General features: G+C 71.0%; 53 protein-coding genes and 1 pseudogene (2 of these 54 only partly in view). 19 read left to right on the plus strand and 35 right to left on the minus strand.

What is annotated here, in order from left to right:
* The 6 genes from ACFYNU_RS03815 to pssA all read left to right on the plus strand — a co-directional run.
* Window positions 1-1,630, plus strand: the 3' portion of a protein-coding gene (locus tag ACFYNU_RS03815) for a protein meaA (RefSeq protein WP_356584831.1). It extends 419 nt beyond the left edge of the window; only the last 1,630 of its 2,049 coding nucleotides appear in the window; its start codon lies beyond the left edge, outside the window; it ends in the stop codon at window positions 1,628-1,630.
* Entirely contained in the window at window positions 1,627-2,601 is a 975-nt protein-coding gene (locus ACFYNU_RS03820; protein ID WP_356584830.1) for a CoA ester lyase, read from the plus strand. The genes ACFYNU_RS03815 and ACFYNU_RS03820 overlap by 4 nt, the downstream gene beginning before the upstream one ends.
* A gap of 3 nt (window positions 2,602-2,604) precedes the next feature.
* Window positions 2,605-3,123, plus strand: a complete 519-nt coding sequence (locus ACFYNU_RS03825) for a MaoC family dehydratase (protein WP_356584829.1) — start codon at window positions 2,605-2,607, stop codon at window positions 3,121-3,123.
* Between the two features lie 3 nt (window positions 3,124-3,126).
* Entirely contained in the window at window positions 3,127-4,332 is a 1,206-nt protein-coding gene (locus ACFYNU_RS03830; protein WP_356584828.1) for an acyl-CoA dehydrogenase family protein, read from the plus strand.
* A gap of 168 nt (window positions 4,333-4,500) precedes the next feature.
* Entirely contained in the window at window positions 4,501-5,157 is a 657-nt protein-coding gene (locus tag ACFYNU_RS03835; protein ID WP_356584827.1) for a phosphatidylserine decarboxylase, read from the plus strand.
* Window positions 5,144-6,004 (plus strand): CDP-diacylglycerol--serine O-phosphatidyltransferase, encoded by an 861-nt coding sequence (pssA, locus tag ACFYNU_RS03840; RefSeq protein ID WP_356584826.1) that lies wholly within the window; start codon window positions 5,144-5,146, stop codon window positions 6,002-6,004. The genes ACFYNU_RS03835 and pssA overlap by 14 nt, the downstream gene beginning before the upstream one ends.
* A gap of 69 nt (window positions 6,005-6,073) precedes the next feature.
* On the opposite strand, the gene ACFYNU_RS03845 is transcribed toward pssA, so the two are convergent.
* From ACFYNU_RS03845 to ACFYNU_RS03865, 5 genes are all read right to left on the minus strand, one after another.
* A complete protein-coding gene (locus ACFYNU_RS03845; protein WP_356584825.1) occupies window positions 6,074-7,351 on the minus strand; it encodes an ABC transporter substrate-binding protein in 1,278 nt (425 codons plus the stop codon).
* Window positions 7,348-8,457 carry a branched-chain amino acid ABC transporter permease gene (locus ACFYNU_RS03850; protein ID WP_356584824.1) on the minus strand — a complete coding sequence of 370 codons (1,110 nt, stop codon included), beginning with the start codon at window positions 8,455-8,457 and terminating at the stop codon, window positions 7,348-7,350. Before ACFYNU_RS03850 ends, ACFYNU_RS03845 begins: the two co-directional genes overlap by 4 nt.
* Window positions 8,450-9,340, minus strand: a complete 891-nt coding sequence (locus tag ACFYNU_RS03855; protein ID WP_356584823.1) for a branched-chain amino acid ABC transporter permease — start codon at window positions 9,338-9,340, stop codon at window positions 8,450-8,452. The genes ACFYNU_RS03850 and ACFYNU_RS03855 overlap by 8 nt, the downstream gene beginning before the upstream one ends.
* A complete protein-coding gene (locus tag ACFYNU_RS03860) occupies window positions 9,337-10,167 on the minus strand; it encodes an ABC transporter ATP-binding protein (RefSeq protein WP_356584894.1) in 831 nt (276 codons plus the stop codon). The genes ACFYNU_RS03855 and ACFYNU_RS03860 overlap by 4 nt, the downstream gene beginning before the upstream one ends.
* Before the next feature lie 98 nt (window positions 10,168-10,265).
* Window positions 10,266-11,069, minus strand: a complete 804-nt coding sequence (locus tag ACFYNU_RS03865; RefSeq protein ID WP_356584822.1) for an ABC transporter ATP-binding protein — start codon at window positions 11,067-11,069, stop codon at window positions 10,266-10,268.
* A gap of 206 nt (window positions 11,070-11,275) precedes the next feature.
* Between ACFYNU_RS03865 and ACFYNU_RS03870 the strand changes: the two genes are divergently transcribed.
* Window positions 11,276-12,475, plus strand: a complete 1,200-nt coding sequence (locus ACFYNU_RS03870; protein WP_356584821.1) for a helix-turn-helix domain-containing protein — start codon at window positions 11,276-11,278, stop codon at window positions 12,473-12,475.
* Here ACFYNU_RS03870 and ACFYNU_RS03875 read toward each other — a convergent pair.
* Window positions 12,456-12,764, minus strand: a complete 309-nt coding sequence (locus ACFYNU_RS03875; RefSeq protein ID WP_356584820.1) for a glyoxalase — start codon at window positions 12,762-12,764, stop codon at window positions 12,456-12,458. The two genes, ACFYNU_RS03870 and ACFYNU_RS03875, sit on opposite strands and share 20 nt — an antisense overlap.
* Window positions 12,765-13,152: 388 nt before the next feature.
* Window positions 13,153-14,307, minus strand: coding sequence for a glycerate kinase (locus ACFYNU_RS03880; protein WP_356584819.1), 1,155 nt, complete (start codon window positions 14,305-14,307; stop codon window positions 13,153-13,155).
* Window positions 14,308-14,484: 177 nt separating this feature from the next.
* Here ACFYNU_RS03880 and ACFYNU_RS03885 point away from each other — a divergent pair, with 177 nt between their 5' ends.
* The 3 genes from ACFYNU_RS03885 (at window position 14,485) to ACFYNU_RS03895 (ending at window position 17,264) form a co-directional block, all read left to right on the plus strand.
* Complete coding sequence (locus tag ACFYNU_RS03885; RefSeq protein WP_356584818.1) at window positions 14,485-14,982, plus strand: NUDIX hydrolase; 498 nt, start codon at window positions 14,485-14,487, stop codon at window positions 14,980-14,982.
* Between the two features lie 171 nt (window positions 14,983-15,153).
* On the plus strand, window positions 15,154-16,458 hold the full coding sequence (locus tag ACFYNU_RS03890) for a hypothetical protein (RefSeq protein WP_356584817.1): 1,305 nt from the start codon (window positions 15,154-15,156) through the stop codon (window positions 16,456-16,458).
* An 80-nt stretch (window positions 16,459-16,538) separates the two neighbouring features.
* Window positions 16,539-17,264, plus strand: coding sequence for a Sir2 family NAD-dependent protein deacetylase (locus ACFYNU_RS03895; RefSeq protein ID WP_356584816.1), 726 nt, complete (start codon window positions 16,539-16,541; stop codon window positions 17,262-17,264).
* A gap of 90 nt (window positions 17,265-17,354) precedes the next feature.
* On the opposite strand, the gene ACFYNU_RS03900 is transcribed toward ACFYNU_RS03895, so the two are convergent.
* The 6 genes from ACFYNU_RS03900 to ACFYNU_RS03925 form a co-directional block, all read right to left on the minus strand.
* Entirely contained in the window at window positions 17,355-17,906 is a 552-nt protein-coding gene (locus ACFYNU_RS03900; RefSeq protein WP_356584815.1) for a methylated-DNA--[protein]-cysteine S-methyltransferase, read from the minus strand.
* Between the two features lie 13 nt (window positions 17,907-17,919).
* A complete protein-coding gene (locus tag ACFYNU_RS03905) occupies window positions 17,920-19,446 on the minus strand; it encodes an AlkA N-terminal domain-containing protein (RefSeq protein WP_356584814.1) in 1,527 nt (508 codons plus the stop codon).
* 88 nt (window positions 19,447-19,534) lie between these two features.
* A complete protein-coding gene (locus tag ACFYNU_RS03910) occupies window positions 19,535-20,356 on the minus strand; it encodes an alpha/beta hydrolase (RefSeq protein WP_356584813.1) in 822 nt (273 codons plus the stop codon).
* Between the two features lie 142 nt (window positions 20,357-20,498).
* Complete coding sequence (locus ACFYNU_RS03915) at window positions 20,499-21,917, minus strand: NAD(P)/FAD-dependent oxidoreductase (RefSeq protein WP_356584812.1); 1,419 nt, start codon at window positions 21,915-21,917, stop codon at window positions 20,499-20,501.
* A gap of 491 nt (window positions 21,918-22,408) precedes the next feature.
* On the minus strand, window positions 22,409-23,275 hold the full coding sequence (locus tag ACFYNU_RS03920; RefSeq protein ID WP_356584811.1) for an inositol monophosphatase family protein: 867 nt from the start codon (window positions 23,273-23,275) through the stop codon (window positions 22,409-22,411).
* An 85-nt stretch (window positions 23,276-23,360) separates the two neighbouring features.
* Window positions 23,361-25,172: a gamma-glutamyltransferase gene (locus tag ACFYNU_RS03925; RefSeq protein ID WP_356584810.1), complete on the minus strand. Its 1,812-nt coding sequence runs from the start codon at window positions 25,170-25,172 to the stop codon at window positions 23,361-23,363.
* A 608-nt stretch (window positions 25,173-25,780) separates the two neighbouring features.
* Here ACFYNU_RS03925 and ACFYNU_RS03930 point away from each other — a divergent pair.
* The 4 genes from ACFYNU_RS03930 (at window position 25,781) to ACFYNU_RS03945 (ending at window position 29,267) form a co-directional block, all read left to right on the plus strand.
* Entirely contained in the window at window positions 25,781-26,779 is a 999-nt protein-coding gene (locus ACFYNU_RS03930) for a hypothetical protein (RefSeq protein WP_356584809.1), read from the plus strand.
* Between the two features lie 193 nt (window positions 26,780-26,972).
* Window positions 26,973-27,734 carry a hypothetical protein gene (locus ACFYNU_RS03935; RefSeq protein WP_356584808.1) on the plus strand — a complete coding sequence of 254 codons (762 nt, stop codon included), beginning with the start codon at window positions 26,973-26,975 and terminating at the stop codon, window positions 27,732-27,734.
* A gap of 338 nt (window positions 27,735-28,072) precedes the next feature.
* Window positions 28,073-28,999 carry a hypothetical protein gene (locus ACFYNU_RS03940; RefSeq protein ID WP_356584807.1) on the plus strand — a complete coding sequence of 309 codons (927 nt, stop codon included), beginning with the start codon at window positions 28,073-28,075 and terminating at the stop codon, window positions 28,997-28,999.
* 13 nt (window positions 29,000-29,012) lie between these two features.
* Window positions 29,013-29,267, plus strand: coding sequence for a hypothetical protein (locus ACFYNU_RS03945; RefSeq protein WP_356584806.1), 255 nt, complete (start codon window positions 29,013-29,015; stop codon window positions 29,265-29,267).
* A 42-nt stretch (window positions 29,268-29,309) separates the two neighbouring features.
* Here the strand turns inward: ACFYNU_RS03945 and ACFYNU_RS03950 are convergent, their stop codons facing one another.
* Complete coding sequence (locus tag ACFYNU_RS03950; RefSeq protein WP_356584805.1) at window positions 29,310-30,467, minus strand: serine protease; 1,158 nt, start codon at window positions 30,465-30,467, stop codon at window positions 29,310-29,312.
* 1 nt (window position 30,468) lies between these two features.
* Window positions 30,469-30,852, minus strand: a complete 384-nt coding sequence (locus tag ACFYNU_RS03955; RefSeq protein WP_356584804.1) for a hypothetical protein — start codon at window positions 30,850-30,852, stop codon at window positions 30,469-30,471.
* A gap of 227 nt (window positions 30,853-31,079) precedes the next feature.
* On the opposite strand from ACFYNU_RS03955, the gene ACFYNU_RS03960 reads away from it, so the two are divergent.
* On the plus strand, window positions 31,080-32,462 hold the full coding sequence (locus ACFYNU_RS03960; RefSeq protein WP_356584803.1) for a glycoside hydrolase family 18 protein: 1,383 nt from the start codon (window positions 31,080-31,082) through the stop codon (window positions 32,460-32,462).
* A gap of 85 nt (window positions 32,463-32,547) precedes the next feature.
* On the opposite strand, the gene ACFYNU_RS03965 is transcribed toward ACFYNU_RS03960, so the two are convergent.
* Window positions 32,548-33,066, minus strand: a complete 519-nt coding sequence (locus ACFYNU_RS03965) for a hypothetical protein (RefSeq protein ID WP_356584802.1) — start codon at window positions 33,064-33,066, stop codon at window positions 32,548-32,550.
* An 85-nt stretch (window positions 33,067-33,151) separates the two neighbouring features.
* On the opposite strand from ACFYNU_RS03965, the gene ACFYNU_RS03970 reads away from it, so the two are divergent.
* The 3 genes from ACFYNU_RS03970 (at window position 33,152) to ACFYNU_RS03980 (ending at window position 35,364) form a co-directional block, all read left to right on the plus strand.
* Window positions 33,152-33,502, plus strand: a complete 351-nt coding sequence (locus tag ACFYNU_RS03970) for a helix-turn-helix transcriptional regulator (RefSeq protein ID WP_356584801.1) — start codon at window positions 33,152-33,154, stop codon at window positions 33,500-33,502.
* Window positions 33,499-34,185: a permease prefix domain 1-containing protein gene (locus ACFYNU_RS03975; RefSeq protein ID WP_356584800.1), complete on the plus strand. Its 687-nt coding sequence runs from the start codon at window positions 33,499-33,501 to the stop codon at window positions 34,183-34,185. The genes ACFYNU_RS03970 and ACFYNU_RS03975 overlap by 4 nt, the downstream gene beginning before the upstream one ends.
* Before the next feature lie 126 nt (window positions 34,186-34,311).
* Entirely contained in the window at window positions 34,312-35,364 is a 1,053-nt protein-coding gene (locus ACFYNU_RS03980; RefSeq protein ID WP_356584799.1) for a biotin/lipoate A/B protein ligase family protein, read from the plus strand.
* A gap of 197 nt (window positions 35,365-35,561) precedes the next feature.
* Here the strand turns inward: ACFYNU_RS03980 and ACFYNU_RS03985 are convergent, their stop codons facing one another.
* The 8 genes from ACFYNU_RS03985 to ggt form a co-directional block, all read right to left on the minus strand.
* Window positions 35,562-36,563 carry a TIGR03842 family LLM class F420-dependent oxidoreductase gene (locus tag ACFYNU_RS03985; protein WP_356584798.1) on the minus strand — a complete coding sequence of 334 codons (1,002 nt, stop codon included), beginning with the start codon at window positions 36,561-36,563 and terminating at the stop codon, window positions 35,562-35,564.
* A 19-nt stretch (window positions 36,564-36,582) separates the two neighbouring features.
* Window positions 36,583-37,986, minus strand: a complete 1,404-nt coding sequence (gene hydA / locus ACFYNU_RS03990) for a dihydropyrimidinase (RefSeq protein ID WP_356584797.1) — start codon at window positions 37,984-37,986, stop codon at window positions 36,583-36,585.
* A 160-nt stretch (window positions 37,987-38,146) separates the two neighbouring features.
* The gene (locus ACFYNU_RS03995; protein WP_356584893.1) at window positions 38,147-39,433 is read right to left on the minus strand and encodes an aspartate aminotransferase family protein; all 1,287 of its coding nucleotides are present in this window, start codon (window positions 39,431-39,433) and stop codon (window positions 38,147-38,149) included.
* A 65-nt stretch (window positions 39,434-39,498) separates the two neighbouring features.
* Complete coding sequence (locus ACFYNU_RS04000; RefSeq protein WP_356584796.1) at window positions 39,499-40,341, minus strand: nitrilase-related carbon-nitrogen hydrolase; 843 nt, start codon at window positions 40,339-40,341, stop codon at window positions 39,499-39,501.
* Between the two features lie 254 nt (window positions 40,342-40,595).
* Window positions 40,596-42,251, minus strand: a complete 1,656-nt coding sequence (locus ACFYNU_RS04005; RefSeq protein ID WP_356584795.1) for a hypothetical protein — start codon at window positions 42,249-42,251, stop codon at window positions 40,596-40,598.
* A gap of 227 nt (window positions 42,252-42,478) precedes the next feature.
* Window positions 42,479-42,859, minus strand: a complete 381-nt coding sequence (locus tag ACFYNU_RS04010; protein WP_356584794.1) for a PPOX class F420-dependent oxidoreductase — start codon at window positions 42,857-42,859, stop codon at window positions 42,479-42,481.
* Between the two features lie 10 nt (window positions 42,860-42,869).
* Entirely contained in the window at window positions 42,870-43,202 is a 333-nt protein-coding gene (locus tag ACFYNU_RS04015) for a helix-turn-helix transcriptional regulator (RefSeq protein ID WP_356584793.1), read from the minus strand.
* A 91-nt stretch (window positions 43,203-43,293) separates the two neighbouring features.
* Window positions 43,294-45,132 carry a gamma-glutamyltransferase gene (ggt, locus tag ACFYNU_RS04020; protein WP_356584792.1) on the minus strand — a complete coding sequence of 613 codons (1,839 nt, stop codon included), beginning with the start codon at window positions 45,130-45,132 and terminating at the stop codon, window positions 43,294-43,296.
* Window positions 45,133-45,256: 124 nt separating this feature from the next.
* Here ggt and ACFYNU_RS04025 point away from each other — a divergent pair, with 124 nt between their 5' ends.
* Window positions 45,257-46,000: a hypothetical protein gene (locus ACFYNU_RS04025; RefSeq protein ID WP_356584791.1), complete on the plus strand. Its 744-nt coding sequence runs from the start codon at window positions 45,257-45,259 to the stop codon at window positions 45,998-46,000.
* A 697-nt stretch (window positions 46,001-46,697) separates the two neighbouring features.
* Here the strand turns inward: ACFYNU_RS04025 and ACFYNU_RS04030 are convergent.
* The 11 genes and pseudogenes from ACFYNU_RS04030 to ACFYNU_RS04080 all read right to left on the minus strand — a co-directional run.
* Window positions 46,698-47,138, minus strand: a complete 441-nt coding sequence (locus tag ACFYNU_RS04030; RefSeq protein WP_356584790.1) for a DUF6278 family protein — start codon at window positions 47,136-47,138, stop codon at window positions 46,698-46,700.
* Between the two features lie 111 nt (window positions 47,139-47,249).
* On the minus strand, window positions 47,250-48,029 hold the full coding sequence (locus ACFYNU_RS04035) for an exodeoxyribonuclease III (protein WP_356584789.1): 780 nt from the start codon (window positions 48,027-48,029) through the stop codon (window positions 47,250-47,252).
* A gap of 45 nt (window positions 48,030-48,074) precedes the next feature.
* Window positions 48,075-48,707 (minus strand): MBL fold metallo-hydrolase, encoded by a 633-nt coding sequence (locus tag ACFYNU_RS04040; RefSeq protein WP_356584788.1) that lies wholly within the window; start codon window positions 48,705-48,707, stop codon window positions 48,075-48,077.
* An 82-nt stretch (window positions 48,708-48,789) separates the two neighbouring features.
* On the minus strand, window positions 48,790-50,109 hold the full coding sequence (locus ACFYNU_RS04045) for an alpha/beta fold hydrolase (RefSeq protein ID WP_356584787.1): 1,320 nt from the start codon (window positions 50,107-50,109) through the stop codon (window positions 48,790-48,792).
* A gap of 179 nt (window positions 50,110-50,288) precedes the next feature.
* Window positions 50,289-50,864, minus strand: a complete 576-nt coding sequence (locus tag ACFYNU_RS04050) for a hypothetical protein (RefSeq protein ID WP_356584786.1) — start codon at window positions 50,862-50,864, stop codon at window positions 50,289-50,291.
* Window positions 50,865-51,097: 233 nt separating this feature from the next.
* A pseudogene (locus tag ACFYNU_RS04055) lies at window positions 51,098-52,243 on the minus strand (ROK family glucokinase); the annotation flags it as partial.
* 105 nt (window positions 52,244-52,348) lie between these two features.
* The gene (locus ACFYNU_RS04060) at window positions 52,349-52,531 is read right to left on the minus strand and encodes a hypothetical protein (RefSeq protein ID WP_356584785.1); all 183 of its coding nucleotides are present in this window, start codon (window positions 52,529-52,531) and stop codon (window positions 52,349-52,351) included.
* 20 nt (window positions 52,532-52,551) lie between these two features.
* Window positions 52,552-53,457, minus strand: a complete 906-nt coding sequence (locus ACFYNU_RS04065; protein ID WP_356584784.1) for an ATP-binding cassette domain-containing protein — start codon at window positions 53,455-53,457, stop codon at window positions 52,552-52,554.
* Entirely contained in the window at window positions 53,454-54,536 is a 1,083-nt protein-coding gene (locus tag ACFYNU_RS04070) for an ABC transporter permease (RefSeq protein ID WP_356584783.1), read from the minus strand. Before ACFYNU_RS04070 ends, ACFYNU_RS04065 begins: the two co-directional genes overlap by 4 nt.
* Window positions 54,533-55,564 carry a sugar ABC transporter substrate-binding protein gene (locus ACFYNU_RS04075; protein ID WP_356584782.1) on the minus strand — a complete coding sequence of 344 codons (1,032 nt, stop codon included), beginning with the start codon at window positions 55,562-55,564 and terminating at the stop codon, window positions 54,533-54,535. The genes ACFYNU_RS04070 and ACFYNU_RS04075 overlap by 4 nt, the downstream gene beginning before the upstream one ends.
* Before the next feature lie 109 nt (window positions 55,565-55,673).
* On the minus strand, window positions 55,674-56,057 hold the final stretch of the coding sequence (locus ACFYNU_RS04080; protein WP_356584781.1) for a substrate-binding domain-containing protein. Its footprint extends 636 nt past the window's final position; 384 of the gene's 1,020 nt are visible here — the last part of the coding sequence; its start codon lies off the right edge, out of view — the gene reads right to left on this strand; it ends in the stop codon at window positions 55,674-55,676.

The following is a 56,057-nucleotide window of genomic DNA, read 5'->3' on the forward strand; positions in this document are numbered from 1 at the left end:
CGGGACGCATGTCTTCCCGCCGGTGCCGTCGCTGCGGCTGACCACCGACATGATCACGTACACGGTGGCGCACATCCCCCGCTGGAACCCGATCAACATCTGTAGCTACCACCTCCAGGAGGCGGGGGCGACCCCGGTCCAGGAGATCGCCTACGCGATGTCGACGGCGATCGCCGTGCTGGACGCGGTGCGCGACAGCGGACAGGTGCCGGCGGCGCGGTTCGGCGATGTGGTCGCCCGGATCTCGTTCTTCGTGAACGCCGGGGTGCGTTTCGTCGAGGAGATGTGCAAGATGCGCGCCTTCGGCCGGATCTGGGACCAGGTCACGCGCGAGCGGTACGGCGTGAGCGACGGCAAGCAGCGGCGCTTCCGTTACGGCGTCCAGGTCAACTCCCTCGGTCTGACGGAGGCGCAGCCCGAGAACAACGTGCAGCGCATCGTGCTGGAGATGCTGGGCGTGACGCTCTCCAAGGACGCGCGGGCCCGCGCCGTACAACTCCCGGCCTGGAACGAGGCGTTGGGGCTGCCCCGGCCGTGGGACCAGCAGTGGTCGCTGCGCATACAGCAGGTGCTCGCCCTGGAGAGCGATCTGTTGGAGTACGAGGACATCTTCGCCGGGTCACATGTCGTGGAGGCGAAGGTGGCCTCCCTCGTCGCGGACGCGCTGGCGGAGATGGACCGGATCGAGGACATGGGCGGTGCGATGGCCGCCGTCGAGTCCGGCTATCTGAAGTCGCGGCTGGTCTCGTCGCACGCCGAGCGCCGGGCGCGTATCGAGTCGGGCGAGGAGAAGATCGTCGGGGTCAACTGCTTCGAGTCGACCGAGCCCAGTCCGCTGACCGCCGATCTGGACACCGCGATCATGACGGTCGATCCGGCGAACGAGGCACGGGTGGTGGCCGCGCTGCACGACTGGCGGGCCGACCGCGACGAGGCGCGGGCGAGCGCGTCGCTGGCCGCACTGAAGCGGGCGGCGGCCGGTACCGACAATCTGATGGCGGCGACCGTGGAGTGCGCGCGGGCCGGTGTGACGACCGGTGAGTGGTCCTTCGCGCTGCGGGACGTCTTCGGCGAGTTCCGGGCGCCGACGGGGGTGGGCGGCGCGCCGGTCGCGGTCGCCGCCGAGGCGGGGACGCCGCTCGCGGCCGTACGGGAGAAGGTGGACCGCACGGCCGCCGAACTGGGCTCGGGGCGGCTGCGGCTGCTGGTGGGCAAGCCGGGGCTGGACGGGCACTCCAACGGGGCCGAGCAGATCGCCGTACGGGCGCGGGACGCCGGGTTCGAGGTGGTCTACCAGGGCATCAGGCTGACGCCCGAACAGATCGTGAGCGCCGCCGTCGCCGAGGACGTGCACTGCGTCGGCCTGTCGATCCTGTCCGGCTCGCACGCCGCGCTGGTGCCGGACGTGCTGGGCCGGCTGCGCGAGGCGGGCGCCGGGGACATCCCGGTGATCGTCGGCGGGATCATCCCCGGCGCGGACGCCGAGGTGCTGCAGGCCGCCGGAGTGGCCGCCGTCTTCACCCCGAAGGACTTCGGGATCACCGAGATCATCGGCCGTATCGTCGACGAGATCCGGCTCGCGAACAAGCTCGAACCGCTGGACCCGAACCCCTTGGAGGTCTCCCCATGACCGGCACCGACTCCCGCCGCGACACACTCCGGCCGAGGCGCTCGTGCCTGGCCGTCCCCGGCTCGAACCCGCGCTTCCTGGAGAAGGCCCAGGGGCTCCCCGCCGACCAGGTCTTCCTCGATCTGGAGGACGCCTGCGCGCCGCTCGCCAAGGAGGGCGCCCGGCACACCATCGTGGACGCGCTCAACAAGGGTGACTGGACGGGCAAGACGCGGGTGGTGCGCGTCAACGACTGGACGACGCACTGGACATACCGCGACGTGATCACGGTCGTGGAGGGCGCGGGCCACAATCTGGACTGCGTGATGCTGCCCAAGGTGCAGGACGCGCAGCAGGTGGTGACGCTCGATCTGCTGCTGACCCAGATCGAGAAGACGATGGGCTTCGAGGTCGGCCGGATCGGTATCGAGGCGCAGATCGAGAACGCCAGGGGCCTGGTGAACGTGGACGAGATCGCCGCGTCGTCGCCGCGCCTGGAGACGATCGTGTTCGGCCCCGCCGACTTCATGGCGTCGATCAACATGAAGACGCTGGTGGTCGGCCAGCAGCCGCCCGGTTACGGCGCGGACGCCTACCACTACATCCTGATGCGGATCCTGATGGCGGCCCGTACGCACGATCTCCAGGCGATCGACGGGCCGTTCCTCCAGATCCGGGACGTGGACGCGTTCCGCGAGGTCGCGGGCCGGGCCGCCGCGCTCGGGTTCGACGGCAAGTGGGTGCTGCACCCGGGCCAGATCGACGCGGCGAACGAGATCTTCTCGCCGTCGCAGGAGGACTACGACCACGCGGAGCTGATCCTCGACGCGTACGACTACGCGACGTCCGAGGCGGGCGGCAAGAAGGGGTCGGCGATGCTCGGCGACGAGATGATCGACGAGGCGAGCCGCAAGATGGCGCTGGTCGTCTCGGGCAAGGGGCGGGCCGCGGGGCTGCGCCGTACCTCCGTGTTCGAAGCCCCGGAGGCGTGAGAGATGCGATTCGGGCGCACCTTCGAGGAGTTCGAGGTCGGCGCGGTCTACAAGCACTGGCCGGGCAAGACCGTCACCGAGTACGACGACCATCTGTTCTGTCTGCTCACCATGAACCACCATCCGCTGCATCTCGACGCCAACTACGCCGGGAAGACCACCGACTTCGGCAGGAACGTGGTGGTGGGGAACTACATCTACTCACTGCTGCTCGGTATGTCGGTCCCCGACGTCTCCGGCAAGGCCATCGCCAATCTGGAGGTCGAGTCGCTGAAGCACATCGCGCCGACCTTCCACGGCGACACGCTGTACGGCGAGACGACGGTCCTGGACAAGACCCCGTCGCGGTCCAAGGACGACCGCGGGGTCGTGTACGTGGAGACGAAGGGCTACAAGCAGGACGGCACGGTCGTGTGTGTGTTCCGCCGCAAGGTGATGGTGCCGACCGCGAGCTACATCGACCAGCGCGGCGGTGAACAGCCCGGCCGCCCCGAGCCGATGCCCACGACGAAGGAGATCTGACCCATGAGCCGTCTCGCCCAGACCGCGGACCTGACCGACGTCCAGCGGGAGATCCTGTCCACCGTACGGGACTTCGTCGACAAAGAGATCCTGCCGGTGGCCACGGAGCTGGAGCACCGCGACGAGTATCCGACCCGGATCGTCGAAGGGCTCAAGGAACTCGGCCTGTTCGGACTGACGATCCCCGAGGAGTACGGCGGTCTGGGTGAGTCGCTGCTCACGTACGCGCTCTGCGTGGAGGAGATCGCGCGCGGCTGGATGTCCGTGTCGGGCATCGTCAACACGCATTTCATCGTGGCGTACATGCTGAAGCAGCACGGCACCCAGGAGCAGAAGGACACCTTCCTGCCGCGCATGGCGGCCGGCGAGGTCCGTGGCGCGTTCTCCATGTCCGAGCCGGCGCTCGGGTCGGACGTGTCGGCGATCACGTCGAAGGGCGTCAAGGACGGCGACGAGTACGTCCTGGACGGCCAGAAGATGTGGCTGACGAACGGCGGCACGTCCACGCTCGTCGCCGTGCTGTGCCGCAGTGACGAAGGCCACCCGGAGGGCACCGCCCCGCACCGGTCGATGACAACGTTCCTGATCGAGAAGGAGCCCGGTTTCGGTGAGGTACGGCCCGGTCTCACCATCCCCGGCAAGATCGACAAGATGGGCTACAAGGGCGTCGACACCACCGAGTTGATCATGGACGGACTACGCATTCCGGCCAATCGGGTCCTCGGAGGCACCACCGGCCGAGGGTTTTACCAAATGATGGACGGAGTGGAGGTCGGCCGCGTCAATGTCGCGGCGCGTGGCTGCGGCGTCGCACAACGTGCGTTCGAGCTGGGCGTCTCTTACGCCCAGCAGCGGGAAACTTTCGGTAAGCCGATCGCCCAACATCAGGCAATCCAGTTCAAGCTGGCCGAAATGGCCACCAAGGTCGAAGCGGCGCATGCGATGATGGTGAACGCGGCACGCAAAAAGGACTCCGGGGAACGAAACGACCTGGAGGCGGGGATGGCAAAGTACCTCGCCTCGGAATACTGCAAGGAAGTCGTGGAAGACGCCTTTCGTATCCACGGCGGTTACGGCTTCTCCAAGGAGTACGAGATCGAGCGCCTCTACCGTGAGGCGCCCATGCTGCTGATCGGCGAGGGTACCGCTGAGATCCAGAAAATGATCATTGGCCGCCGACTGTTGGAGGAGTACCGATTCCAGGGTTGATCACGGCCTATCGTCCCATTTGACCGCCCACGACATCACACCGCGTCATCGTCTTCCGGCCGCCGACTCGGCTTCTGCATTGCCCAGTTGCACCCGGCAACCGATACCATCGACGGAAAGCCGCCGTCCCCGTTGCCCGTGCGGCATCATCCGCTACGAAGGTCATTCATGCCCCACAGCCAAACCTCCGCACCACGCGCCCTCGTTCCTCAGGGACGTATCGCGCGCGGAGCATCGCCGTGGCTTCTGCCGACCGTCGCCACCGCAGCACTCAGCCTGCTCCGCGCGCGCAGCTCGAAGCGCGCCGCCGTCGTCGCCGTGCCCGCCACCGCTCTCGCGGCGGGCATGCTGTGGTTCTTCCGCGACCCCGAGCGAGAGATCACGCAGGGCCGGGTCATCTCACCGGCCGACGGAGTGGTGCAGAGCATCATGCCGTGGAAGGACGGGCGTACCCGCGTCGCGATCTTCATGAGCCCGCTCAATGTCCACGTCAACCGTGCCCCGCTCGCGGGTACGGTGACGTCCGTGGAGCACGTCCCCGGCGGTTTCGTCCCGGCGTTCAACAAGGAGAGCGAGAACAACGAACGCGTTGTCTGGCACTTCGACACCGAGCTGGGCGACATCGAGATGGTGCAGATCGCCGGCGCCGTGGCCCGGCGGATCGTGCCGTACGTACCGCAGGGGACCAAGCTTGAGCAAGGCGAGCGCATCGGTCTGATCCGTTTCGGCTCGCGGGTCGACATCTACCTTCCGGAAGGTGTCGACGTCGCTGTCGAGGTCGGTCAGGCCACGACCGCAGGGGTGACTCGAATTGACCGTGATTGATCCCGACACCCAGGCCGGCTGGGCGGCGGAGGCCGAGGAGGAAGAAGAGGACGACGCCGAAGACATGCCGCTGTCCATGCGGCTGTCGATAGCTGACACCCTCACCCTCGGCAACGCCACCTGTGGCTTCATGGCCGTCTACTTCTCGACCACCGGCATCCTTATCCCGCACCTCACGGGCAGCGAAGAATCCGGGATGGCGCGGCACTCCGCGGCCACCGCCGTGATCCTCATGCTGTGCGCGGCGGTCTTCGACCTGTTCGACGGCCTCGTGGCGCGCAAGCTGCGCAGCTCCCCGATGGGTGCCGAGCTGGACAACCTCTCCGACCTGATCAGCTTCGGACTGGCGCCCGCGTACTTCGTGCTGGTCTACGGCATGGTCGCCGACGACGCGCATCAGCGGGTGTCGGCGCTGGCGGCGGTCGTGGTGCTGCTGGCGGTGGTCCTGCGGCTCGCGAGATTCTCCTGCGTGACGCTGAAGGACGGCATGTTCCAGGGCATGCCGAGCCCCTTCGGCGCGCTCACGGTCGTCTCGATCGTGCTGCTGGAGCTTCCCTTCGTACCGACGCTGCTCGCCATCATCGGTGTGGCGTGGCTGATGGTGAGCCGGGTCGAGTACCCGAAGCCGCGAGGTGTCCTCGCGGTGGCGATGCTCGGCTGGATCGTGGCCGCGATGGGGCTGCTGGCAGCCTGGGCGTTCGACGCGCCGGGCGGGCAGCTGCTGCTCCAGACCGGCTGCGCGCTCCAGGTGGTGACGGGCGCGGTGATTCCGCTCTTCGCCACGGCGCGCCGTGTGAACACGTTCCGTGACAACCGGCGCGAGGCACGGGCGGCGCAGCTGCCGTAGCGATGGACATGTGGGAAAGGGCCCGGACGCGTCACGCGTCCGGGCCCTTCCGCTGTGCGGGGTGAGCGGTCAGCCGCCGAACGTGAACGACTCGGCCGGCTTCGCCACCCGCGCCTCCTCGACGACCTTCAGACCGCCCGGCACCTTCGAGTCCGGCTTCATGATCACGGACTCGCGGGTGGAGGGGGCGGCCGGGTCCGAGAAGTCGTGGGTGATCCCGAAACCGGTGGAGAACGAGTCGAGCCCCAGCAGCGCCTTGCCGACGCCCTCCCGGGTGAGGTCCTTGTCCTCGCAGGCCTTCTTCAGCAGCTCGCCGTAGAGCGAGGCGGCCGTCCAGCCGGACACGACGCCGTTGTCCAGCACGTCGTCCGGGTAGGCCGCCGCGTACGCCGCGGCCAGCTTCTTGGGCGCCGCCTCGTCCGAGCCGATCGGCAGGGTGGAGGACGCGATGTAGTAGTCCTTCATCAGCGCCGGGCCCGCCGCCGTGGCGAGCAGTTGCGGGGCGAAGGCCGAGTTGTTGCCGACGATCGGCACATTGAACCCGCCGGCCGCCGCCACGCCCACCAGGGAGGCCGCCTGACGCGGTCCCGCGCTCAGTACGACGGCCTTGACACCGGCCTTCTTCAACGCGGCGACCTGCGCGGACATGTCGTTGTCGGTGGGCTTGATCTTCTGCTCGACGACGGTGAGGCCCGCCTGCTCGGCCGCGTACTCGGAGCCGACGAGGGCGTTCTCGCCGTAGTCGCCCTCGAAGTAGACATGACCGATCTTGTCGCCCTTGGCTATACGCCCGTTGGCGAGGAGGTAGTCGATGGCGTTGATCGTCTCGATGTCGTACGTGGCGCCGACCACGCGTATGTACGGGCTGCCGAGCAGATTGGCCGACCACGCCTGCGGCAGGACGAGGCCCTTGTCCTGGCCGTCGACGCGCTTCTCGACGGCGGCCACGAACGGCGAGCCGATGAACTGGGCGAAGCCGAGCACGTCCGGCTCCAGCTCCGTGTAGGCGGCGACGGCCTTCTGCGGGTCGTAACCGTGGTCGCGTACGGTCAGCTCGATCGTACGGCCGCAGATACCGCCCGCCTTGTTCGTCCGGTCCGCCCACAGCTGCTGGGCCTGGGTGACGCTCTTGCCGAGCGACGCGTACACGCCGGTCATGTCGGTGAGCACGCCGAGCGAGATCGTCTTGTCACTGACGCCCTGCCCGGTCTTCACACCCCCGGCGTCCTCACCCTTGCCGTCGCCCTCGGTGGCCTTGCCGCTGCACCCGGCGAGCGCGAGGGCGACGACGGCCAGCAGCGCCGCGCCGGTCCTGGCCTTGTTCGTGTGACGTGCGCGTCGCTTCATGACTTCTCCCGTGAGAACCGTCGAACCGTGGGAACTGACAGGCGGGTGAGTCCGCCGGGCAGGAAGAGCACCACCGCGACGATCGCGGCGCCGTACAGATAGCGGGACGCCTCGCCCGGTGTGACGCCGCCCGAACCGGGGTCGGCGACCAGTGGGAGCGAGTCGCTGTAGTGGGTGAGGAGCTGCGGCAGCAGGGCGACGAAGGCCGCGCCGACGACGGCGCCCGCGACCGTGCCGAGGCCGCCGATGACGATCATGGCGAGATATTCGAGGGCCAGGATCATGCCGAAGTAGTCGGGCACGGTCCGCTGGAAGATCAGCGCGATCAGTACGCCGGCCAGCCCCGCGTACATCGAGGACAGGACGAACACGGCCGCCCGGTAGCGGGCGACCGGCACCCCCATCACTCCGGCGGCGATGCGGTGGTCGCGGATCGCGTTCATGGCCCGGCCCGGCCTGCCACGCAGCACACCGCGCGCGAAGAGGCCGCCGACGAGGAGGGCGAGGAGGCCCGCGTACCAGAGCTTCTCGGACGAGCCGAAGGGGACGGCGGCGATCACGGTCTCGGTGTCGTCGAAGTCGAAGCCGAAGAGGGACAGCACGGGGACGTCGCGGCCGTTGAAGCCGCCGGTCAGATCTCCGGCGTTGAACAGGACGTGCTGTCCGATGAAGATCAGCGCGAGGGTCGCGATACCGAGGTAGGCGCCGCGCAGCCGGCCGGCGATGGGGCTGAAGAGACCGCCCGCGGCGCCCGCGAGGAGTACGGCGAGTACGACCGCGAGCCAGCTGGGCAGGCCGAGTCCGGTGAGCTGCCGGCCGTTCTCCTCGCCGCCCTCGCCCGCGAGGACGCAGTAGCCGTAGGCGCCGACGGCGAGGAAGAAGGAGTGGCCCATGGAGAGCTGGCCGGTGGCGCCGGTGAGGAGGTTGAGGCCGATGGCGCCGATGGCGGCGGCCATGGCGAAGAGTCCGGCCTGGAGCCAGAAGCGGTCGAGGTAGAAGGGCAGGGCGAGGAGCAGCAGGGAGCCGGCGAGCCAGACGTAGGCGCGGGGGTGGGGGCGGAGGTGCGGGCGGGGGCGGCGTGCGGGGGCGTCCGTCGTCTCAGACACGGGCCAGCTCCTTCGTACCGAAGAGTCCGGCGGGCCGGATGAGCAGCACCACGACCATCACGAGATACGGCGCGAGGTCGCCGAAGCCGCGGCCGAGGAAGGTCAGGTCGCTCTGGTAGCCGGTGGCGAAGGACTCGGTGACTCCGACGATCAGTCCCCCGGCGAGCGCCCCGGTCGTGGAGTCGAGGCCGCCGAGAATCGCGGCGGGGAACGCCTTGAGGGCGGCGAGGGAGGTGGCGCGCTCCAGACCGGGGGTCGGGAAGACGGTGAGGAAGAGCGCGGCAACGGCGGCGAGCGAGCCCGCGACGGCCCAGGCGGAGAGCGAGACCCGGCCGAGCCGTACGCCCATGAGCGCGGCGGTCTGCGGATTCTCGGCCGCCGCGCGCATCGCGACACCCCAGGTGGTGTAGCGGAAGGCGAGCAGGAACGCGGTGATCAGGAGCGCCGCAGCGACGAAGGCCGCGACCCGCGTCTGGGCGATGGTGATGTCCCCGATCGTGAGGAGCTTGTCGCCCCACGGGTCGCCGAGCGCCAGGACGTCGGTGCCGATACGGCGGGTGAGTTCGGTGGTGAGGAGGATGTCGACACCGATGGTGACGATGGCGAGGACGCTGTGGTCGGAGCCCCGGTAACGCCGCATGACGGTGTACTCGACGGCCGAGCCGACGACGGCGGCGCCCGCGATGCCGACGGCGAGCGCGGGCCAGAAGCCGATGTCGTCGTGGAGTACGGCGGTGACGTAACCGCCCGCGAGGAGAAGCGAGGCGTGGGCGAAGTTGACGACCTCGGTGGCTTTGAAGATGACGACGAAGCCGAGGGCGATGAGGGCGTAGACGGAGCCCATCGAGAGCCCGCCGAGGAGGAGTTCGACAAAGGTGGTCATGGGGTGGCCTCCTCGTTGGCGCCGCTCGTGTCGGTGGTGACGGCCGGGTCGCCGGCGCCGCTCGTGTCGGTGGTGACGGGCGGGGTCTCGCCCAGGTAGGCGCGGACGACGGCGGGGTCGCTCTGCACCTGCGCGGGCGTCCCCCCGGCGATCCGGCGTCCGAAGTCGAGTACGGTTACGGCGTCGGCGAGCCGCATCACCACCCCCATGTCGTGCTCGACCAGCACGATCGAGATGCCGAGGCTGTCGCGTACGCCGGCCACCACGGCGGCCGTACGGCGCCGCTCGTCGGCCGTCATCCCGGCGACGGGTTCGTCCAGGAGCAGCACCGTGGGCTCCATGCACAGGGCGCGGCCCAGCTCGACAAGCTTCTGCTTGCCGTACGGAAGGGAGCCCGCCGGCCGGTCCAGATCGTCGGCCAGCCCCACGAACTCCGCCATCTCACGGACCCTGGCGCGGTGTTGGCGCTCCTCGCGGGCGGCGGACGGCAGCCGGAGCCCGGTGGCGAGGAAGCCGGCGCGGGTGAGGCGGTGGCGGCCGAGGAGCATCGTGTCGGCGACGGTGGCGTGGGGCGGGAGCGCGAGGTTCTGGAAGGTGCGGGCGATCCCGAGGGCGGCGATACGGTGCGGGGCGAGCGTGGTGAGTTCGGTGGCGCCGAGCCGGACGCGGCCGGAGGTGGCGCGGTAGACGCCGGACAGGACGTTGAAGCAGGTGGACTTGCCCGCGCCGTTGGGGCCGATGACGGCGTGGACGCTGCCGGGTTCGACGGTGAAGGAGACGGCGTCGAGGGCGGTGAGCCCGGCGAAGCGGACGGTCACCTCTTCCACGGTGAGGGGTGGTGGGGTGAGGGATGGCGGGGGGCTGTCGCCGTCGGTGCGGCCGACCGTCCGTTCGGGATGTCCGTGCGCCGCGCGGCCGATGTCGCTCACGCGGTCCACCTCCGCAGCACCGGTGCGGACGCCTGCGCCCGGCCCGCGTCCTCGGCGGCCGTCTCGTCCACGACACCGAGATAGCGGCGGCGCACCTCGTCGGACGCGGCCAGCGCGGCGGCGTCCCCTTCGAGGGTGACCTCGCCGACCTCCAGGACGTACGCGCGGGACGCGAGGCGCAGGGCGATGGCCGCGTTCTGCTCGACCAACAGGACCGACGTACCGGTGGAGTTGATCCGCCGGACGGTCTCGGCGATACGGGCGGCCATCAGCGGGGCGAGCCCGAGCGACGGTTCGTCCAGGAGGAGCAGCCGGGGCCGGGCCATCAGGCCCCGGCCGAGCGCGAGCATCTGCTGCTCGCCGCCGGAGAGCAGTCCGGCGCGCTGGCCCGCGCGGTCGGCGAGTACGGGGAACAGCTCGTGGACCTCGGCGAGGGAGGCCGCGTACCGCTGACGGCCGCCGCGCGCGCCGAGCGCGCCCGCCCGCAGATTGTCGGCGACGGTCATCCGGGCGAACACCTGCCGCCCCTCGGGGACTTGGACGACTCCGGCCGCCACGACCCCGGCGGCGCTCAGCCCGTCGAGAGGGCGCCCGTCGAAGTGGACGGTGCCGGCGCCGATCGTGCCCCGGTGGAAGCCCAGGGTCCGGGAAATGGCTCTGAGCAGGGTGGACTTGCCCGCGCCGTTGCCTCCGAGCACCGCGGTGATCCCGCCGGGCGGTACGTCGAGTGACACCTCGTGCAGGGCGCGCACCGGACCGTAACCGACGGACAGGGCGCGCACTTCGAGCGCGGCGGCCATGCGTTCTCCTCTGCGTTCTGCGGATGTTGTCGTGGGGCTCTCGTCCCGCGGATGTCGCTGCCGTGGAGGCACACCTCAGCACCGGCCCGGAGCACCGTCCACGGCGTACGGCCGAATCGCTGCCGATGACCAGCGGCGCGGTGGCCGGATTGTGCACGCGCACAAGGGCTGTCGCACCGCGCGTCCCGGTGGCATCCTCACCAGCCATGAGTGGCCGCAGAGCGCGCACTGATCGTGAGTGGTCGGTCCTGGTGACCGCGTCCCGGATGCTCCTGGAGCGCGTACCGGCGCTGACCGACCAACTGATGGACGAACTCGACGACCACTCCGAGCAGTTCGACGTGGCCGTGCCGCGCGACGAGCACTGGCGGCAGATCAACGAGGCGATGCGGTACGGGATCGAGGCCATCGCGGCCCCGCGCTCGGCCCCGCGCCGCGATCTGGCGTACGCCGAACAGCTCGGCCGGCAGCGGGCGGAGCAGGGGCTGGCGCTGGACCTGGTGCTGCACGCGTACCGGCACGCCGGATATCTGGTCTGGGACGAACTGCTGCGCATCGTCAGCGAGAAGGACCCCGACGACGTACCGATGCTCGTGCACACGGCGTCCCACATGTGGGCGGGCGTCGACCGGCAGGCGACGGCGGTCGCGGAGGCGTACCGCAGTACGGAGCAGTCGATGCGCCTCAGGAGCGACGAACGGGTGCAGGCGCTGCTCGACGCGCTGCTGGAGGGCCGCTCCACCCCGGGCCTCGCGGCGCGCGCGGCGGCCGGTCTCGACCTGCCCGAGCAGGGTCGTTACGCGGTGGTGGTCGTCCGGGTGGAGCGGCGGGACGGGCGTGAGCCGTTCCACCGGGTGGCGGCGGCGGACGGGATGCGTTTCTTCTGGCGGATGCGTACGGACTGCGAGATCGCGGTCGTCGCGCTCGACGGGGACGCGGGTCTCGCGGAGCTGGCCGCGGAGCTGTTACGGCCCCGCCAGGGCCCGGGTGGCATCAGCCCGGTCGTGGACAGCCTGGCGGAGCTGGGCCGGGCACGCCGGCTGGCGGAGACGGCGCTGCGTACGCTCCCGCCGGACGCCCCGAGCATCGTCCGCCTGGACGAACGTCTGCCGACGGCCCTGGTGGTCAGCCAGCCGGAACTCGCGGCCCGGCTGATCGCGGACGTGTTCGGCCCCCTGCTGGACCTGGACCCGGCGGACCGGGCGATCCTGCTGGAGACGCTGGACGCGTGGCTGGAGTACGGCGGCTCGGCGGGCCGCGCGGCGACGCGCCTGTACTGCCACCGCAACACGGTCTTCAACCGCCTGCGCCGCCTGGAACAACTGACCTCCCGGTCCCTGTCCCGCCCTCGCGACCTGATCGAGATGACGCTGGCACTGGACGCGTTCAGGCTGACGCCGGGGTGAGAAGCGGGCCGGGCCCGACACCGCCCCGGCGGGCTGTCGGCGGCGAGCGGCCCCGCAGGTCCGGGAGACCGCGGGCGCGGCGCGCGCTATCGCCGGCGACGCCGCCCCGGCCGTCGCCCGCCAGGGGGCTCGCGTCGCCGTGCACGAGGCCGTACTCGCCGGGCCGGGACACCGCCGGGCTGCCGGCGTCGCCCAGGTCGAAGTCCCAGCCGAACAGCTCGTGGTAGAAGGCGCGCAATCCAGCGGGCTCGGTGCCGACGATCTCGAAATGCACCACTGCCAGTCCCATGACCGCCCCACCCGCCGACCGGGCGGCGCACGCCGCCCGGTCGGCGGGCTCCCGGGCTTGCGGTCCGCGTTCAGCTCGTCGGGCGCCGACGCTTCCCGTGCGGGACGTGCCCAACACCGCCCCGGCGGGCATACCGCCACCCACCGGACCTGCGGGCCGGCCTCGGTCCGTCCGGCGTTCGAGGACGAGCACGGCCGGAGATCGCGCGGCCTCCGGGCCCGCGTCGCGTCGACGCTGACCCGTGCGGGACGGTGGCCAACACGCCCCGGCGGGCGGTACCGCCACCCACCGAACCCGCAGGCCGGGCCGGCCTCGGCCGTCCGGTGTTCGAGGACGAGCGCGGCCGGAGGTCGTGCGGCCTCCGGGCTCGCGTCGCGTCGGTAGGGCGTTAGACCAAGAAGTCGCGCGCGATGCCCGCCGACATCCGTTCCAGTAGGGGTCCCGCCTCCGCCATGCAGCGGGCCGGGTCCGGTTCCAGGTCGGTGAGGGCGTAGGCGCGGCGGATGCCCGCGCGGCCCAGGGCCTCCGGGCGCAGTGCCAGCCGGCCGCAGACCGCGATGACCTCGATGTCGCGTGCGCGGGCCGCCGCCGCGACGCCCGCCGGGGCCTTGCCGTGCAGGGTCTGTTCGTCCAGCGACCCCTCGCCGGTGATGACGAGCGTGGCGCGGGACAGCGCGGGGCCGAAGCCGAGCACGTCGAGCATGACCTCGATGCCGGGCCGGAAGCTCGCCGCGAGGCCGACGAGCGCGCCGTAGCCGATGCCGCCCGCCGCGCCGGCGCCCGGGGAGAGCGCGGCCTCGGCCGCCGTGGCTCCGATGGTCTTCTCCAGGACGCGCGCGTAGTGCGCGAGAGCCGCGTCGAGCGTGTCGACGTCCTCAGCGGACGCGCCCTTCTGCGGACCGTAGACCGCAGGGGCACCCTTCGGGCCGGTCAGCGGGTTGTCGACGTCGCTGGCGAGGACGATGTCCGTCTCCGCGATACGGGGATCGAGCCCGGACAGGTCCACCGTCGCGAGGTCGCGCAGTCCGCCGCCGCCGGGTGCCACCGGCTGCCCGTCCGCGTCCAGGAAGCGCCCGCCGAGCGCGGCGAGCATGCCCGCGCCGCCGTCGGTCGACGCGCTGCCGCCGACGCCGAAGACGATGGTGCGCGCGCCCGCGTCGAGCGCGGCGCGCAGCAGTTCGCCGGAGCCGAACGTACCGGCCGTGAGGGGGGCGAAGACGCCGCGCGGCAGATGCTGGAGGCCCGACGCCTCGGCCATCTCCACGACGGCGGTGCCGTCGCGCAGCGCGTACGCCGCGGTCAGCTCGTCACCGAGCGGTCCGGTGACCCGTACCTCTCGCCGTTCGAACCCGGCCGCCACCGCCGCGGCGACGGTGCCGTCGCCGCCGTCCGCGACGGGCAGTGCCTCGACCGTCACGTCGGGGGCGACCTGCCGCAGCCCGGCCGTCACCCGCTCGGCGACCTGCACGGCCGTGAGTGAGCCCTTGAACTTGTCCGCCGCGACGAGCACGTGCGCGGTCTTGGTTACTGCTCCGTCCGTCACCTTGTCATCCCTTGCTTTCGAACAGGCAGTCGCGCCGCACCGACCCTATCCGGCCGGGCGGCCTCCTGCCCACGACTGCCGGCCCACTGTCGGAGCCGTAAAAAATTGGACAAACCTCCCATAGACCTGGGAACGGTCATCAGCGCCACGAAGGGGCTCCTGATCTAGGCTGCCCGCGTGACCTCTCGCGACGCTGACTACCTCTCCTACATCGCCGGACTCCCCCGGGTGCTCTCCGGCGCCGCCGCGCTCTTCAGGGACGAGGAGGGGCGGGTACTGATCGTCGAGCCCAACTACCGGCCGGGCTGGGCGCTGCCCGGCGGGACCATCGAGTCCGACGAGGGTGAGACACCGCGTCAGGCGGCGCGGCGCGAGACGTTCGAAGAGATCGGGCTGGACGTCGAGTTGGGGCCGTTGCTCGCGGTGGACTGGTCCCAGGCTCCGGACCGCCCGGCGATCGTGGCGTATCTGTACGACGGTGGCGTGCTGGACGAGGAGCGGCTCGGTCAGATCCGGCTCCAGCACGAGGAGTTGCTCTCCTGGCGGCTGGTGGACCGGCACAAGATCCCCGAGTTGGTGATCGGATCGCTCGGGGGCCGGATCCTCGCGGGGCTCGACGCGCTCGAAGCCGGCACGGGGGCCGTGGAGTTGGTGAACGGGCGCCGGGTCGGGTGAACCGTCCGCACGCGGTGGTGACGGGTGTGACCGGAGCTGGTCTCATATGTCATGTACGCGCCGCACGATGCGCCGGCGCCCCCGGCTGACGCCGATTCACCTGGCGTTCGCCCGCCGTGCACGAGCGCCCTGCATGATCCAGAATCCCAGGCCCAGGACACCGGAGGGAACATGCGACGTCAGATTCGTGGCTGGCTGACAGCCCTGCTCACCACGGCGGTTGTGGCCACGGGCGCGGGGGCCGCGTCGGCGGGCACCGCGTCGGCGAGCACGCCTGCCGAGGCCGCCCAGGCCGCCGTCCCCGCAAAGACCCCGAAGCTCCCGACGACCGTCGACGGTGGCGCCTGGAAGTCCGGCCATGTCCAGGGCATGGCCGTCGACCGCCGCAAGGGGTTCGTGTACTTCTCGTTCACCAACCTGCTCGTCAAGACCGACCTCACCGGCAAGCCCCTCGGCTCCGTCACCGGTTTCACCGGGCACCTCGGCGACCTGGACTTCAACACCAAGGACGGCAGGGTCTACGGCTCCCTTGAGTACAAGGCGGCCCAGGCCTTCTACATCGCGATCTTCGACGGTGACCGCATCACCGAGATGGAGATGGACGCCGAGACGACCGGCGTCGTGACCACCGTCCACCTCAAGGAGGTCGTGGACGACTACACGGCCGACATGGACGGCAACGGCGTCTTCGACGGCGACACCGCCAAGACCGCCGACCACCGCTACGGATGCAGCGGCATCGACGGCGTCGCGTTCGGCCCCGCCTTCGACGACAAGCGGGGCACGCGGCACACCCAGCTGCTCACCGTCGCGTACGGCGTCTACGCCAACACCACCCGGCAGGACAACGACAACCAGGTGCTGCTCCAGTACGACATCCGGCGCTGGAAGAAGTACGAGCGCCCGCTCACCGAGTCCGACCCGCACACCAGCGGCCCCGGCTCGCCCGACGGCAAGTACTTCAGCTACACCGGCAACACCACGTACGGCGTGCAGAATCTCGACTACGACGCGCACACCGGCAACTGGCTGCTGGCCGCGTACAAGGGCACCAAGACGCAGTTCCCGAACTACTCGCTCTTCGTCCTCGACGGTTCGAAGCACCCGGTCTCCGGGCCGGTCGCCGGCCAGCCGACCCCCGAGCGCGGGCGGCTGCTGCCGCTCCTCAAGCGCGGGCTGCACCACCCGGCTTCGGGGACGTACGGCTGGGAGTCGACCGGTCAGTACGGGCTGGTGTCCCTCGACGACGGCCGCTACTACCTCGCCGAGGCGGGCACGGTCGTGGAGGACGGCGTCACGAAGCAGACGGGCAGGGCGGTGCTGAACCGCTGGACGGGCGAGGTGCCGACCCCCTTCACCCCGGTCACCTCCGTCGCCGACGACGGCACGACCGAACCCGAGCCCTCCGACTACGTCGGCCACGCACCGCACCCGGGTCACCTCGGCCACATCGGTCACATCGGCCACCGGCACTAGGGCGCGTCGGTCACCTTGGGAGGACCTTCGCGGGCGCTTATCGGCTCGCCCGTCCCGGCGCCGCCGCATACCCTCGCGGCATGACTCTCGTCGCGATCCTCAGCGGCGCCGGGATCTCCACCGACTCCGGCATTCCCGACTACCGGGGACCCGGCGGCCTGTGGCGGCGCGATCCCGGGGCCGAGAAGCTCGTCACGTACGACGCGTACATGAGCGACCCGGAGATCCGCCGCCGCTCGTGGCTGATGCGCCGCGACAGCCCGACCTTCCGCGCCGAGCCGAACGTCGCGCACCGCGCCGTCGCCGAGCTGGACCGGGCGGGCGGCGGCGCGGTGCGGGTGATCACGCAGAACGTCGACGGACTCCACCAGCGCGCCGGGATGCCCGCCCGCAAGGTGCTCGAACTGCACGGCACGGCGCGGGAGGTGGTCTGCACCGGCTGCGGGGCGCGCTCCCCCATGGCGCAGGCGCTGGCCCGCGTCGAGGCGGGCGAGGAGGACCCACCGTGCACCGGGTGCGGTGCGATCCTCAAGTCGGCGACGGTGATGTTCGGCGAACGGCTCGACCCGGAAGTGCTGGGGCAGGCCCTGACGATCGCCAAGGCGTGCGAGGTCTTCATCGCCGTCGGTACGACCCTCCAGGTGCAGCCCGCCGCCTCACTCGCGACGATCGCGGCCGACCACGGCGCGCGGCTCGTCATCGTGAACGCCGAGCCGACGCCGTACGACGACCAGGCCGACGAGATCATCCGCGAGCGGATCGGCACGGCGCTGCCCACGCTGCTGAAGCGCTTCCACGAGAGCTGACGCGCGGACGGCCGCCGAGATCATGACGCGCAGATCAGCACGCGCAGATCACCGCGTGGAGGTCAGCACGCGCAGATCAGCACCCGGAGATCAGAACAGCGTGTCCGCCCCGCCGGCCTTCGCACCGGCGGGGACCGGGGCCGCCGCGCCCTCGAAGACCAGCAGACGCTGCTTGCGGTCCAGGCCGCCGCCGTACCCGGTGAGGCTGCCCGTCGATCCGATCACCCGGTGGCACGGCACGATGATGCTCACGGGGTTCTTGCCGTTGGCCAGTCCGACCGCGCGGGAGGCTCCCGACTTGCCGAGCGCGTCGGCCAGTTGGCCGTAGCTGCGGGTCTCGCCGTACGGGATCGCCCGCAGCTGCTCCCAGACGCTGCGCTGGAACGGTGTGCCGTGCAGCCGCAGCGGCAGGTCGAACTCGGTGCGCCCGCCCGCGAAGTACTCGTCGAGCTGCGCGATCACGGCGTCGAACGGACGGTCCTCGGGACCGGCCATCTCGCCGAACGTCTCCTGGGGCGGCCGGTGGCGCTGCTCGGTCATGTACAGGGCGCTGAGCACCCCGTCCGTGGCCACGAGGGTCAGCTGCCCGTACGGACTGTCGACCACGGTGTGCGACCTGCTGCCGGCCGTGGGGCTGGTCATGCGGTGAACTCCTTTATGCGGGAAGGCTGTTGATGGCGTGGTCGTCGGTGGCCCAGAGGTACTGGACGGCGTACGCGCGCCAGGGCCGCCAGGCGGCGGCGCGCGCCGTGAGCGCGGCCGGTGTCGACGGCAGGCCGAGCCCCGTCGCCGCGCGGCGGACACCGAGGTCGGACGGCAGGAAGGCGTCCGGGTCGCCGAGCGCGCGCATCGCGATCGACTCGACGGTCCACGGACCGAATCCGGACAGCTCGCGCAGCCGGGCCCTGGCCTCGTCCCAGTCGCTGTCGGTGCCGAGCGGCAGCGAGCCGTCGGCGAGCGCGGCGACGAGGGTCGTGAGCGTGGTGCGGCGGCTGCGTGGCAGCGCGAGGGCTTCGGGGTCCAGCGCGGCGAGCGCGTCGGGGGTGGGGAAGAGATGGGTGAGGCCGCCCTCGGGGTCGTCCACAGGTGTGCCGTACGCGGTGACGAGGCGGGCGGCGTGCGTACGCGCGGCGGCGGTCGACACCTGCTGGCCGAGCACCGCCCGTACGGCGAACTCGGCGGCGTCGACGGTGCCCGGCACCCGGCGGCCCGGCGCCTTGTCGACCAGCGGGGCGAGCAGCGGGTCGGTGCGCAACTGGTCGTCCACGGCGACCGGGTCGGCGTCCAGGTCGAGCATGCGGCGGCAGCGGCTGATGGCGACGGTGAGATCGCGCGGGTCGGTCAGCGCGAGCCGGCAGGCGATGTGGTCCGGCTTCGGTGTGAGGGCGGCGATGCCGTGTCCGTACGGCAGGGAGAGCGTGCGCCGGTACGCGCCGTCCCGCCACTCCTCGACGCCCGGGACCGCGGTCGCGGCCAGGTGCCCGAAGAGGTTGTCGGGGTTGAGCGGGGTGCGGAACGGCAGCCGCAGACTGATCACGCCGGGCGTGGACGGCGTGGACGGCGTGGACGGCCGGGAGGGCCGGGAGGGCCCGGAGGCGGCGCGGGCGGTGTCCGGGCGCCGGGCCGCGCGGGCGCGCAGCTCGGTCGGGGCGAGGGCGAACACCTCGCGGACGGTGTCGTTGAAGGTGCGGATGGAGGAGAAACCGGCGGCGAAGGCGACCTCCGCCATCGGCAGTCCGGTCGTCTCGATGAGCAGCCGCGCGGTCTGGGCACGCTGGGCACGCGCGAGCGCGAGGGGGCCCGCGCCGAGTTCGGCGAGCAGTTGGCGTTCGATCTGCCGCTCCGAGTAGCCGAGCCGGCCGGCGAGTCCCGTGACGCCCTCACGGTCGACGATCCCGTCCTGGATGAGCCGCACGGCGCGGGCCACGGAGTCGGCGCGGGCGTTCCACTCGGGCGAGCCGGGGCTGGTGTCGGGCCGGCAGCGCTTGCAGGCGCGGAAGCCGGCCTGCTGGCAGGCGGCGGCGCTCGGGTGGAAGACCATGTTCTCGGCCTTGGGGGGCACGACCGGGCAGCTCGGCCGGCAGTATATGCCGGTGGTCAGGACGGCCGTGAAGAACCATCCGTCGAAGCGCGCGTCCTTGGAACGGACGGCGCGCAGACAGCGCTCGGTGTCGGTGTGCATGGTTCAAGCATCCGTCACCCGGGGTGGCGGGGCTGGCGAGAATCCGACATCAACCTCACGCTGCCTGCGTCACCGAACCGCCAGTCCTTCAGCTGCTGATGAAGGCCAGCAGATCGGCGTTGAACTCCTGCTCGTAGTCGCCGTACAGCCCGTGCGGCCGGCCCGGGTAGACCTTCAGCGTCGCGTCCTTGATCAGCTCGGCGGACCGGGGGCCCGCGGCGACGATGGGCACGATCTGGTCGGCGTCGCCGTGCAGGACGAGCGTGGGGATGTCGAAGCGCTTCAGATCCTCCGTGAAGTCCGTCTCGGAGAACTGCTTCACGCAGTCGTACGCGCCCTTGGACCCGACCTGCATGCTCCACAGCCAGAACGCGTCGCGCACCCCCTTCGACACGGCGGCGCCGGGGCGGTTGAAGCCGTAGAACGGGTCCGTGAGGTCCTGGTAGAACTGCGAGCGGTCGGCGACCAGGCCCGCGCGGATGTCGTCGAAGGCCTTGATCGGCAGGCCGTCGGGGTTGGCGTCGGTGCGCAGCATCAGCGGAGGCACCGCGCCCAGGAGCATGGCCTTGGCGAGCCGGGACGTGCCGTGCCGGCCGATGTAGCGGGCGACCTCGCCGCCGCCCGTGGAGTGGCCGACCAGGACGGCGTCGCGGATGTCCAGTTCGTCGAGGAGCTGGGCGAGGTCGTCGGCGTACGTGTCCATGTCGTTGCCCTGCCAGGGCTGGCCGGAGCGGCCGTGGCCCCTGCGGTCGTGCGCGATGCCCCGGAAGCCGTTCTCCGCGACGAGACGGAGCTGGCCGTCCCAGGCGTCGGCGTTCAGCGGCCAGCCGTGGCTGAACACGACGGGGCGGCCCGTGCCCCAGTCCTTGTAGAAGATCTCGGTGCCATCGGTGGTGGTGAACGTGCTCATGGCGATCCATCCCTTCTTCGGCGGTGATCCGGCACAGCGCCGGCCTCGCCGAGGGGTGGGCCCGACCGCGTACACCGGACGCCAACCAGCGTCTCAGGGATCGGCGGGCCTCGCCCATCGGGGCGACGCCCGCCGTGGCCCGTCAGCCGGAGGCGCGCAGCTTGCGCCAGACCGCCTTCGCCGCGTTCTGCCCGGACATGCCGTGCACGCCGGGCCCCGGCGGGGTCGCCGACGAGCAGATGAAGACCGCCGGGTGCGGGGTGCTGTACGGCGACAGCGACAGCTTGGGCCGTACCAGCAGTCGCAGCCCGGCGACGGAGCCGGTGGCGATGTCCCCGCCCACGTAGTTGGCGTTGCGGACCGCCAGCTCGGGCGGGCCCGCGGTCGCACGGGCGAGGACGCGGTCCCGGAAGCCGGGCGCGAAGCGCTCGATCTGCCGCTCGATCGCCTCGGTGAGGTCGCCGTCCCAGGCGTGCGGGACATGGCCGTACGCCCAGAAGACATGCTTGCCCTCGGGCGCGCGGGACGGGTCGACCAGGCTCGGCTGGGCGGTGATCAGGAACGGCGTGGCCGGCGCGCTGCCGCCGTACGCCAGGTCCAGCGCCGTGCTGATCTCCCCGCGCGTGGGTCCCACCTGGACGGTGCCGGCGCGGCGCGCAGCCTCCGCCGTCCAGGGCACGGGACCGTCCAGCGCATAGTCGATCTTGAAGACGCTGGGGCCGTACCGGTACGCGTCGTACGCTCGCCCCAGGCCCGCGATACGGGCGAGCGCGGTCGGTGAGGTGTCGAAGACGTACGCGCGGGCGGGCGGGAGGTCGTCGAGCCGCTTGACCTCGAATCCGGTGTGCACCGTGCCGCCGAGGTCACGCAGATACGCGGCGAGCGCGTCCGAGATGGACTGCGACCCGCCGCGCGGCAGGGGCCAGCCGTTCTCGTGCGCGGCGAGCGCGAACATCAGGCCCACCCCGCCGGTCGCGATCCCGCTCAGCGGGGCGATGACATGGGCGACGAGCCCGGCGAACAGCCCCTTGGCCTTCTCGTCGTGGAAGCGCCTCATCAGGAGATTCGCCGAGGGGAGCCCGGCGAGCCCGAAACGGGCGAGCGTCAGGGTGTCGTGCGGCAGGCCCCTGGGGGGCAGCGACATGAAGTCCCGCGCGAAGTTGTCCCACTTGCCGAGGAACGGCGCGACGAGCCGGCGGTACGCCCCGGCGTCGCGTGGTCCGAAGGAAGCGGCGGTCTCGGCGACGGAACGCGACAGGACGGCGGCCGTGCCGTCGTCCCACGGGTGGGCCATCGGCAGCTCGGGGTGCAGCCACTCCAGACCGAACCGCGCGAGGGGCATGTCGTTGAACGCGGGCGATCCCACGCCCAGGGGGTGCACGGCCGAACAGGGATCGTGCCGGAAGCCGGGCAGGGTCAGCTCCTCGGTCCTCGCACCCCCGCCCACGGTGTCCCGGGCCTCGAACACGGCGACGGAGAACCCCCGCCTGGCCAGCTCGACCGCGGCGGTCAGCCCGTTGGGCCCCGCCCCCACGACGACGGCATCGAGCATCGACGGCACCTTCGGACTCCTTCGTCAGCCGATGGCCAGAGGAACCAGGATATTCCTGGCCTCTGACACAGTGTCGGCGGGTCACCGGATACGCGCGCGCCGCGGCCCGCGGGGGCCGGGGGCCGCCCCGGCGCCAGGTGCGGGGCGGGACCGCGCGTTCCGGGGATCTCCCCGACCTGCCGTCACCCCCGGGCCCCGCCCGCGCGGCGCGCCGGCGAAACGGGGCGGGCCGCGCCCGGCGCCCGTGTGCGGGGGCCCGCCACCCCGCGACGCGCAGGCAACCGCCAAGGGCCGTCAGCCCCTCGGGCGCGCCCCGTGCCCGGGTGCGGGGCGCCGCCACCCGCGCGACGCCCTTTCGACGCACGGCGCCACGCGGAGGCAACGGCCAGGGGGCCGTCGGGCCGGCGCCCCGCCGTTCCCAGTGCCGCCGTACGCCGCGCAGCGAGGGCCGACAGGCGGCGCTCGCCGACGCCACACCCGCAGCGGCAGACCCAGCGCCGTCAGGCCCTCGGAGACGCCCCCGCCGGGGTCGATGTCGGGGTGCCCGACAGGAGACGGGTGCGGATGCGGCGGGCCGTCGGTTCGTCGCGGGCCGCCGTGAAGGGCAGGGCGTTGGCGCCCGTGAGGCGGAAGCGGGTGCCGGTGAGGGTCAGCTGGGTACCGCCCGCCTCCTCGACCAGCAGCAGGCCCGCCGCGTGGTCCCAGGGCAGCTCCCAGCTGAAGGCGACGGCGTCCAGCGTGCCGCGCGCGACGGCCAGGTATTCCAGGCCCGCCGAGCCGCACGGCCGGGCTGCGATGTCGTCGGCGTCCTGGACTCCCAGCAGCGCCCGCTTCTCTTCGGGCGTCGTGAAGTCCGGGTGGGACATGGCGACTTCGAGCACCGCGCCGGGCGCCGGTGTGCCGCAGTGCAGCGGGACGCCGTCCAGGAACGCGCCCCGTCCCCGTACGGCGGTGGCCATCTCGTCCGTCGCGGGCGCGTACGTCCAGGAGGCCAGCAATTCACCGCCCTGGACGAGGGCGACGAGCGTGCAGAAACCGGGCTCGCCCCGGACGAACTGGCGGGTGCCGTCGACGGGGTCGACTATCCATACGGGCGCGTCGCCGCGCAGCGCCTCCACCACCGCCGGGTCGGCGTGCACCGCCTCCTCGCCCACCACGACCGAGCCGGGCAGCAGCGCCGTGAGCGTGGCGGTCAGGTGCTCCTCGGCACCCCGGTCGGCGCTGGTCACCAGGTCGTGCGGGCCGGACTTCTCGACGATCTCGTGTGCGGCGAGCTGCCGGTAGCGCGGCATGATCTCGGCGGCAGCCGCGTCGCGCAGCGCCGCCTCGACCACGGAAAGGTCACCGTTCAGAAAGTCATCGATCATGCCTCAAGAGAACCACAGGGGTGTGACAACGCAGGTGGGGGCGGAGATGACGGCTCGATGGCGGGTCGGCGTCCGGCACGGTGGCTCAGCGGCCCACCGCGTACCCCTGCATACCGCGCGGATTGGCCGCCGCCGACAGCACGCCCGTCCGCGGGTCCCTGGCGACCGCGCACAGCCGCCCCTCCGACCAGGGTTCACCGACGGTGACGTCGTGGCCCCTGCGGCGCAGCCCTTCCACGACGGCCGCGTCCATGGACGGCTCCACCGTCATGCTGCCCGGCCGCATCCCGCGCGGGTAGAAGGAGCTGGGGAAGCTGTCGTTGTGCCAGTTGGGCGCGTCGATCGCGCCCTGGAGGTCGAGTCCGCCGCGTAGGTGCGGCCGGAGCGCGACGGCGAGGAAGAAGTGGAGCTGCCACTGGTCCTGCTGGTCGCCGCCCGGGGTGCCGAAGGCCAGGACGGGCGTGCCGTCGCGCAGGGCGATGGACGGGGTGAGCGTGGTGCGGGGCCTGCGGCCGGGCGTCAGGGAGTTGGGCAGTCCGGGCTCCAGCCAGGCCATCTGGAGGCGGGTGCCGAGCGGGAAGCCGAGTTCGGGCACGACGGGGTTGGACTGGAGCCAGCCGCCGCTCGGCGTCGCGGCGATCATGTTGCCCCACCGGTCCACGACATCGAGGTGGCAGGTGTCGCCGCGGGTCGCCCCGTCGCGGGCGACGGTCGGCTCGCCCGCGCCCGGCACCGGGACGGCGAGCGCGTCGAAGCCGGGCTGACCGGCGGCGACGGCGGTCGCGTGCGCGCTGAGGACGGGCGCGCGTCCACCGGGGCTGCCGGGCCGCAGTTCGTAGGAGGCTTCCGCGCCGATCAGGGCGCGGCGCGCGGTGTTGTACGGCTCCGAGAGCAGGTCGGCGAGTGGTACGTCGGCGGCGTCGCCGTACCAGGCCTCCCGGTCGGCCATGGCCAGCTTGCAGCCCTCCGTAAGGAGGTGGACGTACTCCTCGGAGCCGTACGCCGGAAGCTCCGGCGCGGGCGGCAGCAGGGCGAGCTGCTGGAGCAGGACGGGGCCCTGGCTCCAGCCGGCCGCCTTGCAGAGGGTCCAGCCGTTCCACTCGTACGTCGCGGGCGCCTCGTACGTCGCGGACCAGCCGGCCAGGTCGGCGGCCGTCAGCGTGCCGGTGTGGCGGGAGCCGCTGGTGTCGAGGGTGGGGCGGTCGGACTGGCGAATCAGCGCCTCGGCGATGAACCCGGTGCGCCAGATGTCACGCGCGGCCTCGATCTGAGCGACGCGGTCGTCGCCGCCCGTGGCCTCGGCCTCGGCCGTCAGACGGCGCCAGGTGGCGGCCAGCGCGGGGTTGCGGAACAGCTCGCCGGGGGCGGGGGCCCGGCCGCCGGGCAGGTACACGTCGGCGGACGAGGTCCACTCGGTCTCGAACAGCGCGCGTACGCTCTCGACCGTCTGGCCGACCCGTTCGACGGGCGCGTGGCCGTCCTCGGCGTAACCGATGGCGTAACTGAGCACCTGTGCAAGGGACTTGGTGCCGTGGTCGCGCAGCAGCAGCATCCAGGCGTCGAAGGCGCCGGGCACGGCGGCGGCCAGCGGTCCGGTGCCGGGGACGAGTTCGAGGCCGAGCGAGCGGTAGTGCTCGATCGTGGCCCCGGCGGGCGCGGGCCCCTGCCCGCAGAGCACCCGCACGTCACCGCCGGCGGGGGCGAGGATCACGGGCAGGTCCCCGGCGGGCCCGTTGAGGTGCGGCTCGACGACATGCAGGACGAACCCGGCGGCGACGGCGGCGTCGTAGGCGTTGCCGCCGTCCTCCAGGACGGCCATCGCCGACTGCGAGGCGAGCCAGTGGGTGGACGACACCATGCCGAAGGTGCCCTGGAGGGTCGGTCGTGTCGTGAACATCGGGCCTCTCACCTTGCTGTTTACGTGTATCGGCCCGGGTGGTGGGCACTCAGGACGAGTCCTGCGGAGAATCCGGGGCCACCTTCTCCCGCTCCCCCGGAAGGCTATCGATCGCTCCGCGCGCCTGCTTCCCGGCCTCCGGCACGAAGCGGACGCAGCGGACGCAGCGCGGTCGGCTTCCCGGCAACAGGGGCCCGGCTTCTGGAACTTACATCCAAATCGGCATCACTCGGGATGCGGTCGTCAGCGCGTCTTCGGAAGCCTGGCTCCAGCACACGACGCCATGCCCGCGGCACAGGGCCGCGGACAACCAGAAGGCGCGCTTGAGGGCTGAGGAGATCCCATGAAGCACCGTTTGTGGCACGCGGCGGGGCACCAACCGGCCGCATCGGACGAGAACGGACAGCTGTGTGACGCGCGACGGCGGGTGCCACCCCGGCGTGATCGGTACCGGGCCTGGGCGCGCTTGGCACTACGAAGCGCGGTGGGGAGCGCCGCCGCGACAGGGACCGCCGTGGCCGTTCACGCACTGGCGGGCTATTTCGGCTGGCGATAACGTCGAGGCCGCTTTCCGCCCTGAATGAATCAGAAGACGAGAGGAAGCACAAATGAGGGACGACTACGATTTCGTACTGGGCCGAATGCTGGAAGAGATGGAAAGGGAACCGTGGGCAGTCATGTCGACGACAGCGGAGCTGATCACTGAAGCCAGAGAAAGGCATGGAATGGAGATGTCGCCGCGCACGATAACGAAATGGACGGAGGATGGCCTGCTGAACAGTCCGATATATCAGAAGTCGACCCAACGTGGTAGCGATCCACGCGCGTACGACCCGATGACCCGAATTCTCTTTCACCTCCTGCTGCCGGTGTACAGGAACATGCGGGGGCGACGCGTTCTCCACTATCACCTGGCCGACATCACCGCCCGGATATGGCTGATGATGATTGGCCTCGTCGGCGACGAGCAATCGGTACGCATGTGGTCGACATGGGCTGCCGGCCGGGCGAAGGCCGTCAGTGGTGAAAGTGAGAGAAAAGCGCGGGCCATGATCCAGAATATGGCGGACCCAGCGGCCACCCGCGCTCAGCGAGCCACAGCGAAGAAATTACTGTACCAAACGTGGATGGGAATGCATGACCCGGAGGACGCCCATCACTGGGAAATGCTTGAATCGGCACTCATGGCAATCCGTTCACCGTTCACAACGATGTCCGGCAAACGCATTGAGCGGCCTTTCGAACTCGGCACCTACCTCGCGGGAGTACCTGAGCTGGTCCTGACAATGAAGTTGGGGCAGCAGGTTCTGGCACTTCTTCGGGAGCGACAGGTCAGTTCTTCTGTACTGAACAGCGCCAGACGACGATACCGGCGGCTTGTGGAGCAGGATGAACTCATAGCGGAGCGCTGGGATGCCGACGCGGTTGATCACCCGTACGCTCTCGGCGGATCCGGGCCCGTGCCCATGGTGATGGACGTCAACGAACTGGAGGGTTTCTTGGCGGTATTGTGCACGGAACTCGGACTGACGAATCATGCCGACGGCTCCTTGAGCGATACCGTGATCAAGTATCACTCCGGGTTCGTCATCCCACCGCTGGACTGACGCCTCGTCCGTAGCGGCTCGCCGAACGGCCGTACCCGCCCCTCCAATTCCCCGTCAGTCCAGGGTTCGCACGACCTATCTGCTTTAGCATGTTTCCGCACATAAGAGCGGCCCGGAGTACCGATCGATCATCCTTGACCGGGACCGCCCGATCACGCACGGCAGACAGCTCTCCTCGACGGAAGGAAGCACCATGCCCGGACCGCGTACACCACGGCGCCTGTTGGTCGTCGCGCTCGGCCTGACGGCGGGCGTCATCCTGTCGACCGGGCCGGCGAGCGCCGAGCTGCTCACGAACGTCAGCTTCGGCAATCCCGGCGACGTGCCGGTCTCAGGCGACTGGGACGGAAACGGCGGCGACGAGGTCGGCGTCTACCGGCCCGTGACGAGTACCTTCTACCAACGGCTGGACGGCGGCACCTCGTTCACCATCGCCTTCGGGAGCCGCGGCGACGTTCCCGTCACCGGCAACTGGGACAACAGGGGCAGCGACGAGGTCGGCGTCTACCGGCCCGGCAACAGGACCTTCTACCTCCGCGCCGCCACGGGCGCCCCGGGCTCGACCATCGTCATCCCGCTGGGGAACTCCGGAGACGTGCCGATCACCGGGAACTGGGACACCCAGGACCCCGGTGACGAGGTCGGTGTCTACCGGCCCGGTGACAGCACTTTCCACCTCCGCCGCGACAACGGCAGCGTCGTCTCCTTCAGTTTCGGCAACAGGGGCGACATTCCCCTCACCGGTGACTGGGGCGGCGTCAGCGGTGACGAGGTCGGTGTCTACCGGCCCGCCACAAGCGTCTTCCACAAGCGCTGGAGCAGCGACAGCACCGTGAGGGTGGCCCACGGCAACGCCGGGGACACCCCTGTGATCGGCGACTGGAACAACATCGCCGCCGACCAGGCCGGCGTCTACCGCCCGGGAAACCGCACCTTCTATCCAGGGGAGAACTGACCAAGTCCCGCTCCCCGCACATCAGTCAGCGGACCAGGCCCGAGCCCCGGTCCCGTCGCCACGGGCGGCGGGACCGGGGTCACGACCGCACGCAGGCTCTCTCCCCGCCCGCCTCCGGAGCCCATCTCCGGAGCCCACCGTTCCAGGTTCCGTGACGCGCCCGGAAGCGCTTCCGTCGCTCAACTCCCCACTCACGCAACCCAGTTGTCGTAGAACCGGCTACCTTTCGCACGCCGGTCCGAATAGAATGAAGCGACCTGCTACCTCTCCCGGATCCACCAGGGTGAAGGGACGGTTCGATGCCACCGCGAAGAGCACCGAACCTGGGGCGGGTACGGGTGAGACCTCCGTCCTCGTACGGCGCGGGGCTGAGGCCGATCCTGCGCATCCTTCTCGTTCCCCTGCTCCTCGGGCTGCTGGCCACCGCGGTCCTCGCGGATGACGACGGCTCGGCCACCACCGGTGCGGGCCAAGGGCCCGTCGAGCCGCTCCCGACCCCGTCCTTCACACTCGATGCGAGCGGGATCCCACCGGTCGAGGACGACCCCCCGGCCGGGGACAGCGCCCCGGCCCCCGAGGAGCAGGATGACCCCGCTCCTCCCGAGGCGCCGCCCACCGACGACGCGCACACGGCCCCTCTGAACACGTGCCTCAGCGACACCACGGAAAAGGGCATGTACCGGTCGTTGCCGTGCCGACCGGGCGCGTACCGACTGCTCGCGCGGTACGGGGCCGGCACATCGGCCACCGCCTGCCAGGGCGCGGGCAAGGTGACCGTCACCTATCCCGACCAGCTTCTGTGCCTTCGGTACGAGTACTCGGAGACGGCGGCCTACGCCGAGGTGGGCCACTGCGTGTACGGGCGGCCGAGCGGCGGCAACTGGTCCTTGCAGAAGTGCTCGACCGGAACCTTCCAGGTGATCGGCAGGCACCAGACGACCGATGCCGACGCATGCCCCGACGGACCGATCCGCGGGGAGCGGATCTACACCGGTAGCGAGCGGGTGGCCAACCTCGTCCTGTGCTACCAGGCCGTCATGCCCGACGACGGCTACCAGGTCCTGTTGGGGGAGTGCGTGCTCGTCGAGAGCGTCGCGCAGAACAAGGCGCTGATCCACCGTTCCGGATGCCCCTCCGCGAACGCGGTCGTCACCGGCCGGCTCTCCTACGGCCAGACGGAGAGATGCGGCAACGACGGCAATGTCTCGTATCCGTTCCCGGGGTGGCCGGAGCTGAGTTATGTCGTCTGCTGGCGATACAAGTGAGAGAGGGAAGCCGATGGCCGTCCATTCTTCCGATGCCGACACTCGTTCAGCTCCCCGGTGGAGCCGGCTGCTGCTCTGGCCGGGCAGCATTCTGCTGGTGGTGCACGCGGTGATCGTCATGTCGTTCGACGTGACCGACCTCGACGACGCGAGCGCCATGGTGAGATTCATGGGCGCGGCATCCGTCGTGCCGATCCTGGCGCAGGCGTTGATCACCGCCGGGCTCATCAGCCTCGTGCTGGAGGGCAACCAGGGGACCGAGGACTGAACGGGCGCGCGGCGTCCCGCCGCGCGCCACCGGCGCGGTGACCTACTCGCTCACGGTGAGCCGGTAGGTCCCCGTGCAGTCGTACAGGAAATCTATGATTTTGCAGGGGCTGTTGACCACGACGCGGTACGACCCCGCGGGGCCCAGGGTCACGGCGGCCTCGTGCGGCCCCTGGCTCAAGGTGAAGCTGTCGCAGTCGGAATACTGGTCGGCCGGCCGGTACGTCTTGCCTCCGCCCTCGATCTCCATCTTCGGATCGAAGGAGTTGGAGCAGTCGCTGATCCGGACGCGCACGGTCGCCCCGTCCTGCTGGGTGCGGAACGTATAGATGTCCTCGGCGTCGTCGTCCTCGATCTCGCCGGCGCCCGCGCCCGGCCGCCCCGGGCCGATGTCGTCACCGACCGAGATGCTGAAGCTGTCCGGACTGGGTTCCCGGATCACCGAGATGATGTAGGGGACGACGAGGACGGCGGTGACGACCAGGATGGCCAGCCAGAGGGAGATCCAGAAGGCCGGTCCGCGCACCAGTGGGGACCGGCGCCGCTGCTCGCCGGTGGAGAGTTCCGGCATCCTGGCGGCGATATCGCTCGTCGGGGTGGCGTAGAAGGTCCCCCCGGTCGCCAGATGGGGGTGTGTGCCGTCGGGCTGCTGCCAGCGCACCACGCCCACCGCCCGTTCCGGCCGGCCCGCGAGCACCGGTCCGCCGCTCAGCCCGGAGAGGGCCAGCCCCGCGGCGGCCTGGTCGCAGAAGAGGGTGATGACGGGGGCGCCGTCCTCCGCTCTCCTGGTGTGCCCGCTGATCGTCCCGGTCACGACACTGCGGTGCACTCCCCAGTTGGCCGCGGCGAAACCCACCGCCCGGTAGTGCTGATGCGGTTTGGCCGCCGGGCCCAACGGGACGGGGAGCAGATGGGCGGGGGCGGGCCGGTCCAGGCGCAGCAGCGCGATGTCCAGTTGAGCGTCGGAACGGATGACGTGGGCGGGCAGTTCGAGGTCCACGGCGGCCGGGGAGGGGAAGCGCAGGACGATTCCCGTGGTGTCGGCCGTGTGCCCGTCCGGGGCGGCCATCAGCGGGGCCACACAGTGCAGGGCGGTGAGCGCGTGGTCCGGGGACACGAGGAAGGCCGTCCCCAGCGCGTCCTGGGCGCCCGGCGCGACGACCTGGCCGATACCCGTCAGCGGGTGGAAACTCGTCGGCACGTCAGGCCCTCCACACCATTCTGACCTCGAAGGTTGCGGACCCCCCGGCCTTGATGACGACTCCGCCCTCGGCCTGGAGGGAGAACTGGAAGGTCAGCTCGATCTCCTCGGGCCGGAACCCCCGGCGCTCCGCGTCCGCGTCCCCGGCGGGCAGGCCCTCCCCCGCAGGCTCGCCCGCCGCGGGCAGGCCCTCCCCCGCAGGGTCACCCGCCGCGCCGCCCTGGCCCAGGCGTTCGTTCATCCGTGTGCGGAACTGGTCGGCCACGGTCGCCACGGCGTCGGCGATCTCGGTGGTCCGCGCGAGCAGTAGTTCCGGCGGCGCCGGGCGTCGCGAGGAGAGATCCCCCGACGGCACCGCGTCCACCTCGACCCTTATGTCACCCATGTTCGATCAACCCCCCGGCATCGATTCGACCATCGTGCACATCCTTCGCCAACTTACCCTGCTACAACGGAAGTTGGCGGAGTCGTACGGTCCCGGGTGTTCTCGTACGAACAATTGCGTTCGGCATAACTGCCGCACATCTTGACGTTAATGGTCCAGACCAATACCTTCCTGTCCGCAGCACCGAACACCGCTCCCTTCCGGCAGACGCACAGGAAACGAGCCTCATGCCTCGAAAGAACCTTTCCCGGCTGGCCATCGCCGCCCTCTCCCTCGGCCTCGTGGCCACTCTCGCCCCCGCCGCGGGGGCCACCCCCGCGTCGCACGGCGACAAGCACGGCTCGCACGGTGACAAGAACGGCTCGCCCGCCTCCCACTCCTCGTACAAGCGGGTCGGTTACTTCGCCCAGTGGGGTGTGTACGGGCGGAACTACCAGGTCAAGGACATGGACACCAGTGGGGCCGCCGCCAGGCTGACCCACATCAACTACGCCTTCGGCAACGTCAGCGCCGAAGGGAAGTGCTTCACCGGCAACACCCCCGGAGAGTCCGACGCCTGGGCCGACTACGGGCGCCCGCTCGACGCGGCCGGTTCCGTCGACGGCGTGGCCGACACCGACGACCAGCGCCTCGCCGGCAACTTCAATCAGCTGCGCGAGCTGAAGGCGAAGCACAAGGGCCTCAAGGTCCTGATCTCGCTGGGCGGTTGGAGCTGGTCGAAGAACTTCTCGGACGCGGCGCTCACTCCCGCCTCCCGCAAGGCGCTGGTCTCCTCCTGCATCGACCTCTACATCAAGGGCAATCTGCCCGTCGACGGCACCCGCGGCGGCGCGGGCGCGGCGGCGGGGCTCTTCGACGGAATCGACATCGACTGGGAGTGGCCCGGTTCGGCCGGTGACGTCGGCACCGTGTTCCGTCCCGAGGACAAGCGGAACTTCACCGCGCTCGTACGGGAGTTCCGCACGCAGCTCGACGCGTACGCCAAGTCCCGGCAGGGCCACGGGAAGCGCAAGCACTACGAGCTGACCGCGTTCGTCCCCACCGCCCCGGCCAAGATCGACGCGGGCTTCGAAGTCTCCAAGATCATGCGGGACTTCGACTTCGTGAACCTCCAGGGCTACGACTTCCACGGCACGTGGGAGCCGACCACCGCCCAGCAGTCGGCGCTCTTCGCCAAGTCCGACGACTTCAGCGTCGACCAGACGGTCAACGACTGGCTGCGGCGCGGTGCGCCGGCGCGCAAGCTCGTGGTCGGTATGCCCTTCTACGGTCAGGGCTGGACCGGCGTCTCGGGCGAGGGCAACGGCATGGGCCAGCCAGCGACCGGCGCCGCTCCCGGCACCTGGGCGAACGGCAACGAGGACTACAAGGTCCTGAAGAAGCTGGCGGACTCGGGGAAGTTCACCGTGCACCGTGACCTCAGGAACGGTCACGCCTGGCTCTTCGACGGCACGACGATGTGGACCTACGACGACCCGCAGGTGCTGCGCGTCAAGTCGGCCTACGTCCGTGCCAAGGGGCTCGGCGGCGCGATGTTCTGGTCGCTGGACGGGGACACCCCCGACGGCGAACTGATCAAGACCGTCGACCGCGGCCTCGGCCGCCGCTAGATCGTCCGGTCCGAGGGGTCCCCGGTCTTCACGACCGGGGACCTCTCGTGTCCTCGCGGGTCGCCGAAAAGGCGGCAGCGGCCCGTCAGGCGCCGGTCGTGGAGCCCGGGCGGACGATCATCAGGACGACCACGACCGCCCACAGCAGGTTGAAGACACCGGTCAGCCCGGCCAGGCGGGCGGCGGCGCGTCGCCTGTCGGAGCCACCCCCGCCCCCGCCCCCAGCTCCCGTCCCGGCACCGGCACCGTCCGCCGGTGCTGCCGCCGCCGCCTCGATCATGCGCTCCTGACCGGGCAGGATCGCCAGCGCCAGAATCGCGGCGGCGATCGTCGTCAGCACGATCGAAGCGAGCAGCCACGCGTCGGTGAGCACGCCGAGCTGCGCGCCGGTGGCGATCCCGAAGACCGGGACGGCGACCCCGACGACCGCGTAGCCGCTACAGATCCGGTGGAGCAGCACCGTCGCGCCCACGGAGTGCCCGTCCTGCCCGTCCTCCCCGGCCGTCTGCCGCGCGTAGCGGGGGAACATCGACGCCGCCACGGCGATCGGGCCGACCACCAGGATCGAGGCGAGGACATGGATGGAGAGCAGCAGCTTGGTCACCGCGGGCCCCTTCGGCGAGGTATCTGAATAAGTTGGCTGCCAATAGGTACCACGCCAATGCTTTTCATGGGTAGGCTGCCTACTCATGAAGACAGACGCGGTGCGTGGGCACCTGGACGGACTGTTGCTGGCCGTGCTCGAACCCGGCCCGCTGCACGGCTACGCGATCATCGCGGCGGTCCAGCAGCGGAGCGACGGCGCGCTCCAGCTCCGTACGGGCACGATCTATCCGGCCCTCAACAGGCTTGAGCGGCTGGGACTGCTCGGCAGCAGCTGGGAGTCGGTGGGCGAGCGACGCAGGCGCTGCTACCGGCTGACCGACGCGGGACGCGGCAGCCTGGAGAGCGAACGGACGGCATGGCACGAGTTCACGACGGCGATCAGCTCGGTCCTGAACCCGGCCACCGCCGCCCCGGCCACCGGACCCGCGTCATGAGCGACCCGAGCGCCACGGCCGGCGACCCCGTCGCGCAGTACGTCGCCACCCTGACCGCCGCGTTGCACGGCCCGGCCGGGGCCAAGTCCCGGCTGATCCAGGAGATACGGGACGGTCTCACCGACACGGTGGAGGCGCACACCCGCGACGGCGTGCCGCCCGACCGGGCCGCGCGTCTGGCGGTACGGGAGTTCGGCACACCGGAGCAGCTCGTGCCCAGCTGCCAGCGGGAGTTGACCATCGCGCAGACCCGGCGGACCGCCCTGGCCGTCACCCTCAGCGTCCCGTTCCTGATCGCCTGCTGGCATCTGATCTGGACCTCGGGCCAGAGCTGGCAGCTCCAGCAGACGGCGCAGTTGGTCGCCGTCCAGCTGGCCGCCGTCGCGGCCGTCGCCACGCTGCTCACGGCGGCGGCGCTCGCCGCCACCGGCGCGCTGGCCCGCAGGCTGCCGACGCCGGAGCGGCTGCCGCTGGCCGTGGCCTGGGCGGGCACGACGGCCGGTGTGGCGATGGTGGTCGCCACGCTGGCGCTCGCCGTGCTGTCACCGCTGGCCACGAACTGGCCGCTGGTCACCCTCGCGGCCATGGTCACCGCCCTCTCCCACGGCATGGTGGCCTCCTCCGCCCGTGCGTGCCGCCGCTGCGCGCGCCTGCCGGTCGCCCAGGGCGCCGGGCAGGGATGATCCCGAGGTGATCCCGAGGTGATCCCGGGATCATCCCGGGATGATCCCCTCCCGTGTACGCGTTGCACCGATCGAGCGGGCTCGCGTCCACGGACGGCGTGGGGCGGCGGAGGCTGGAGGACAGCGGTGCACGGTGAGTACAAGGTGCCGGGCGGCAAGCTCGTCGTCGTGGATCTGGACGCGCGGGACGGTGTGCTGCGTGATGTCCGGGTCGCCGGGGACTTCTTCCTGGAGCCGGACGAGGCGATCCACATCATCGACCGGGCGCTCGAAGGCGCGCCCGCCGACCTCGACGCGGCGGGACTCGCCGCCCGTGTCCAGACGGCGCTTCCGCCCGGTACGCAGATGTACGGGCTGACCAGCGAGGGCATCGCCGTCGCCGTACGACGCGCGCTGGCGCACGCCACCGACTGGACGGACTACGACTGGCAGCTCGTCCATATGGAGCCGCAGCCGCCCGCGCTCCACATGGCGCTGGACGAGGTCCTGACGACCGAGGTCGCCGCGGGCCGCCGCGCGCCGACGCTGCGGGTCTGGGAGTGGGCCTCCCCCGCCGTGGTGATCGGCAGCTTCCAGTCACTGCGCAACGAGGTGGACCCGGTCGCCGCCGAGCGGCACGGCGTGACGGTCGTACGGCGGATCTCCGGCGGCGGCGCCATGTTCATCGAGCCCGGCAACACCATCACGTACTCGCTGTCCGTCCCCGACGCGCTCGTACAGGGCCTGACGTTCGCCGACAGCTACGCCTATCTCGACGACTGGGTGCTCGGCGCGCTGGGCGACATGGGGATCAAGGCCTGGTACCAGCCGCTCAACGACATCGCCACCGAGGCGGGCAAGATCGCGGGCGCCGCGCAGAAGCGGGTGGTGGGCGGCGGCGCCGTACTGCACCACGTGACGATGGCGTACGACATCGACGCCGACAAGATGCTCGAAGTCCTGCGCATCGGCAGGGAGAAGCTCTCGGACAAGGGCACGGCCAGCGCGAAGAAGCGGGTGGATCCGCTGCGCCGGCAGACGGGGCTGGCGCGTGAGGCGGTCATCGAGCGGATGATCGGGTCCTTCCGGGGCCGGTACGGCCTCACGGAGGGCAAGGTGACGGACGAGGAGATGGCGCGGGCGCGGGAGTTGGCGGAGACCAAGTTCGGCACGACGGAGTGGACGGCCCGGGTGCCGTGACGCGCTCGCACATGGCGGTCAGTCCGGTGCCCTCGGAGCCGTCCCCGATGCGGGAGGTGACGTCCCGGGTCCGGGAGGTGCTGTCCGGGGCGGGATTCGCGGACGTGGCCGTGAACGCCGTTACGCGACCGGCCTGTTGGGGGCCGGGCGCCGGGGTGTGGATCGTCACCGCCCGGCGCCCTTGAGAGCGACCCGGCTCAGCTGTTCAGGGCGGGGATGATCTCGGAGCCGTACGTGTCGATCGTCCGCTCCTTCGCGTCGTGCATGTTGTAGACGGCGAACTGGTCGACGCCCAGGGCCCGTAGCGTCCTCAGCTTCTCGATGTGCGCCTCGGCAGGCCCGAGCAGGCAGAAGCGGTCCACGATGTCGTCGGGCACGAAGTCCGTGGACGGGTTCCCGGCGCGGCCGTGGTGGCTGTAGTCGTAACCCTCGCGCTGTTTGATGTACGTGGTGAGGGCGTCGGGTACCAGGTCGGAGTGCTCGCCGTAGCGGCTGACCAGATCGGCGACATGGTTGCCGACCATGCCGCCGAACCACCGGCACTGGTCGCGCGCGTGGCCGAGGTCGTCGCCGACGTACGCGGGGGCGGCGACGCAGATGGTGACGGAGTCCGGGTCGCGTCCGGCGTCGGAGGCGGCGGTGCGGACGGCGTTGACCATGGTCTCGGTGAGATACGGGTCGGCGAGCTGGAGGATGAAGCCGTCGGCCCGCTCACCGGCCATCGCCAGGGCCTTCGGCCCGTACGCGGCCATCCACACCGGCAGCTTCCCGTCCCGCACCCAGGGCAGCCGCAGCGGCTTGCCGTCCACCAACGCCTCGCGCCCCTCGGCGAGTTCACGGATGACGTCGATGGCCTCGCCGAGCCGGGCGAGGGTGTTGGGCGCGCGGCCCGCGACGCGCATCGCGGAGTCGCCGCGGCCGATGCCGCAGACGGTGCGGTTGCCGTACATCTCGTTGAGCGTGGCGAAGGTGGACGCGGTCACCTCCCAGGTCCGGGTGCCCGGGTTGGTGACCATCGGGCCGACGATCAGCTTCGTGGTGTGCTCCAGGATCCGGCTGTAGATCACGAACGGCTCCTGCCACAGCACGGCGGAGTCGAAGGTCCAGCCGTAGCGGAAGCCGTTGCGCTCGGCGCGCCGCATGAGGCCGACGACCGCCGAGGCCGGCGGGTCGGTCTGGAGGACGAGTCCGAAGTCCATGGCGGGCCACTCCCAACTTTCAGGTGAGGTACTGACAGGTGGCGCGGGGGGTGTAACTGCCGTGCCCCGCGCGGCCGGTGTACTTCCGGCCGTCGATGACGAGTTCACCGCGCGACAGGACGGTCTCGACCTGTCCGGTGATCCGCTTCCCCTCGTACACCGAGTAGTCGACGTCCATGTGGTGGGTCTCGGCGGACAGGGTCTGCTCGGCGTGCGGGTCGTAGATGACGATGTCGGCGTCGGCGCCGGGCGCGATGGTGCCCTTCTTCGGGTAGAGGCCGAACATCCTGGCCGGGGTCGCGCAGGCGATCTCGATCCAGCGGCGCCGGCTGATGTGCCCGTCCACGACGGCCTGGTGGAGCAGGTCCATCCGGTGTTCCACGCCCGGCAGCCCGTTGGGGATCTTGGAGAAGTCGCCGCGGCCCATCTCCTTCTGCCCGGTGAAGCAGAACGGGCAGTGGTCGGTGGAGACGACCTGGAGGTCGTTGGTGCGCAGCCCGCGCCAGAGCGCGGCCTGGTGCTCACGGGGCCGCAGCGGGGTCGAGCAGACGTACTTGGCGCCCTCGAAGTCCGGCTCGGCGAGATTGTCGGTGGACAGGAAGAGGTACTGCGGGCAGGTCTCGCCGAAGACGGGCAGTCCCTTGTCGCGGGCGGCGGCCAGCTCGGCGACGGCCTCCTCGGCGGAGACGTGCACGACATACAGGGGCGCCTCGGCGACGCGCGCGAGCTGGATCGCGCGGTGTGTCGCCTCGGCCTCCAGCAGGACCTTGCGTACCTCTCCGTGGTAGCGCGGATCGGTGCGTCCGGCGGCCAGGGCCTGCTCCACGAGTACGTCGATGGCGATGCCGTTCTCGGCGTGCATCATGATCAACCCCCCGTTGTGGGAGGCCCGTTGCATGGCGCGCAGGATCTTGCCGTCGTCGCTGTAGAACACGCCGGGGTAGGCCATGAACAGCTTGAAGGAGGTGATGCCCTCCTGGACGAGGAGGTCCATCTCCTTGAGGGAGTGCTCGTTGACGTCGGCGAGGATCATATGGAAGCCGTAGTCGATGGCGCAGTTGCCGTCCGCCTTCGCGTACCAGGCGTCGAGCCCTTCGCGCAGTGCCTGGCCGGGCGACTGGATGGCGAAGTCCACGATGGTCGTGGTGCCGCCCCAGGCGGCGGCGCGGGTGCCGGTCTCGAAGGTGTCGGCGGCGAATGTCCCGCCGAACGGCATCTCCATGTGCGTATGGCCGTCGACGCCGCCGGGGATGACGTACTTGTTCGTGGCGTCGATGACCCGGTCGGCGGTCCAACTCGCGGCGACGTCGGAGCCGTTCGAGGCCAGGGCGACGATCCGGCCGTCCTCGGTCAGTACGTCGGCGTGGACTTCGTCGGCGGCGGTGATGACCAGACCGCCCCGGACGAGCGTGCGATTACTCATGACGTGGGCTCCGTGACGTGACTCGACGTGGCTGAGGGAGCTGAGGGAGCTGAGGGACCTGTGGAAGCTGCGGGAGCTGAGGAGTTGAGCGGGCTGCCGAGGCGCTGTCCGCCGCCGCCGCACGCGCCCCTGCCGGGACCGTGCGGCGGCCGTGGCTGAACTAGACGCTGTTCAGGGCGCGTTCGAGGATCGCCGCGCCCTCCTCGGCCTCGGCGACGGTGAGGGAGAGCGGAGGGGCGATGCGCAGCACGCTGGTGTCGTGGCCGCCGCCCTTGCCGATCAGCAGACCGCCCTCGCGCGCCGCCTCGGTCACCGCCGCGGCTGCCTGCGGGTCGGCCTCGTCGGTGCCGGGCTTCACCAGCTCGATGCCGATCATCAGGCCGCGTCCGCGCACCTCCCGTACGGCGGGAACGGCGGCCCCCACCGCGCGCAGCCGCTCGATCAGCAGACCGCCGACGCGGCGCGCGTTGCCGGGGAGGTCGTGTTCGAGCAGGTAGGCGAGGTTGGCGACGCCCGCCGCCATCGTGACCGGGCTGCCGCCGAAGGTCGAGATGGAGTTGGTGTCCAGGCAGTTCATGACCTCGGCGCGGGCGACGACACCGCCGATGGACATGCCGTTGCCGATGCCCTTGGCGAAGGTGAGGATGTCCGGCGGCCCGTTCTCGGCGTGCGCCTGCCAGCCCCAGAAGTGCTCGCCGGTACGGCCCCAGCCGGTCTGCACCTCGTCGCTGATCCACAGGATGCCGTGCCGGTGGAGCACTTCGCGGAACGCGGCGTACAGCCCGTCCGGCGGTGAGGTGAAACCGCCGACGCCCTGGATCGGTTCGGCGATCAGCGCGGCGGGCGCGCGGGTGTGCCCGAGCAGGTCCTCCAGGTCGGCGACGCACGCGGCGATGAACTCGGCGTCGGACAGGTGCGCGTACGGCCCCCGGGTGCGGACGCCGCCGTGCACGTACAGCGTCTGGAGCGGCGAGAGACTCGTCGGGGACCAACCGCTGTTGCCGGTGATGGAGACGGCGGAGAACGAGCGGCCGTGGTAGCTGTTGCGCATCGCGAGGATCTGGTTGGAGCGGCGGTACGCGGTCGCCAGGAGCAGGGCCGTGTCGTTGGCCTCGGTGCCGGAGGTGGTGACGAAGACCCGCGCGTCCGGGATGCCGGAGAGGGCGGCGACGCGCTCGGCGAATTCCACCATGGGGCGGTTGAGGTAGAGCGTGGACGAGTGGATGATCCGCCCGGCCTGCTCGCTGACCGCCTTGGTGACCTCGGGGAGGGCGTGGGCGGTCATGGTGGTGAGGATGCCGCCGAAGAAGTCGAGATAGCGGTTGCCTTCGGCGTCCCAGACGTGCCGGCCCTCGCCGTGGGTGAGTTCGATGGGGCGCCGGTAGTAGAGGGCCAGCCAGTCGGGCAGGACGGCTCGGTGCCGGCCGTGCAGGTCGGTGGCGGGCAGGCTGACCGGGGCGGCGTGGGAGGGGGCGGCGGCCTGGCCGGCGGCGGGATTCGCGGGTGCCTCGGTCACGGCTGCACCAGCCCCTCGTAGGCGTCGGGCCGGCGGTCGCGGTAGAACGCCCACTGCTGGCGCACCTCTTCGATAAGGCCGAAGTCCAGGTCCCTGACGACCAGTTCCTCCGTCTTGTCGCTGGCGGTCTCGCCGACGAACTGGCCGCGCGGGTCGACGAAGTACGACGTCCCGTAGAAGTCGTTGTCGCCGTACTCCTCCTGGCCGACCCGGTTGATCGCGGCGACGAAGTACTCGTTGGCGACGGCGGCGGCGGGCTGTTCCAGCTGCCACAGATAGCTGGAGAGACCGCGTGAGGTGGCCGAGGGGTTGTAGACCAGTTCGGCGCCGTTCAGGCCGAGTTGGCGCCAGCCCTCCGGGAAGTGCCGGTCGTAGCAGATGTATACGCCGATCTTGCCGACGGCGGTGTCGAAGACGGGCCAGCCCGCGTTGCCCGGCTTGAAGTAGTACTTCTCCCAGAAGCCCTTGACCTGCGGGATGTGGTGCTTGCGGTACTTGCCGAGGTACGAGCCGTCGGCGTCGATCACGGCGGCGGTGTTGTAGTAGAACCCGGACTGCTCGACCTCGAACACCGGCACCACGACGACCATTCCGGTCTCGCGGGCGAGGTCCCGCATCCGGGTCACGGTCGGCCCGTCGGGGACCGCCTCCGCCCACCGGTAGTGCTCGGGCTCCTGCACCTGGCAGAAGTAGGGGGCGTTGAACACCTCCTGGAAACCGATGACCTTGGCGCCTTGCCGGGCCGCCTCGCGGGCGTGCTCCTCATGCTTGGCGATCATGGATTCGGTGTCGCCGGTCCAGGTCGCCTGGACGAGTGCGGCGCGTACGACTCTGGCCACGAGCTGCTCCTTCGGCGGAAGATCGAGCGTTCTCCGAGCAATTTCCGGGCGATGTCCGGGGCCTCCTCGACGTGCTCGCCGAAGAGCTTTCCGGGCACTTTCTACGCCCGTAGATAGGGTGCGTAGGAGGAGAACCTAAGCCCGCCGTCCCACGGGGGCAAGACCATCGCTGTTAAGCCGCAGAGTCGATCATGATTCGCACCCGGCCGGTCCACAGAACGCCCGGGACCGGTCGGGAACGGGCGCCACCCCGGTCAGACGCCGCCGATCCCCGCGCTCCGCAGCGCACGGGCGAGATCGCGCTCGTTGGTGGTGGAGACGGCCCGGGAGGCTTCCAGCAGTGGCGGGACCAGCCTGGCCGGGTCCACCGCCGCGATCCGCGCCGCGTCCTCGGGCGTACGGGCCCGGACGAAGGCTCCGAGGAGTGCCTGGACCTCCTGGGCGCGGCCCGCGTCGCCGAGTGCGGAGACCACCTCGGCGATGTCCTCGGCGGACCGGGATATGCCCTGGCGCAGCAGCACACCGCAGTCCGCGTCGCGCCCCGCCATGGCGAGCGCGCTCGCCGCGGCGGCGAACCGGTCGGGCGGCAGCGACGACACCTCCCACAGCACCGAGGCCCAGTCCGCGCCCAGTTCGGCGCGGTGCAGTTCGGCGGCGAGGAACGGCAGTTGCTCGGCGGGGCCGGCGGCGGCCTCGTACAGCACGACGTGCGCCTCGCCGCTGCGGCCGGCCGCCCGCAGCCGTACGAGCACGGCGACGGTGTCGAGCGCGGCGCGGCGCGCCTCGGACTGCTGCCGGGTCATGCCGCCGTCGGGGTCCCCCTCGCGGGTCTTGCCGGAGCCCGACACACCGCCGAAGCGGGCGCCGCGCGGCGCCGTGGTGGCGGCGGGCGGGGTGAGCGTCGTGGCCGACGGTTCGACGGCATCGGTGAAGGCGTAGCGCGCGCCCCGCTGTTTGCGGAGCTTGCGGCGCTGGCCGGGCACCTGCGCCATCTCCTGTGAATCGTCCGGGCGGACGGCGGGGTTGGCGCCCGAGTCGCCCATGTCGTCCGTGCCTGCCGTGCCTGCCGTGCCTGCCGTGCCCCGGCGGCTGTCCGGGCCGCCCCAGCCCTCGGACGTACGTCTGCCGTCGGCGCCGTCGCCCGGTCCCCTCTCGCCGCCCCGGCCGGGCTCCGGCCGGAACCACTCCTCGGGCGCGGTGGGCCGGCCACCGTCGGAACGGCCGAAAACCGACTGGTCGTCAACCACCGGCTCCTCGGCCCGGTACCACCCGTCGGCCGCCGTGGGCCTCGCCTCCGGCGAGCCGTACTCCGGGGCGGGCGCGGCGTGCGCGGGCGAGGGCGAGCGCGGGGCGGGTGAGCCGTGCGCGCCGTGGCCGGGGTGCGAGGCAGCCGCGTCCGCCGGCTCGCCGACGGCGGCGAGACGTTCGCGCAGTTCGGAACAGCGGGCCGTGGCGCGCGCGTAGTCGTCGCGGACCCAGGCCAGGTCGTACTCCAACTGGTCCGCCTCGGGTGAGCCCTCGGCGACCGTCCGTAGGCGGCGCATCACCTCGTCGGCGCGGCCCGCCGCCGTGGCTTGTTCCCGCTGCATCAGCCCGAGCCGCTCGCGGAGCGCGTCGAGGCCGCCGGGAAGCCGGTCGTGCGCGGCGGCGGACGCGGCGTGCAGTCTGCCCGCGCGGGCCGTCTCACGGTCGACCGGCCGGTTCTCATGGCTCGCGGCGAGATCGTGGAGCAGTGACTCGACCACGTCCCACGGCGGCACCTCGGCGCCGTCGAGACAGGCCCTGAGCCCTTCGGGATCGCGCTGCCTGAACACCGCGTACCAGCCGCCGTCCGGGTCGAGGAGCCCCGTCATCCCGCGGAAGTACCGCGCGAAAGCCCCGATCTCCGCCGGAAGTTCTTGCCTTGTCATCGCTGTCTTTTCCGCCCCTGCCCTGCTGCGCACTGCCGTGAGGGAACCGTCCGGCCCGCCGGCATGAAACCGCAGCCGTGTTACGTGACGGCTACGCGGGATTGTCGCGCACGGTGCGGTGCGATCACGTCAAGTATGGCTTCAGCGAGTGGTCGACGTCACGTTTCCCAGGAAAAGAACTGGTTACGGGTCAAGGTTGTTTCACAAGTCGGCGCGCCGACGAGGCGTCAGAAAGTCACCACGATTCCGGTGTGCATCCGCTTGCCGCGCCGTACGAGCGCGGCCGGCTTCTCGACGAACCAGAACTGCCAGGTGTACTTGCGGGCCAGGAGTCTGTTGACACGGGCGACCTCGTCGCCCTCCAGCAGCCGGGCGGTCCCCTCGGCGCTCGCCGCGCCCGGCGCGATGCGCCCGCGCACGTCGCAGGCGGTCACGACGACACGGCTGTTGGCGCGGAGCCGCTTGACCTTCCAGGAGTCGCTGCGGGTCCAGATGTACAACTCGCCGTTGTCCACGGCGTGCCAGACCGGGGTGTCGACCCCGCTGCCGTCCTTGCGGTAGGTGGTGAGGCTGACATAGCGGCTGCGTTCGAGCGCGTCGAGAGTCACGCCCGCGAGCCTACGCCGCGGCCGGGCTCCTGGAATCGATTCCTCCGGCCACCGTGGACGCGCCCGCCGACGAGGGGTGCGCGGGCAGACCCTCGGCGGCCGACGGCGAGCAGGCCGCGGCGATCTCGTCCATCGACAGCCCCAGGGCCCCGGCCAGCGCCGCGACGGTGAAGAAGGCCGGTGTCGGGGCGCGGCCGGTCTCGATCTTGCGCAGCGTCTCGGGCGAGAGCCCGGCGACGGCCGCGATCTCGACCATGCTCCGCGAGCCGCGCGCCTCGCGGAGCAACCGGCCCAGCCGCTCGCCGCGCTCACGCTCTTCGGGGGTCAGGGGGCTGCGTACCATGCCGTCATTGTAATACCGTCCCTCACCGGCATAACCGTTGGCCTTGAACGGCGATGGGCGGCGAGGGACGGCGAGGGGCGGTTACGGACGGCTACGGGCGCGCGTGCGGGTTCGGGCGCACCACCATCGCCGAGCCGCCGCCCCTGCGGTCCTTCTCCGCCGCCGCCAGCCAGCGGCCGTCCGGCAGCCGCTGGACGCCGGTCGTGGCACCGATCTCCGGGTTCTTGGTGAACGCGTGCCCCAGCGCTTCGAGTCGGGCGCGCAGCGGGCTGTCGTACAGACCCGGCTCCAGCTCCGTCGTCGCGGAGTTCCGCTGGCTCGCGCGCGGCGCGGCGATCGCGTCGACCAGCGGCAGACCCCGGTCCAGATGGCCGGTCAGGGTCTGGAGGACGGTCGTGATGATCGTCGCGCCGCCCGGCGAACCGAGCGCCAGCAGCGGCCGGTCACGGTCGTCGAGCACGATCGTCGGGGAGATGGACGACCTCGGCCGCTTGCCGGGACCGGGCAGGTTCGGGTCGTGGACGGCGGGGTTCGCCGGGGCGAACGAGAAGTCCGTCAGCTCGTTGTTGAGGAGGAAGCCCCGCCCGGGAACGGTGATGCCGCTGCCGCCGGTCGACTCGATCGTCAGCGTGTACGCGACGACGTTGCCCCACTTGTCGGCGGCCGTCAGATGGGTGGTGTTCTCCCCCTCGTACGTCGTCGGCGCCGCCGTGCCGCCCGCCGCGCAGGGCACCGGGTTCGACGGGTCACCGGGCGCCAGCGGGCTCTTGAGCGCCACGTCGTCCTTGATGAGGCACTCGCGCGAGTCGGCGAAGCGCTGCGACAGCAGGCCCTTGGTGGGAACGGACTCGAAGGCGGGGTCGCCGAGCCAGCGCCCCCGGTCGGCGAACGCGATCCGGCTCGCCTCGATGAAGCGGTGCAGATACTTCTCCTGCGACGCCTCGGAGAGGTCGGTGCGCTCCAGGATGTTGAGCGCCTCGCCGACGCTCGTACCGCCGGAGGACGACGGCGCCATGCCGTACACGTCGAGCCCCCGGTAGGAGATCTTCGTCGGCGCCGGCCGCTTGGTCCGGTACGCGGCCAGGTCGCCGGTCGTCAGATCGCCCGGCCGCACCTTGCGGGTGGCGGCCGGGTCGACGGGCGGGGTGCGGACGGTGCGCACGATGTCGCGGGCCAGCTCGCCCCCGTACAGCGCCTCGGTGCCGTGCCGGCCCAGTTCCGCGTACGTACGCGCCAGGTCGGGGTTCTTGAACACCGAGCCGGTGACCGGGAGTTCACCGCCCGGCAGGAACAGCTCGGCGGAGGCCGGGAAGTCGGCGAACCGGGCCTGGTTGGACTCGGTCTGGGAGCGGAATGTCGCGTCGACGGTGAAGCCGTCCTTCGCGAGGCGTTCGGCGGGCTTCAGCAACCGCCGCAGGGAGGTGCTTCCCCAGGAGTCGAGCGCCCGCTCCCAGGTCGCCGGGGTGCCGGGCGTACCGACACCGAGTCCGCTCGTGACGCCCTCGGCGAAGGGGATCGGCTTGCCGTCCTCCTGGAAGAGGGTGGCGTCGGCGGAGCGGGGGGCGGTCTCGCGGCCGTCGATGGTGTGGACGGAGCGGGACTTGGCGTCGTAGTAGACGAAGTAGCCGCCCCCGCCGATGCCGGCCGAGTAGGGCTCGGTGACGCCGAGCGCGGCGGCGGTCGCCACCGCCGCGTCCACGGCGTTGCCGCCGTCCCGCAGCACCTGGATGCCGGCGGCCGAGGCGTCCTTGTCGACGCTGGAGACGGCACCGCCGTGGCCGACGGCGACCGGCGATTTGGCGGGAGTCCTGTCGGGTGTCTTCGCCGGTGGGGCCTGGGCGGGCGCGGACGGCGGCGCCGCGGCACCCACCGACAGCATGGCGGCGGCAAGCGCCACGATCGAGATGTTGCGTACGGCGAGGCGGTGCATCTGTACCTCCGGTGGGCGTCCGTCAGCGGAGCGTAGCCTCAGCACTCGTGCCCCGCCAGAAGCACTTGCCCCGAAGTCCGGGCGGGATGTCCGTCGCGGCGCGGTCCCGCTAAAGTGCGCGCCCATGACTGACGACGTACGCAACATCGTTCTCGGGGTGCTCGCCGCCGGTATCTGTGTGTGTCTCGGCTGGGTCGCCCGCACCTATCTCTGGCGCCGCAAACTCCGCAGGAAGCAGGCGTTCTTCGGACTGCCCGGAAACTCCGAGTGTCTGCTGGTCGTCAACCGTGAGGCGGGCGGCGACGGCGCCGTCCACCGTCATGACGTCTTCGCGCTGCTGGAGATGTCCGCGCTGATCAAGGACTGCGGCGCGCACGCGCAGATAGTCCAGCACGACTCGGCGCAGCAGGGATTCGGGGAGCGTACGGAGTTCTGCCTCGGCGGCCCCGCGTCGAACCGCCGGATGGCCGCCCATCTCTCCTCGCTGCTGCCCGGCGTCAAGATCAACACGGATCCGGATCCGGGCCCGGACCGCGGGGCCTTCCAGATCGGCACCGAGCGCTACCGCGCGGAGCCGGGTGTCGCGGAGTACGTGATCCTGGCGCGGCTGACGGCGGGGCAGGATTCCCGACCGGTCTTCCTCTTCTGCGGACAGCGGGCCATCACCAACCAGGCGGCCTCGCGCTATCTGGCCAGGCACCACGAGAAGCTGGCGCGCAAGCACGGCCGGGACTCGTTCTGTCTGCTGCTGAAGGTGGTCAACTCGCAGGCGTACGGCCCCGATGTGGTCGAGCTGGTCGCCGATGTCACCAAGGCGGCGCAGGAGGCCGCGCCGGCCGTACGCGCCTCGCACCGGGCGAAGAGCTGACCCCGGCGGGCGAGGGCGGTCGAGCGGGGCGCGGATACGGAAGTGCGGATACGGAAGCGGATACGAAAGAGAGCGGCACCCTCGTCGTACATCGCGACGACGCGGGCCCGCTCCGGGGCGGACACGGCCCTCCCGGCGCGCAGCTGACCTTCTCCCCGGCCACGCCCGACCCTTGGTGCCTGTCGGTCCCGCGGTGCGAGAAGTGATCTCCGGCTGCTGCCGGCGGGACCTCCCGCGAGAAGCGGGAGGCGGGCCATGTCCCTTGAGCTACCGCGCCTCGGGCGGCGGCGGGACCATCCCCGCGTGCGCGGAGCACGGCGGACGCGTACGGACTCCCGGGGGATGCCCGAGGCCGGCGCGGCGTCCGTGGCCGCTGCCGGCCAAGCCACCGCCACCGTGGGGATGAACGGCAAATCGTAGTCCAGATCCGGCGCGATGAGCTCGCCCGCGTACCCGAACTCCCGGACCGGGGGATCCGGTCGGGGGTCCCTGGCCCCGTCGTGGAATCGGCTGCGGCTCCCGCCGCGGACTGCCCGTCGGACCGTGGTCGACGGCCATACGCTGCCCTCCCCGTTCTCGGCTCTGTCGAGGTCAGCGCAAACTATCCAGCCCGCCAAGGGACTTCACACCCGACACGCATAAATCGGGCATAAGCCGTATTAACGTCCAGGAGGTATGTCCGGCGTACGGCCGGCGCTCAGGCCTCGGCCGCCTCCGCGTACACCTGCGACAGCTCGGGCGCGCCACTGACGGCCCAGTCGAGGCCGGCCTCCACTACCTGGATCTCGCGGCCGGAGACAAGGCGCACGACGGGGTGACCGCCGGGCCAGATGTGCCAGGCCGCGCCTTCGACCGTACGCACGATGACCGTACCGAGATAGAGCCCCGCGTCGTTGCCCAGCCAGGGCAGCTCCTCCGGGTCGTCGCGCCAGTGCGGAGGCAGTTGGTCGAGTGCCTCCAACGAGGCCGGGGAATCGTCCAGTTCGAGACCGGACTGCCCTGCCCGGACACGCAGCAGCTCGCACTCGGAGAGCAGTTCGGCCACACCCTCCGCGTCGCCCCCCACGACGGACGCCGACGAAACCCCCTCGTCAGCGCCATTCCGTTTGCGCCAGTTGTCCAAGAAAGGGATGTTCATACCACTCAGCCTGCCATTTCCCCGTACCCACGCACCTCAGGGCACGCGGGCGGTATCAGAGGCAGAATGCCCACGGCCCGGCCCGCCGATACCGGCCCCGCCTCAGCAACATCAGAGGTCGAGATCGACGACGACGGGGGCGTGGTCCGAAGCACCCTTGCCCTTGCGCTCCTCACGGTCGACATAACTGTCCTTGACGGCAGCGGTGAAGGGCCCGTTGCCGTAGACGAGGTCGATCCGCATACCCCGGTTCTTCGGGAACCGAAGCTCGCGGTAGTCCCAGAAAGTGTACGGCTGGTCGTACTTGAGCGGTCGCGGCATCACGTCGGACAGACCGCCCGCGCGGAGCGCGGCCAGCGCGTCGCGCTCGGCGGGGGTGACATGGGTGGCGCCCTCGAAGAGCGCCGGGTCCCACACGTCCTGGTCGGTCGGCGCGACGTTGAAGTCACCGAGCACCGCGAACGGCCGGTCCCCCGCGCTGTCCTCGGCCACCGCCACCCGCAGCGCCTCCAGCCAGCGGAGCTTGTACGCGTAGTGGTCGTGCGTGACCTCACGGCCGTTGGGCACATACACCGACCAGACGCGGGCGCCGCCGCAGGTCGCGGAGATGGCGCGCGGCTCCTCGACGCCCTCGTACTCCGGGCCGCCGGGCAGGCCCTTGACGATGTCGTCGAGACCGACGCGGGAGATCAGCGCCACCCCGTTCCACCTGCCGGTGGCGTTGACCGCGGCCTCGTAACCCAGCTCGCGCAGGGCGTCGGACGGGAACTGCTCCAGGGTGCTCTTGGTCTCCTGGACGCACAGCACGTCCGTGCCCGTGGTCTCCAGCCAGGCCAGCAGCCGGGGCAGCCGGGCAGTGATCGAATTGACGTTCCAGGTGGCGATGCGCATGGACCACAGCCTATCCGCGAGGTCTGACAGTCATCGTCCGAGCCGTCACAGTTCGGTGCTCTCGCCGGGGTCCAGCCGGGCGTGGCCGGAGCCGCCGAGGCGGCCGACATGGCCGTCGTACATCGGCAGCGCCAGTTCGGTCAGCAGGGCGTCGTGGATGTCGAAGGTCCGGTGCGGCTTGACCTCGCGTACATAGTCGATCACCTCGGAGATCTTGTTCCACGGCGCGTGCACCGGGAGCATCAGCGTCTCCACGGGCCGGTCCGGGACGGTGAACGCGTCGCCGGGGTGGAACAGTGAACCGTCCACCAGATAGCCCACGTTGGTGACCTGCGGCAGATCGGGATGGATCACCGCGTGGAGTTCGCCGTGCACAGTCACGTCGAAGCCGGCCGCCGTGAAGGTGTCGCCGTGCCCCACCGTGTGCACCCGCCCCGGAAAGGCGGCCGACAGCTGGTCGGCGACGCTGCGCAGGGTCCAGATCTCGGTGGCGGGGTCCGCTTCGAGGGCGGCCCGCAGCCGGCCCTCCTCGAAGTGGTCGGGGTGCTCGTGCGTGACGAGGACGGCCTCGGCGCCGAGCGCCGCGTCCTGCTCACTGAAGACGCCGGGGTCGACGACGAGCGTCCGCCCGTCCTTCTCCAGCCGGACACAGGCATGGGACTTCTTGGTGAGCTTCACCGGGACCACCTTTCCTGGGCGCTGCTTCCCCCCAATGGTCGACACCCGCCGCCACGACGGCAAACGGGGCGCCGGACACGCCCTAGGCGTCGGGAGTGGTCTCCTCCTGGACGACCGCGCCGACGACGCGGAACGCCGCGTTCGCCGCCGGGAAGCCGCAGTAGACGGCCGCCTGAATGAGCACTTCCTTGATCTCGGCCGGGGTCAGGCCGTTGCGCAGGGCGGCCCTGGTCTCGACGGCGAGTTCGTCGAGATGACCACCGGCGACGAGCGCCGTCAGCGTCACACAGCTGCGGCTGCGGCGGTCCAGGCCGCCCCTGTTCCACACCTCGCCCCAGGCGTAGCGGGTGAGGAGTTCCTGGAAGTCGCCGCCGAAGCCGGCGGTCTCGGCCAGGACCTGGTCGACGTGGGCGTCACCGACGACCTCCCTGCGGATCCGCAGGCCCGCCTCGTAAGGATCCGGGCGTACGGCGGTCACGGCCTGCGGCTGCTCGGCGGAGGCGATGGCGGCGACCGGGGCGGTCATCGGCGACAGGGTCGGCGGCCCCGCCGGCGCCCCCGGACCCGGATAGGTGGCCCAGTCGGGCAGCACCGTGATGCCGGTCGAGGTGTCGGACGGGTTCTGCCAGGCGGTGGAGAAGTGGCGTATGAGCAGGTCGGTGACGGCGGCGGGCTGCTCGACGGGCGCCAGGTGCGAGGCTCCGGGCACGAGCGCGAGACGGGCGTCCGGTATCCCGGCGACCAGCGTGCGGGCCTCGGCGGGGCCGGTGACCTTGTCCTCGGCGCCGACCAGGACGAGCGTCGGCACACCGATACGGCCCAGCTCCGCCCGTACGTCGAAGGCGGCGAGCGCCTCGCAGGCGGCTATGTAGCACCCGGGGTCGGTCGTACGGACCATCTGGACCGCCCACTCGACGATCGCGGGCTGGGCGGCGGCGAAACCGGCCGTGAACCAGCGCTCGGGCGCCGCACGGGCCATCGGGTCGAGACCGTTCGTACGGACGATGACGCCGCGCTGGCGGAACTCGTCGGCCGTACCGAACCGCGGCGAGGACGCCACCAGCGCGAGCGAGGCGATCCGGTCGGGGCGGCGCAGCGCCAGTTCCGCGCCGATCGCGCCGCCGATGGAGCAGCCGACATAGCCGAAGCGCTGCACGCCGAGTCCGTCGAGCGTGGCCAGGAGCCGGTCCGCGAGTTCGGGAACACCGGTGGCGGGGTGGGCGGGGGCGCCGCCGTGGCCGGGGAGGTCGAACCGGAGCACCCGCCAGTGCTTGGCCAGTTCGGGGGTCTGGCGATCCCACATGTGCCAGGTCGTTCCGAGGGACGGCCCGATCACCAGGATCGGCGCGTCTTCCGGCCCGTCAAACCGGTATTGCAGGGTCTTGGTCGTCGTCTCGCTCACCCGCTCACGCTCCCATATCCCACGATCCGCGTCGGGAGGGGGTTGGGCACACTCGCCAGACCTCCACATCCGGCCGGCCGGGCGTGTCGGCCCGGCCGGCGGCGGGTGTCGGGTGCGGCGGCGGACGTCAGAAGGCGGGGCGGAGCCGGGGCGGAGCCGGGGCGGTCGTCCGGTGTGGCTCACGGAGTGGTCGTGGAGACCACGTACACGCGGGGCATCGCCGGGTCGCTCAGGTCGACGGTGATGTCCTGGGTGGGCCGTGGGTCCTTCTGTTTGTGCGTGGTGCCCGACCACACGCGGGTGGGGATGAAGTTCCAGCCCACGGTGCGCGCGTCGCGGGGGGCGATGGTGACTTTGCCCTCCGTCAGCGCGGAGCGGTGCGTGCCCAGCTCGGTGAGGAAGGTGTCGAGCCGGCCGGACGTCACGTTGAACTGCACATACAGCCGGCTGGACTTCCAGTTGCTGGTCTCGTAGTAGCGCACGTGTGTGGCGCGCCCGGGGATCGGCACCTCGAAGACCCGCTGCTTCATCCGGGACGGTACGGCGTCCACGAGGCCGGTCGCCGAGGACTCCAGCTCCTTGTCGAGACCGCTGCGCCTGCTCTGGCCGGCCGAGATCACCAGATAACCGGCGGGGATGCCGATGAGCAGCACGATCACTATCGCCGTCACCCACCGGCGGCGGACCATATGGCGGTGGTTCTCCGGCGGCTTCTGCATCGTCTCAGGGGACTTCGACTGATGGGGCACGGTCATGAGGGGGGTTCCTGGCTGGTGCGGGGGGCGCGGCTGGGGCTCGTACGGGGTTCTCGGGGCGGCTCCGGTGCTTCGGGGCCCTCCGGTGCTTGGCGCGTCTGCGTCTCGGGCTTCGGCTCCCTCGCGGGCTCCGACTCCGGCTCCGGCTCCGCCGCCGTGGCGGACTCCTGCCGTTCGCGCACCGCCGCCGCGCGGGACTCCTCGGCCTCGCGCAGCTCCTGCTCCTCGCGCAGGTCCTGCGGCATCCGGCCGGTGCGGATCGCCTCCGCGTACAGCTCGTACTTCTCGTACCGCTCAAGCCTGCGGCGGTTCGCCCGGCGGAAGCGGCGCGCGACGAGCCTGGAGAGGTCGGCCGCGCCGACCATGCCCGCCTCGGGGCCCAGCTGCGCCTTGGCGATACGGGCCTCCGGCCGGTACCCGCGCCCGGTGAGCTGGCGGCGGAAGGCTTCTCGCGCGGGGCCGATCAGTAGATCGTCCGCCGCGCTGACGCCGCCGCCGATGACGAAGCAGGAGGGGTCGAGCGCCGCCGCCAGATTCGCGATGCCGACGCCGAGCCACTGGCCGATCTCCTGGAGCAGTTCGACGCACATGGCGTCGCCCTCGCGGGCCAGCTCGGTGATCAGAGGTCCGGTGATGTCGGGGATATGGCCCTTGACGCGTTCGATGAGGTTGTACGCCACCGGCGAGTCGGCGGCGGCCAGTTCCCTGGCCTCCCTGACGAGCGCGTTGCCCGAGCTGTACTGCTCCCAGCAGCCCCGGTTGCCGCACGGGCAGCGGTGTCCGGCGGGCACGACCTGCATATGGCCGAACTCGCCCGCCACGCCGTACTTGCCGCGCTTGACCCGGCCGTCCTCCAGTATGGCGCCGCCGATACCGGTGCCGAGCGTGATCATGACGAGATGGTCCTCGCCGCGTCCGGCGCCGAAGCGCCACTCCGCCCAGGCTGCGGTGTTCGCGTCGTTGTCGACCATCACCGGGACGGCGAGCCGGGAGGAGATCGAGTCGCGCAGTGGTTCGTCGCGCCAGGCGAGATGCGGGGCGAAGAGGATCTTCGCGCGGTCCGCGTCCACCCAGCCGGCGGCGCCGATGCCGACGGCGTGCACGTCGTGGCGGTCGGACAGGTCCAGCACCAGCTCGACGATGGTGTCCTCGACGACCCGCGGGCTCTTGGACTTGTCCGGCGTCTCGGTGCGGATCTTCTCCAGGATGTTGCCGTCCGGGTCGACGACGCCGGCCATCACCTTCGTACCGCCGATGTCGATGCCGACGGTGGGCACGCGCGGCGCGGAGGCGTGCGAGCGGCGCTCGCGGGTGCCGACGGTCCGCAGGACGGTGGCGCGCGCGGAGCCGCGGTGGGTGAGGTCGCGGTAGGTGCTCATCGGACCGGCCCCCTCGTACGGGCCCGGCGGGCGGCTCCGATCGCGCCCGTACGGGCCCGGCGGGCGGCTCCGACCGCGCGGGGGGCGTCTCCCGTGGCCGAAGGGCTACGGGGCGGAGGGGGCGTGCCAGGCGCCGCGGGGCAGGCGGGACGTCTCAAACACGGCCTGGCGGAACGCGGCCTGGGTACTCGCACGTGTCGTGTCGTCCCTGCGGGTCGGGGGCTCGGCGCGCCGGGTGTCCGGGGCGTCGGCGGTGGACGGGGTGTCCACCGCCGCCGATTCTGCCATCCGGAAGGTGTCCAGGTCGGTCAGGGCTTGGCACTGCCGCCCGGCGGCTTCCCGTTTCCGTCCTCGTCCACCGGATGCCCCCCGCCGTCCACCGGACGGCCACCGAGATGGGCCGGGGCGGGGGCCTTCGCCAGTTCGTGGCTCAGCTCCTCCAGCTCCGAGCCGCCCGCCATCTGGCGGGTCAGCTCGTCCAGCGTGATCGATTCCCTGGTGTGGCTGCCGGCCATGACACCACGCTTGAGCAGGACGAAGCGGTTGCCGACGAGATAGGCGTGGTGCGGGTTGTGGGTGATCAGGACGACGCCGAGCCCCGCGTCACGGGCGGCGGCCACGTACTTCAGTACGACTCCGGACTGCTTCACGCCGAGCGCGGCGGTCGGCTCGTCCAGGACGAGGACCTTCGCGCCGAAGTGGACGGCGCGGGCGATGGCCACGCACTGCCGTTCGCCGCCGGACAGGGTCCCGATGGGCTGGTCGACGTCGCGCAGGTCGATCCCCATCCGCAGCAGTTCCTCACGGGTGGTGCGGCGCATCTGTTCGACGTCGAGGCGCTTGAAGGGGCCCTTGCCCTTCGTCGGTTCGGAGCCGAGGAAGAAGTTCCGCCAGACGGGCATCAGCGGTACGACGGCGAGGTCCTGGTAGACGGTGGCGATCCCCAGGTCGAGCGCCTCGCGCGGCGAGCCGAGCGTCGCCTGCTTGCCGTCGATGAGGAATTCGCCCGCGTCGTGCCGGTGCAGTCCCGCGATGATCTTGATGAGGGTGGACTTGCCCGCGCCGTTGTCGCCGAGGACGCAGGTGATCTCGCCGGCGTGCACCTCCAGCGAGACGCCTTCGAGAGCGCGGATGTTGCCGTAGTACTTACTGACGTCGTCCAGTTCCACGAGGGGTGTCGTGGTGGCCGTGCCGCCGCTGTGCGTGCCGGTCATCGGGTCGCCTCCGCGCGCTTGCGGACCCATGCGTTGAGCAGGGTGGCCAGAAGGAGCATCGCTCCGAGGAAGAACTTGAACCAGTCCGGGTTCCACTCCGCGTACACGATGCCCTTGCTGGTCATGCCGAAGATGAAGGCGCCGACGGCGGAGCCGATCGCCGAGCCGTAGCCGCCGGTGATCAGACAGCCGCCGATGACGGCGGCGATGATGTAGATCAGCTCGTTGCCGACGCCCTCGCCGGACTGGACGACGTCGAACGAGAAGAGCAGATGCTGGCCGGAGACCCAGGCGCAGAAGCCGACCCCCATGTAGAGGCCGATCTTCGTCAGCCGGACCGGGACGCCGACGGCGCGGGCGGCCTCGGCGTTGCCGCCGACCGCGAAGATCCAGTTGCCGAAGCGGGTACGGAGCAGGATCCAGGTCGCCAGCGCGACCAGCCCCGCCCACCAGAGAATGGTGACCTTCAACTCGACGCCGCCGAGGGTCAGTTCGGAGGCGAAGAGCTTACGCGCCGACTCGAAGCCCTCCATGTCGCCGATGCTCTTGGTCGACACGGTGTCGCTGATCAGCTTGGTCACACCGAGATTGAGGCCCGTCAGCATCAGGAAGGTGCCGAGGGTGATGATGAAGCTGGGCAGTTTCGTGCGCGTCAGCATGAAGCCGTTGAACACCCCGATGGCCAGGGTGACCAGCAGGGACACGAGGACGCCGACCCAGACGTTCGCCGTCATCTGGTAGCTGAACATCGAGGAGATCAGCGCCGAACTGGTCACCAGCACACCGGCGGACAGATCGAACTCGCCGCCGATCATCAGCAGCGCCACCGGCACCGCCATGATCCCGATCGTGGACGCCGCGTACAGGACGGTGCCGAAGCTGGACGTCTTCAGGAACGAGTCGGCGACGACCGAGAAGAAGAGGAACACCGCCACGGCGCCGACGACAGCGCCCAGTTCGGGCCTGCCGAGCAGCTTGCGCAGCACCGAGTCGCCGAGCAGCCGCTCGTCCCCCGCCGGGCCGCCGCCGCCCCCGCCGTCGCCCGGGCGGTCCTTCACTGGTGGTGCGGTTGTGGTCATCGGGTCCCTCGCTCCGCGTATTTCTCCAGCTCGGCGGCGTCCTGCTTGTTGATGATCTGCGGTCCGGTGAGGACCGGGAGCCCGCCGCCGAGTACGTCGGCGTTGTACTTGTAGAGCCAGAGCAGATCGACGGCCTCGTACCCCTGGAGATACGGCTGCTGATCGACGGCGAAGCCGAGCCGGCCCGCCTTGAGCGAGCCCGCGACCGCCTCGTTGAGGTCGAACGTGTCGATCTCGGCCTTGCTGCCCGCCGTCTCCTTGGCCTTGACGGCGGTGTCCGCGAAGGGCGCGCCGAGCGTCACGACGGCGTCGATGCTCTTGTCGGTCTGGAGCTTCGCCTCGATGGACGCCTGGACGTCGGGCATGTTGGTGCCGTCGACGTACAGATTCTGCATCGTGCCGTCGAAGGTCTTCTTCGCCCCCGCGCAGCGCTGCTCGTGGCCGACGTTGCCCTGCTCGTGCAGGACGCACAGGGCCTTCTTCCTGCCCCGCTTGTCCAGTTCGTCGCCGACGGCCTCACCGGCGATGGACTCGTCCTGGCCGATATGGGTGAGCGCGCCGAACTGCTTGGACTGCTCGGAGCCCGAGTTGACGGTGATCACCGGGATGCCGGCCTTGGCGGCCTTGGCGACGACGGCCTTCATCGCGTCGGGCTTGGCGAGCGTGACGATCAGCCCGTCGACGCCCTTGTCGATGTACGACTGGACGAGCTGCGCCTGCTGCTGGCCCTCGTCGCTCTTCGCGTACAGGAAGTCGATGTTGTCCTTGACCGCGGCCTCCTCGGCGCCCTTCTGGACGATGTCCCAGAAGGTGTCGCCGTCTCCCGAGTGGGTGACCATGGCGAACGTCCACTTGGGTGTGCTCACCGCGGCCCGCCCCCGGGCCTGGGCCTCCGCCGCCGCGGCCCGCTCCTCGGCGCGCTTGCCGCCGGTGCTGCTGCACCCCGCCAGGGTCGCCGCCCCGAGCACCACCGCGAGCACCGCGCCCGTCGCGCGTACCCCTGTCCGAACCCCACCGACCCTTGCCACGACGCCGTGCCCTTCTTGCCGTACTTCCCCACACCGCTGCCGGTGCCGCCGGGCGCGGCAGGTCCCGGCCCGGCGGCCCAAGTATCGGGCATGGGTGTACGGGGCATGGTCATCGGGTGCCACGGGCGGTGAACTTCTCCAGTGCCGGGACGTCCTTCTCGGTCACGAGCGCGGGCCCGGTGAGTACGGGCTTGCCGCCGCCGACGACATTGCCGTTGTTCTTGTTGAGCCACAGCTCGTCGACGGCGAGATAGCCCTGGAGATAGGGCTGCTGGTCCACGGCGAAGCCGATCTCCTTGGCCTTGAGCTGCTTCACCACGTCCGCGTTGAGGTCGAAGGTGTTGATCTCGGCGCCGGCACCGGCGCCCTCCTTGGCCTTGACGGAGGCGGCGGCGAAGGGCGCGCCGAGCGTGACGACCGTGTCGAACTCACCGGCGGCCTTGGCGCTCTGGAGCTTGGCCTCGATGGACGACGTGGACGCGGGCATGTTGGT

Origin of the sequence: Streptomyces sp. NPDC006643, assembly GCF_042870175.1 — a bacterium.
Lineage (GTDB): Bacteria > Actinomycetota > Actinomycetes > Streptomycetales > Streptomycetaceae > Streptomyces.

What these genes read in the sequence shown, in the direction of transcription:
- ACFYNU_RS03820 (WP_356584830.1), top strand. Translation starts at nt 1,627, where the DNA reads ATGACCGGCACCGACTCCCGCCGCGACACACTCCGGCCGAGGCGCTCG.
- ACFYNU_RS03825 (WP_356584829.1), top strand. Translation starts at nt 2,605, where the DNA reads ATGCGATTCGGGCGCACCTTCGAGGAGTTCGAGGTCGGCGCGGTCTAC.
- ACFYNU_RS03830 (WP_356584828.1), top strand. Translation starts at nt 3,127, where the DNA reads ATGAGCCGTCTCGCCCAGACCGCGGACCTGACCGACGTCCAGCGGGAG.
- ACFYNU_RS03835 (WP_356584827.1), top strand. Translation starts at nt 4,501, where the DNA reads ATGCCCCACAGCCAAACCTCCGCACCACGCGCCCTCGTTCCTCAGGGA.
- ACFYNU_RS03845 (WP_356584825.1), bottom strand. Translation starts at nt 7,351, where the DNA reads ATGAAGCGACGCGCACGTCACACGAACAAGGCCAGGACCGGCGCGGCG.
- ACFYNU_RS03855 (WP_356584823.1), bottom strand. Translation starts at nt 9,340, where the DNA reads ATGACCACCTTTGTCGAACTCCTCCTCGGCGGGCTCTCGATGGGCTCC.
- ACFYNU_RS03865 (WP_356584822.1), bottom strand. Translation starts at nt 11,069, where the DNA reads ATGGCCGCCGCGCTCGAAGTGCGCGCCCTGTCCGTCGGTTACGGTCCG.
- ACFYNU_RS03870 (WP_356584821.1), top strand. Translation starts at nt 11,276, where the DNA reads ATGAGTGGCCGCAGAGCGCGCACTGATCGTGAGTGGTCGGTCCTGGTG.
- ACFYNU_RS03875 (WP_356584820.1), bottom strand. Translation starts at nt 12,764, where the DNA reads ATGGGACTGGCAGTGGTGCATTTCGAGATCGTCGGCACCGAGCCCGCT.
- ACFYNU_RS03890 (WP_356584817.1), top strand. Translation starts at nt 15,154, where the DNA reads ATGCGACGTCAGATTCGTGGCTGGCTGACAGCCCTGCTCACCACGGCG.
- ACFYNU_RS03895 (WP_356584816.1), top strand. Translation starts at nt 16,539, where the DNA reads ATGACTCTCGTCGCGATCCTCAGCGGCGCCGGGATCTCCACCGACTCC.
- ACFYNU_RS03900 (WP_356584815.1), bottom strand. Translation starts at nt 17,906, where the DNA reads ATGACCAGCCCCACGGCCGGCAGCAGGTCGCACACCGTGGTCGACAGT.
- ACFYNU_RS03905 (WP_356584814.1), bottom strand. Translation starts at nt 19,446, where the DNA reads ATGCACACCGACACCGAGCGCTGTCTGCGCGCCGTCCGTTCCAAGGAC.
- ACFYNU_RS03910 (WP_356584813.1), bottom strand. Translation starts at nt 20,356, where the DNA reads ATGAGCACGTTCACCACCACCGATGGCACCGAGATCTTCTACAAGGAC.
- ACFYNU_RS03920 (WP_356584811.1), bottom strand. Translation starts at nt 23,275, where the DNA reads ATGATCGATGACTTTCTGAACGGTGACCTTTCCGTGGTCGAGGCGGCG.
- ACFYNU_RS03925 (WP_356584810.1), bottom strand. Translation starts at nt 25,172, where the DNA reads ATGTTCACGACACGACCGACCCTCCAGGGCACCTTCGGCATGGTGTCG.
- ACFYNU_RS03930 (WP_356584809.1), top strand. Translation starts at nt 25,781, where the DNA reads ATGAGGGACGACTACGATTTCGTACTGGGCCGAATGCTGGAAGAGATG.
- ACFYNU_RS03935 (WP_356584808.1), top strand. Translation starts at nt 26,973, where the DNA reads ATGCCCGGACCGCGTACACCACGGCGCCTGTTGGTCGTCGCGCTCGGC.
- ACFYNU_RS03945 (WP_356584806.1), top strand. Translation starts at nt 29,013, where the DNA reads ATGGCCGTCCATTCTTCCGATGCCGACACTCGTTCAGCTCCCCGGTGG.
- ACFYNU_RS03955 (WP_356584804.1), bottom strand. Translation starts at nt 30,852, where the DNA reads ATGGGTGACATAAGGGTCGAGGTGGACGCGGTGCCGTCGGGGGATCTC.
- ACFYNU_RS03960 (WP_356584803.1), top strand. Translation starts at nt 31,080, where the DNA reads ATGCCTCGAAAGAACCTTTCCCGGCTGGCCATCGCCGCCCTCTCCCTC.
- ACFYNU_RS03970 (WP_356584801.1), top strand. Translation starts at nt 33,152, where the DNA reads ATGAAGACAGACGCGGTGCGTGGGCACCTGGACGGACTGTTGCTGGCC.
- ACFYNU_RS03975 (WP_356584800.1), top strand. Translation starts at nt 33,499, where the DNA reads ATGAGCGACCCGAGCGCCACGGCCGGCGACCCCGTCGCGCAGTACGTC.
- ACFYNU_RS03985 (WP_356584798.1), bottom strand. Translation starts at nt 36,563, where the DNA reads ATGGACTTCGGACTCGTCCTCCAGACCGACCCGCCGGCCTCGGCGGTC.
- hydA (WP_356584797.1), bottom strand. Translation starts at nt 37,986, where the DNA reads ATGAGTAATCGCACGCTCGTCCGGGGCGGTCTGGTCATCACCGCCGCC.
- ACFYNU_RS04005 (WP_356584795.1), bottom strand. Translation starts at nt 42,251, where the DNA reads ATGACAAGGCAAGAACTTCCGGCGGAGATCGGGGCTTTCGCGCGGTAC.
- ACFYNU_RS04015 (WP_356584793.1), bottom strand. Translation starts at nt 43,202, where the DNA reads ATGGTACGCAGCCCCCTGACCCCCGAAGAGCGTGAGCGCGGCGAGCGG.
- ggt (WP_356584792.1), bottom strand. Translation starts at nt 45,132, where the DNA reads ATGCACCGCCTCGCCGTACGCAACATCTCGATCGTGGCGCTTGCCGCC.
- ACFYNU_RS04025 (WP_356584791.1), top strand. Translation starts at nt 45,257, where the DNA reads ATGACTGACGACGTACGCAACATCGTTCTCGGGGTGCTCGCCGCCGGT.
- ACFYNU_RS04030 (WP_356584790.1), bottom strand. Translation starts at nt 47,138, where the DNA reads ATGAACATCCCTTTCTTGGACAACTGGCGCAAACGGAATGGCGCTGAC.
- ACFYNU_RS04035 (WP_356584789.1), bottom strand. Translation starts at nt 48,029, where the DNA reads ATGCGCATCGCCACCTGGAACGTCAATTCGATCACTGCCCGGCTGCCC.
- ACFYNU_RS04050 (WP_356584786.1), bottom strand. Translation starts at nt 50,864, where the DNA reads ATGACCGTGCCCCATCAGTCGAAGTCCCCTGAGACGATGCAGAAGCCG.
- ACFYNU_RS04060 (WP_356584785.1), bottom strand. Translation starts at nt 52,531, where the DNA reads ATGGCAGAATCGGCGGCGGTGGACACCCCGTCCACCGCCGACGCCCCG.
- ACFYNU_RS04065 (WP_356584784.1), bottom strand. Translation starts at nt 53,457, where the DNA reads ATGACCGGCACGCACAGCGGCGGCACGGCCACCACGACACCCCTCGTG.
- ACFYNU_RS04070 (WP_356584783.1), bottom strand. Translation starts at nt 54,536, where the DNA reads ATGACCACAACCGCACCACCAGTGAAGGACCGCCCGGGCGACGGCGGG.